We start from the raw sequence: 55,366 nt of genomic DNA, 5'->3' as shown, positions 1-55,366 counted from the left end.
CAATATCATCATTCAGTAAGGCATTCTCCAACTCCAACGCACTTATTTTACGGTGCAGGTCCTGAAGCTCTTTCCTCAATGATGCGATCATGATATCCTTTTCTTCCATGTTGCTCATAAACCGAATTTCTTACTATTCTGTAAAAACCATGGCCTTTCTTTTACCTTGATGTTTACAAATGATTCATCACCGTTCACGTCCCGGCGCTGTTTTAATATTTGAAAGGTCTCAATCAGGGCATTTATATCTTCTTCAGAGTATGATATACCTTCAAGTTCTTCGTACTTCAATTCTCCGTTGTGGACCAGGTGCAAATGCCTTAACTTATCTTCTAAAAAACAGATGTAGCTAGTGTGTGCGTGTTGCAGTGCATAGAATATTCTTGTTTTGTCCGAATGGGAATGAAATTCCATGCCATCGCAAGCCAATGTCGTTCCTTTCCAGTCAACAGTACACCAGAACAGTAGATTGAAATACTCCCACTTTTCGAAAATCTCCTTCATCGATACACTGACAGCATTCACGTTCCCGGGTGTAAACCCGTCGAAGTGTTCTGCAAGTTTTGTGGCCTTTGAAAAATTCTTGGACCGGCTGGATGGGAACGAAATCTTTAGCAAAAATGTATCCATACATTATTGATGAGTTATCCGGTAGTATTTCAGCTCATGCCTAATATTTCCGTAATACAGCTCCACATAAGTGTCCCCAACTTCCCAACTATAATAGTTATCGCCATCATCGTAATGGCTTTCATTGTAATTCATACCATACAGACGCTTCAAAGCACTGAATACATCGTCAAACACTTCCTTATTGTGCACGAGTTGAAGATCCGATCTCCCCAGCCATACTTCTCCAGGAATCTCATCGAACAAATACATGATTTTGGAGATCTCCCCATCCGCGCTGTATTGGAGTTCAAAGTCGTCTTCTTTTAACAGAGAGTGCGTTTCGAGTGCCTTAACCTGTTCTTTGGTCAGATTCCACTCGGTGATTGGCTCATTCAATACGAAGTCCTTCTTATCATCCTTGCTACATGAGCCAATCCCAGCTAACAGAAAAATCAGAATGAATATTCGCTTCATTATTGTTTGCATCTACAGTTGTTTTCTGGTTATTTTCCCTTTAATCGAATACAGGTTTAAGACCGATTTCTTTGGAATTACAGTATCACCTTTGAAATTCGGATTGGATGCCCTGAGTATTAACTTGTCCGGTTCTTCATGCGGGAAAAGCAACTTAATAGTCTTCATATTATTTGCCTCCGCATTGGTGATGATCAAATAGGCCTCTCCCCAAAGGATCACGTCCGGGTTCTCTAATCTTTTTACAGCTATTATTTCACCGCTGGCATAGGTCGGATACATGCTGTCGCCCCATATTGGCAGGTAGGCCGTGCAATCGTTGAAAGGCTTGAAATCGACATAAAATTCAGGAACTTCAGCAACATCCTGAAAGCTCTCCTTTATCGATGCGGTAACATCAATATCGAAATATGGGACTCCAATTTTGCTGAGTTCAGTTTCGGGCACGCCAAGCATAAGAGGCGAATCTTCAAGCTCGGCTTTTAATCGTTCGAGTTCAGTGCGCTCAATCATAGAATCTATATGCACTCCAAAATACTTGGATATCAACAACGCTTTATCCAAGTCAGGTTCAGAAACACCCTTCTCATAATTCGATATAGTGCCTGGCTTAACTCCAATAGCCTCTGCAAGAGCTGCCTGCGACACATTTTTCAACCCTCTTAAAGTCTTTATATTCAGACCTATATCACTCATACTAAAAATAAATTCAAGTTTCTTGGTGTTTTTATTGCTTATATCCAAGATTATTGAATATCTTTACACCATGCAAAAGAGCAAAGCCCACCTAAAAGGCTACGCTCTTGGATCAAAAAGCGGGAGGCAATCCACGACGGCAATCTGAAAATTGCCTCCCTGCTTGATTATTAAATAAAACGATTCAATAATCAATATTCAAATATAATGAATAAACAGAATGTAAATCAAAAAATCCGCCCCAATGTTGATAATCTACCCTTTTCGGAGTATTACAACGCGCTGAAAGATGAACCGAAATCAAGCCCGAACTACCCACTTACCCCGTTGGACGAGTTCCTGATTGTAGTAGGCGAAAAGCTGGGCAAACACCCCGGCACCATTCGCCGCTGGGCATACGGCACCGCAAAAGCAAACCTATTGGAAAAGCAGGCCCTTGCAAAGCTTCTGAAATGTGATGTTGAATGTCTATTCCCGGCAAGCCATGACTAACACGGAATTTTACATCACCCCAAAAGGAGACATCATGGTCCACGACAAGGATGGGGCCCGGATGCTGACCCCAACCGATCGGGGCATAATCTCACACCTTATCAGGACATTTCAGGAGTTCTACCCCGATGCCGTTAAAGCCCTATCTAAAAACTTTGAGAAGCTCCGGTTTAATATCCCGCTGTTCGAATTCAACATCGCCAGGCGCTTGATCAAATGCAACTGGGGCAAGTTCGACAGCATGTTGGATATTGACCAATTCGGCAATTATAATTTTGAGGAAGTTGAATGTCCGCTTCGCGGCGAATGCCAGTTAGAAGGGATTGTTTGTAAGCCAAAATTCAACTCGAAACTATCCGACCGGGAACTCGAAGTCATGAGGCATTTCTACGAGAATAACTCTGCCGAAGAAATTGCCGAATCAATATGCCTGTCGGTGGAAACGGTTAAGACTCACAAGCGCAATGCTTTTAAACGAATAAAAGTACACTCACTTTCAGAATTTTTCATTTACGCACGAGACAATAAGCTTTTCGAAAATTAATGCACAGCCCTGCAAAGCGTTGCAACGGTGTTAAGAAAATCCAACTCGCTAATCTCTCAACAAACAATTAACAGTGCAGCAATGGACGAAAAGATACTTGAAAAAATCATTTCAAACTCAATCCAGATCGGTGTGATAAACACCCTCAATCGGTTGGGACTGGTGGACGAAAACATGTCCGCTCAGCAAGCCTACAAAACATACGGCAAACGCCAGGTCGAAGAATGGCGGCGCAAGCGATGGATAGTAGGTTACCCAACCGGGAACAGTACCCGGGCGAAGTACTACTTCAAACGCTCAGAGCTCGAAACTGCCAGCCGGATGCTTGACATTCACAATGTCATCCCCGGAACAGTGATGCATAGAATCATGGAATCAAATTTCAAATCACAGCTAGAAAATGAAAAACGTAAAGCTTCTCAAAATGTCCCTACAAAACTTTAAGGGGATCAAATCACTGGAGATCGACTTCTCCGAAACAACAAAAATTTATGGGGATAATGCCACTGGTAAAACCACACTGGTTGATGCTTTTACCTGGCTCCTTTTTGGCAAGGATTCAACCGACCGGAAAGACTTCAGCATCAAAACGCTGGACACACAGAACAAGGCTATCCATAAACTGGATCATGAAGTATCAGGCGCATTCGAAGTCAATGGTGAAGTAATAAACCTGAGGCGGGTATTTCGCGAAAAGTGGGTAACCCGGCGTGGATCCGACACTCCTGAGCTGCAAGGACACGAAACCCTCTTCTTTTGGAACGATGTGCCCCTGCAGGCCGGTGAATATCAACAGAAGGTTGATGCAATTATCAACGAACAAACCTTCCGGATGATCACCAACCCAATGTACTTCAATAGCCTGAAATGGCAGGAACGCCGGAATATCCTGACCACCATCGCCGGAAATGTTTCAGACAACGATATCGCAGCAACGCGGTCAGATTTTCAGTCTTTGATGGCCGAAATGGGCAATAAAACGCTGGATGAGTACAAAAAACAACTGGCCGCCCAGAAAAAGAAACTGAAAGACGAGCTGGCCCTCATTCCGGCCCGTGTGGATGAAGTTTCACGCAATACACCGGAAGCAAGGGAATGGAAGATCATTCAGGATGAAATCGATATTCTAAACAACCAGATTGAAGCCATTGACAACCAGATTGCAGACGCTTCAAAAAGCTACGAGGCATATTACGCCAGCAAACAACAACGCCTGTCCAAAATAAACGAGCTAAAAACCAAGATCTCGGACATCGAATTCAAAGGACGGCAGGTTTTCAGTGCCCAGCTGAATGAAAAACAAGCAGCTATTGATGCCGCCAAAAAGGAAATCGAACGGCTCAACAAGGCAAAAGCTAATTCTTCAAGAGAGATCGATGACCTCAGAAAAAGCATCGAATTGTTCAAAGACGAACAGAGCAAACTCCGTGAAGAATGGCAAAAGGTGAACGAAGAACAGTTCCAAGGCATTCATGCGGATGATTGCAAGTGTTTTGCCTGCGGCCAGGAACTACAGCCTGATAAAGTGCAGGCGAAACAATCTGAGGCCCTTGCCCGGTTTAACGCTAACAAAGAAAGAAGGCTTGCCGCCATTGTCGATGAAGGGAAATCTTATCTACCCAGGATCGAAAACCTTGAACGGCAGATTAGCAACATCCAACATGTAAGCTACGACGATTTGACTGGCAAACAGGAAGAAATCATTCGAAGCTGGGAGTCCAGAAAGCTCGAAAGTGTCCAGGCCATATTATCCGACAATCAGGAGTACCATCAAGCGGTAAAACAACTCCAGGAGATTGAATCATCCCCCGAACAGGAATTGGCCCCATCTGATAATTCAAGCCTGAAACTGAAGAAATCAGGCCTTATCAGTCGCATGGATGAGTTCAAAAGGCAGCTGGCAGCTAAAGAACAGATCGAGCAAGCAAACAAGCGGAAGGAAGAGCTGCTCCGCCAGGAGAAGGAATTCAGCAAGCAGCTGGCTGGTCTGGAAAAGGTTGAATTTACCATCGCCGAATTTACCCGGGCAAAGGTGGATATGCTCGAATCGAAGATCAACACCATGTTCACGGCTGTCCAGTTCCGGTTATTCGATACGCAACTGAACGGAGGACTGGTTGAATGCTGCGATACGCTGGTCAATACCAACGGTGCCTGGGTGCCATGGTCCGATGGCAACTCTGCAGGGCGAATCAATGCCGGTATCGAAATCATCAACGTGCTTTCGGCCTATTACAACCAATCCGCTCCGATCTGGATTGATAACTCGGAGTCAATCACCTCAATCAAACACACACAGGCTCAACGCATCGAGCTCTATGTATCCGAATCAGACAAATCATTAAGAATCGCATCATAAATCAAAATCAACATGGCAAACGAAAACAACCAAGTTGCTGAAATTAAAAAGGACATTTCAGCACAAGTATTAGCAAAGATTGAAGTGTTCAGAAGTGCCGGGGAATTGAGAATCCCGAAAGATTATTCTCCTGAGAATGCGCTGAAATCAGCCTATCTGGTACTGACTGACCCTAAGTCTAACCTATTGGCAAAATGCTCAAAAGAATCAGTTGCAAATGCATTGCTCAAAATGGTAGTTTGGGGATTATCTCCGCTTAAAAAGCAATGCGACTTTATTCCATATGGTGATAAGTTGGAGTGCTCCATTGAATACACCGGTAATATCGTTCTGGCCAAGCGTTACGGACATTTGAAAAACATCCGTGCCAATGCCATATTCGCCGGTGACACATTTGAATTTGGAGTTGATACAACAACAGGCAGAAAGAAGATTATCAAGCATGAGCAAACTCTTGACAGCATTGGCAGCAAGGATTTGAAAGGGGCTTATGCCGTGTTTGAACTGGAAGACGGTACCGTTGATGTTGAAATCATGAGCATGATCCAGATCCGCGATGCCTGGAACCAAGGGCCGATGAAAGGAAACTCACCGGCACATAAAAACTTCCCCGACCAGATGGCCTGCAAGACGGTGATCAACCGCGCCTGTAAATTACTAATACGCGCTTCCGATGACTCTGTTCTCTATGAGGATAGCGAAGAAAAACCTGATCCTGCAGAAGCTGAAAAGAATGAAAAAGCCAACTCAAAACCGATTGGTTTTGAAAACGCCGAAGAGGTTGATTTTGAGGAACAACAAACGATAGAGGTTAAGTCAACTAAATCGGAAGAGACTGTCGCATTAAACACGATGACATTCCCTTCACTCAATAAGGCAAAAGAGTTTCTGATCAACGACTGCGGAATGATGCCTGAATTCTTGACTGATGAAGCTACAATCCGCGCTGCTGCCCGTGAACAAGGAATCGATCTTGAAATCAAAAAAGCGGCTTCTGGCCCGGGGTTTTAGGCTATGGAAAAGAAGTACACACAAGGTGAATGGTATGTTGAAAGAACATCATCACCAGAAGGAGATTTTCAAGCCCGTATTCTTTGCAATACTCGTCAGACTGAATACATCGCTGGACAGCCGCGTCAAAAAGTTTACATCATCGCTGGTGAACCAAGCTGCAGAAATGGGCAGTCAAATATTCATCATGAAGCCAACGCGAAACTCATCGCTGCTGCCCCTGAAATGCTGGAGGTTTTGGAGACCATCGAAAACGACAACAACCAAGTTCCTGAATGGCTCTGGACGAGAATTCAGGAGGTAATCAAAAAAGCCACTGAATAATGAAACTGAAAGTACTCGGAAGCTCCAGCCGGGGCAACAGCTACATTCTGGAAACCGATAGTCAGGTACTGGTCATTGAGGCCGGTATCCGGCTGTCGGAAGTCAAAAAAGCGATTGGCTTCGATGTTTCAAAAATCATTGGTTGCCTGATCACACACGAACACGGCGATCATGCAGCTCATGTCCATGACTTCACCCGGGCTGCCGTCGATGTATATTGCTCACGGGGAACAGCCAGCCGCTTCAATGCCAGCCACCGGCTTCACAAAGTCAAGTCGGGAGAGCTGCTCCGGGTTGGAGACTTCAAAGTACTTCCGTTCGATGTGGTCCACGATGCGGCTGAACCCTTCGGCTTCCTGATCAATCATCCGGAATCAGGCAATATCCTGTTCCTGACCGATACGTTCTATTCGGAGTTCACATTTACCGGATTGAACAACATCATCCTGGAGGTGAATTATGACCTGAACATCCTGGAGAAGAACATCGAATCCGGACGGCTCAATCCATCGATCCGGAACAGGATTGTAACCAGCCACATGAGCCTGCAAACGGCGATCGATCTACTCCATGCAAACGATTTAAGCCGGGTAAACAACATCGTACTGATCCACCTCTCCGACGGCAACAGCCATGCTGAAAATTTCAAAACAGAGATTGAACGCGCTACCGGTAAAACGGTAACTGTTGCCGACTACGGGACCGAAATTTCATTCAACAAAACACCATTCTAACATGAAACTGGCAAACCGGATATTCTCAGCAGGCTTCGGCCTCATAGCGCTGGCCGAATTCATTGGGTTTCTTGGTGGCCGCACCTGGTGCTTGTTCGCTGCCATTCTGATCGGATTGCTCTCCTACTTCTTCTATCGCGAATCGATCAATCCAAGTTAGGCCGACGAAAACATTACCCTACTTGTCCGGGGATTGTGGGCATGAGTTCTAACAAAACCAATCTCAAAGCTGCCCGGAGTTGAGCCGGGCACATGGCGCGGTGGCGGAGTAGATTGTCGCAATTAAGGAGAAGTTGGTATCGAACCGCCTGACAATCGGCGGAAGCTTCGCAGGTTCGAATCCTGCTCGCGCCTCTGAATTTCTAAATCAAACAACAATGGAAAATTTTAAAGTTATCAAAGTACTCGGACACAATCACGTTGTAAGGCCTCTTACAAGACCAACATCCTATTTCACCCTGAACGGTAAGAGAATCGGAATGGTGCCGGAGCCAAACTATTTAAACACAGGAATGGCACTTTGCGGGATACTTCGCCCCGGTCAGACCCTCGGTGAATTTATTGAAACCAAGCAACAGAAAGTAACCCAACCTTAAAAAAACCTTTCATTATGATCTTACAATCAATCAACCTCAGCCGGTCTGTCGGAGACATGGAGCTTGGCTGGATCATTGCCTCCTGCATCGTTTTGGTTGTCTTTTGGACAACTGCCTTTAGTCTGCTAAGCCGTAGCGTTCAAAAAGACCGCGACATACACATGTGGCCAACACTTAAACAGGTTGACCAAGCCACCGACCGGCAGATCGTATGGTGGGTCAACAATCTGCCAATTGCCTCCAACGATGCGGAAATGATAATCATCGACCGGATTGTACGCCGCTATCTCGATGTGGATGTGGAGCCGGAACCATGCCGCAAACCCAACGAACTGCATGCCGCTGACCGCTATGCCATGGCCGATCAGATAAATGACGAATGTTTCATTTCAAGCGAATATTAACATGGAAAAATTGATTACACCTATCCCCGGAATCATCGACGAACTTAAAACGATGGATGAATTCCTGACAATCACCATGAGCGAGGATGCCGAAGAAGCAGTTGCCCGGGGCAATGACCTGGCCGCTTATATCGCCCGTTCCGGCAAACTGCTGGCCGATGCAAAATACCACCTGAACAAGAAAATGAAGGATGATGTATTTGCGGCGCTCGAACGGATAGCCAGGCAGAACGGTGCCACACCTACCGCCATCAATGCTATCGTGAAAAGCATTTGCAAAGAAGAACAGTTTCTGGTTGACTGGTCCGAACGGACAAACCGATCTGCCACCCACCAACTGGAATGGTGCCGCACAGTGATCAGCAAGGCAAAAGAAGAAATGCGCCTGGCCGGATTCAGAGGAAACAACCCTTAATAAATTAAACAATGATTATTCACGGAGTTTTTTTCGCGGTTAAATGTAATCGCTGTGGTAATATCTGCGAATCAGGCGATTACCAGTATTGGAATGACGAATCAGCAGCCGAAGAATCAGCGGCTGAAAGTGAATGGCACATTGATAACGGGAAACATTATTGCCCCAACTGCCACGAAATCGATGAAAATGATAATGTATTGATTTATCTGCCAATACCGGAATCCGTAAAAAAGGCCCAGATATTTCTTCAATCGATAACCAGATACGCCGTTCTGAAAGATAGAAAAGATTCTTTCAGGATTGAAATATCCAATATCCAATACCTCTCCGATGCCGATTTAGCTTGGATCCGGTCAAAGATCGACTTTGAGATCGAAAAAGTGGTAACACCAAGGCAAGAGAAAATAATCATCATAATCAAAAAATAGTAACGATGGAAAATGTCAGAAATGAAATTCTAAAGGCATCGGTCAAACACGACCGTTGCGAAGTGACCTACAAAGAGAGCTTCACCGAAGCCAACTTCAGCAATGAAGTTTCAAAAAAGTGCTCCCAAATCGTGCATGTTGACCTGAAAAATGCACTCGACCGATTAAAAATTCACCTGGTGATCTTATGCGAACAGCCGGAAGCCGTGCTGATGGACAACATCTATGATTTCGACCTCGAAGAGCTTTCAAACTACGTGGTAACCGGCTATTCTATCGGAGGATCAGACGAAAGTGCCGGGGTGACTATCATCGGGCAAAAGCTGCTGAAATCCGGACAGGTGCTCAACATTAACGCCCCTTTTACAAAGTTCGAAGATGCGGAAGCTTATGAATTTGCCGGTGAGCTTTACGGAGATGTCCAGGCCTGCAATTGGGAAGTATCCGAGTATCTGTTTGCCGAAAAATGGGGCCTGAAGCAACAGGAGTTTGATTTTGATGTGCCGGAAGAACTGTCCGGGGCCGAAATCACCATGGCAGCCCCATCAACCGGAAAAACGAAAAAGATTGGTAACCTGAAAAAATCAAAAGTAGTGGAACCTCAAGAGTAAATCTGATGGAAATTCAACTTAACCCACAAGGCAATTACGTTGTTTCGTTTGCATACAGGCCCCACTTGGTCAACCTGATCAAGCAGATACCCGGGCGCACCTTTAACCCGACATCCAAGGCATGGATCGTGCCCGGCGCTTCAAAACCGCATCTGGAATCGATGGCCAAACGGATCATCAACTTTGAGCCCGTTAATTGGACCGACAGCAAGGTGGCAGAAAAACGGGTTTCAGAGGTTGATTTTCTTATCCCGGAAATGCCGGAACTTGCCGTTCCGCATGGGTTGAAAGTGGAGCCGTATCCTTACCAGTTGCAGGGTATTGCCCGTGGGTTGCAGTTGAAACGCTTCATGAACACGGATGAACCCGGCCTTGGGAAATCTGAAACTTTAAACTCTTTAATATCCAGTCCTAATGGATGGATTAGAATGGGTGATATTCAGGCCGGAGATTCGATTTTTGCCAAGGATGGTTCCATCCAGCAAGTTGAAGGGGTATTTCCACAAGGCATTGTTCCGACGTATCGAATGACATTCAACGACGGTTCATTTGTAGATTGTAATCTGGAACATATCTGGTGTGTTAGGGATCAGAACAGACGGCGAAGAGGTTTGGGTTGGACAACTAAGACAACCCAAGAAATCCTTAAATCAGGACTTGTCAATAAAACCAACCCAAAACGCGAGGCATCCGGAAGAAAGCCTTCTTTGAAATGGGAGATACCGATGTGCGAACCGGTGCAGTTTCCGACAAAACAATTTGTGATCCCGGCTTATACATTAGGCGTGTTGATCGGTGACGGAGCTTTATCTGGTAATAAAGTTGAAATGTCGCTACCAGCCGAAAAGAAACAAATTATCAGGTTCGTTGAAAACGAGTTGGATAAAAGTCTAACCGTATCAATCAGAAACTATGGCAATGTAACTCGATACGCCTTGGTGAACGCTTTTGATAAATTCCATCATGAGAATTTGTATTTAAGTGAGATCAGAAGGCTAAAACTCGATGTTGTAAGTGCTGATAAGTTTATCCCGAAAGAATACCTGCAGGGTGACGTTATTCAACGCGAAGATTTGCTGGCCGGTCTTATGGATACCGATGGTAGTTGTATCAAGAACCGAACTACCTTTCACACAACATCTACTCAATTAGCGACAGACATCAAAGAATTGGTAGAGTCTTTAGGCGGTGTGGCCATTATCCGACCGTATGACAGGACAAATGAGGGAAAAGGAATAGAGTATCAGGTAAATATCAGAACATCATTCAACCCGTTTTACTTGAAATACAAAAGTGACAATTGGAAACCTAAATCAGTTTACAGGCCAACCCGTTACATCGAAAGTATCGAATATATTGGAGAAGAAGAACAGCAATGTATTAGGGTGTCATCGCCTGATCATTTGTATTTGACCAACAACTACATCGTAACTCACAACACTCTGCAATCAATTGCTACAATCAACCTGGCCAATGCTTTTCCCTGTCTGGTCATTTGCCCGTCATCCCTCAAGATAAACTGGGAGCGCGAGTGGCACAAGTTTACAAACAAAAAAGCAATGGTCCTTTCGGATAGTGTCCGCGATACCTGGCCCTTCTTTTGGAATACCGGGATGTATCAGGTCTTCATTGTGAACTACGAAAGTCTGAAAAAGTACTTTGTACAGCACATCAAAACGTCACAGAAACTGACAATCCGCGATATCACCTTCCGCGATAACATACACCTTTTCAAGTCGGTCATTATCGACGAAAGCCACCGCTGCAAATCATCGGCCACCCAGCAGGCGAAGTTCGTAAAAGGCATTTCTGAAGGTAAAGAATGGCGGATCGAACTCACCGGTACTCCCGTTGTGAACCGGCCCAAAGATTTGATCGCTCAGTTGTCCATACTTGGCAAGATGGAAGAGTTCGGAGGGTACAAGTATTTCATCCAGCGGTATTGTTCCGGCCCGAACGAAGCCTCAAACCTGAAAGAGCTGAACTTCATGCTGTGGCAAAAATCGATGTTCCGGAGAGAAAAATCGATGGTACTGAAAGACCTGCCAGACAAGATCAGGCAAGTGATGTCCTGTGACATTACAAACCGGAAGGAATATAAAGATGCTGAACGCGACCTGATCCAGTACCTGATCAAATACAAAGAGGCCGATGATGAAAAGATACAAAAGGCCCTGAAAGGTGAAGTGATGGTCCGAATCAACATACTCCGGCAGATATCAGCCCGGGGAAAGGTAAAAGAAGTGGCTGAGTTCGTAAGCGACTTCCAGGAAGAGGGTCAGAAAATCGTTCTGTTCTGCTCGCTTCACGAGGTTGTTGACCAGCTCAAACGCATCTTTCCTCATGCGGTATCGGTTACCGGTCGTGAAGATTCGAAACAGAAACAGGCTGCTGTGGATGCCTTCCAGCGGAACCCGAAAACCAACATCATCATTTGCTCCATCCGTGCTGCAGGTGTTGGATTAACTCTTACAGCAGCTTCAAACGTGGCCTTTGTCGAATTCCCCTGGACGTATGCCGATTGCTGCCAGTGCGAGGACCGCTGCCACCGGATCGGGCAAAAAGACAGCGTTACAGCCTACTATTTCCTCGGGAAAAACACCATCGACGAAAAGGTGTACAAAATCATTCAGCTCAAAAAGGGAATTGCCAACGCAGTCACCGGGGCAACCGATGATATCCCGGAAAACATTGTGGACATGGTGGCCAACTTGTTTAACGAAGAAATTGACGAATAATGGAAAACGAAAAATTCATACAGCTGGTGGCCGATATGCGGAAACACCAGAAAAATTACTTCAGGTACCGCGACCCGCTCAGCCTGCAAAAATCAAAGAAAGCAGAAAAAGAAGTGGACGCCGAGATTGTCCGGCTAACCGGTACCGGGCCGGTTGACAATTCAGAACCTCCTTACCCAACACTATTCTGACCCATGAAAAAAATCAATACCATGTTTAATATCTTTCAAGGTAACGACCTAATCAAAAAAACAATAGCCAGCGTTCTAGGGTACGATAATCCTGAAAATAGTTGGTTTACCAAAGACATGTACTTCGAAGCTTTCTTTTATCTCTCAAAAAGGTTTGGTTCTCCAAGTCTATTTGATGAATACAAAGAGGCCGGAGCTTGGAGCTTCAATGTGAAAGACTATGTAATAGAGATTCGAATGAACAGTTCATGGGTTCAATTTATGATGTATGGCAAAATATCGAATCACGAGATTCATAGTCCCTACGCCGTCAAATATCGAAGAATTCGCAGAGAAAAGCGTGATAAAATTTTATCCGAATTAGGAGATTGGAATGATAAGGAGGAAGAGCTGGCCGGAAAGCTGTTTGATGATTTCTTGAAAGAAAACGATATAGATGCATCTATAAGCCAGGATCAATTTGACAAAGAATATCGCGGTAAATGGTTTGAATATGTCTGTTTGCACAACAAAAGGGTAATTAATCTCGACTATGATGAGTTTACAGGGAAATATGGAAAAATATACCAAAACTCATACACCCGACATGCTCAAAAAACACTCACCCAATTTCTAAAAAACATGCTAACTCCAATATGGGTCAGAGATTGTCCTTACAACATCAAAGGTAGGCTCTCGGATGAAGAAGCCGCTTTCTACAGCAGATACAGAGATAATATCAAAATTGAATTCAAAAAATAAGATATCATGAAACCAGTACCATTTAAACACCAAAACACCGTATTTGCGGAAGACCAGCCCGAATACCAGCCGTTACCGGCTTTGAAACTTAATACGCCCCAGGGCGAAGTAATCAGCTGTTGGAAGCTATCCTTCCGGGAACGCTTGCGGGTGCTTTTTCTGGGCCGTGTTTGGCTCAGTCTGTTTAGTTTCAACCAAGACCTTGCTCCAAGCTATCTGGCTGTGAACCGCGAGGAAGTGTTTTCCCTTCCGGATGACTCCACCCCTGTTTGGGTAAAGTTGGTCAATAAGATAAAGCGGTTATTCGCTCCAACTTATCAATCCGGATACAGCTACTTTGCACATCACAAACCCTCCGGCGAAGATTGGTATATTTTAGGGATCGATGCCGCATTCGACAGGGTTTGTGCTGCCGGATGGCCGCCCAGTATCGGCAAACTATCAGACTGCTCCAACCTGTTGAAGAACAAACCGCTGACAGAAGAAGAGCTTCAACACCGCAACAAGCATTTTGGAACAAACTGGATATAAGACTACAACTATGAAAACCATCACCATCAAACAACCCTGGGCGCACCTAATCTGCTCAGGGTTTAAGGACATCGAAAACCGGACCTGGAGAACAAATTTCCGGGGCCGGGTACTCATCCATGCCGGGGCAAATGACAACTACAAAAGATCGATGAACCTGTTATTTTCCCCTGAGCAATGGGAATACATGCGAGCAAAAGGAGGAAAAAATTTGCTCAACTACATGTTTGCAGGCAACTGGAACAGGTCCGCCATCATCGGCTCCGTTGAAATTGTTGATTGTGTTCAAAACCACCCTTCCATCTGGGCCGAGAAAGGCGTCTGGAACTGGGTACTGGCCAATCCGGTACTATTCTCAAAACCGATCGAGAAAGTCAAAGGCAAACTCAGCTTTTGGGACTATCCGATGACAGAAGATGAATACATGAGAATTGCAACGATATGAAAGCCCTGCCCATGCCCGATGTGTTTGCAACCGACCGCGAGCATTACTTCGAATGCTGGAAGGATATTCTATCCATGTGTCAGTCGCCATCGAAAAGATTTGGAATCGAAGTGGTACTCATCCGGGATCGTGGGCCGATCAAGGCTGGCACAAAAGGCATTGCCCGGCCTTTTAACGCCGTGGACATCCATCGCCAGTTGAAAGATTACAATGACGAAATGAAGTACAAAATCATGGGCCTTCCGGATCTCAGCAGGGCCTTTGATTTTTACCCTTACTACGAGAAAGACGGACGCAAGGCAATATCACTCCATCACACTCATATTTCACAGTTCGACTGCAAAGCCACAAAGACCACCACTCAGTTGGAATTTGAATTTTAACGTACCATGTGCCCTGTAACCTGCATAAAATGTTCCCGTCAAACCCGGTCGGTCATCAATACCCAGGATGGTCCGCTTTGCTTCACTTGCTTCTCAGAAAGCAAGAACGCACAAAAAGCAAAACGGGTTGTGTCGCATGATGAAGATGACATTCAGGCTGATTTCTTTGAGAAGGTGAAACTCTTTTTCCCGAACTTGCCTGATAAACTTCTTTTTGCCGTCCCCAATGGTGGCAAGCGAGACCGTAAAACAGTTCAGACAAAAAGTGGCTCAAAATCATTCTCGCCAGAGGCCGCAAGGTTAAAGCGCCAGGGAGTTAAAGCTGGTGTTTCGGATGTTATCCTGTTGATCCCGAAAAAGGGCTTTGCTTCCCTACTCATGGAATTCAAAACACAATCCGGACGGCAATCGGACGAACAGAAGGAATTTCAACGGCAGGCCGAAATGTGCGGTAGTAAGTATGTAATTGTGCGGAGTGTGAATGATGCCTTGGCCGCCATGAAAGACTATCTGAATTAACGGTCGGACTTGGGATAAACTACATAAGCGCTGCAAAAATACAGGCTTATGCTGCGGGATTCTTCCCATCGGCTACTGGGCTAGCCATTCTCCCGGTCGTTTTCAGGTTTTTGTCAAATCGGTATTCCTCAAAAGACCTGCTCCAAAATTCATCCGATCAGTTAACTAGCTCAATATTAGGTTTTAACTTGCGGACTGCAAAGTAGTTCATAAAAAAAACGCTCCGATATTTGGAGCGTATTATAAAAACCACTATCTTTGAAGTACATTATTTAACCAACGGGGCCGCAGCCGAACAAGGAGCGATAGAAAAACAATCAAAATGAAAACTTCACAAATTTTATCAGGCGAGAGAAATCAAGTTGTAAATCAAATCGCAGAAGAATTAATGCAATTCAAATCTTACCAGGAAGGTTTGCAAAATGCTGAACAGAACGCTGAAAAGCGTTACGAACATGCAATCAAGATGCATACGACACAACGCCGCTGGTGGAAAGTAGTTGAAACATCAAACGGTAATTTTCTTATCTGGACAAACAACAGTAGAGAAACTGTTTTGGTAACAGAAAATAACGAGGTCATATTTTATGACGAGTTGACAAACCAGGCTACAGCAGATAGAACAGCTAGAGAATTGAAAGCAGCCGCCCACGTACTTTGTACACGAAAAGAAATTATTGAAAAAGTAATTTCTCGCGATTTTAACAGCACCAGACTTCTTCCGCCTGTATCAATGTTTTAATAACCAAAAGAGCAGTCTCCGGGCTGCTCTTTAAATTCAATCTATATGGACCGATTTTTATTAGCCGAAAACCCGATCAACACCGACGATGTCATTAAACAATACATCATTCATACCATTAAGCCGAAATGTATTATCGAAGCTGTCAACGCTAGCGATGATTCCGATGTGGTTTCATCAGGCTTTCCGCATCAGATCTTTGAATTTATAAACTCTGACGGGGTGCCGGAAATCTGGGCGTTAATTGTTCGTGATGTTTACGATCACAGCTCTAGCGATGAAATTGAAAAGCTACTCTCGCGCGCCTGGCGCTGGTTCCGTGCATACATGGAGTGGGAAGATGGCAATATTGACGAACAGGAGGCCAGCCAATGGAACTGACAAAAGAAACCCTACGCCAATTTCTCGACCAGCGCCCGGCCATATCGCCCCGCGCCCTGGCCCTCCATGCCGGTCTAAACGAAAACTACATCAACCAACTCTACAACGCCAGCAACCGGGGGCTTACCGCCGATGCACGGGAAAAATTTCTACAAATTTTGCCACTATACGGATGGAAGTAAACATACATACAATTCTATACGCTCTAATTGGGATATGCTGGTTTCTAATCATTGCAATACTTATTCGAGCAAGATTAAGACGAATTAATAAAAAACCCCCGGCCAACTCGTGACCAGGGGAAAACTAAAACTAAACCAATATTCACAACTGACCTACTAAAAAATACTCTTTTTTAAGATTAATCCATGCAGCGCACCAATCAGGTTGGCTTTCATATCGGCCCACTCCATTTGACCAAGGTTAAGGGCGCCATCGTACAGCAGTTCTTTAGCTGCTCCCAATAGCAGGATGGATACCGCCCCGGCCAATGGGAGTACGAGCAACCAGAAAGAGAAGATCCCGGCCACCAAAAATATAAACGCCGCCCAAATCCCTAACAACACCCCTTTGCGCGCCCAGTTAAATGATTTGCGGTAATGTTTGATCTTGTCATCTGTCCAGTTCATAATGCATGATTTTAAGTGAACATATATCCCCGTTTTTCACCTGCCTTGTAGGTTTTGATGGTGGTTCGAAAGGGGAATTTTATCTTTTCGTTTTCCAGCGCGGCAATGATCCGCTTGCTCTGCGTGAAGAATATACGGGCCCGGCTCTCGTAGTTGATCCTTACCACATAGCGCTCCCCGTTTTTGGTAGCCACATCACGGCGGAAGTCGATTACTTCAATTTCAACATTCACAATGTCGTTGATGCTGATCTTCTCTTCTGTGTAGCCTTCGGGCTCAATTTCTATTCCAAGGTCGGCAAACGAGATCATGGTCCTACTTGTAAGGTTCGAACAGTAATTTCAGCGCATCAACATCTTCCGGGCGTATGTGGAAGGCTTTCATTTGCTCAACGGTGTTAATTTGCATAATTGCATCAACCGTTTGGGCGCGCATAAGCTTTGCCTGTTCAATAACGGCGTTCAGACCTTCATTCTCGCGACCGCTTACCAGCTCGCAACGAGCTATGAGAATGGCAAATTCGTTCAGTACAACATCAAATTCTTTAAGTCGTTGCTGCCGGAGCGTTTCCATGTCGGCTTCATAGGTTTCAGCCACTTGCGTATCTTCGGGCACCCCGGCAGCCTGGCAGTCCGAAACAACCATTGCTTTCAGCTGTTTGCGGTGGTTGAGAAAATCGATGTACGCCTGTTTCTTCTCCAGGCTTTCCATGCCAACCGCTACGGCGTTAAAGTCGTTTTGAAGCTTCATCTCAACATCGGCAGGATATAGCACTCCGAGCAACGTCGCCAGTACATTGCGCTGTGTGAGCGGATAACTTACCCGGAGACTGTCGTAATAATACCCCTGCTTCGCTTCCTCTCCGGTGTTCTGTTCGCCTGCTTCGATGTTGAAATTATACAATACTGTTTCCTGCCCGTCATTCTGCCTTGCAAATGTCGCGGGTCTTTCAGTTAAGAATAACCTTTTGTTTAATCTCTGCATTTTTATAAATATTTTGTTGATGAATCTTGTCCACATATTTCACCCAGCCATAGTGCGACGATAGCTGGTGTTTTAATTCGATTTGACGTTGTGATTTCGCCAATTTGCTCACACCCTTATAAAAGTTTGTCAGTATCTTTTTTCGAAGCATAACTCCCTTATGGTTGAGCCGGTATCCAACAAAATCGATCTGCCGGGATGCTACCGGGAAAACCTGCCAGTTACGTTTCAGCTTCAGGTGAAGGCAATCATTCAGGTAGTTTTCAATTGCTACCCGGCAATGGTGCAGAAATGCTTTGTCTGAATGAAGCATCACTACATCATCCATGTATCTGAAATAGTACTTCAAACCCAAAACTTCATGGCAAAAGTGGTCGAGCGGCGTGAGGTAGATATTGGCAAAATACTGACTTGTCAGGTTGCCGATCGGTACGCCAACCCCGCCCGGAACACTATCAATCTGGTTGTCGATCACATGCAGCAACCTGGCATCATCCAGCTCTTGCCTGATAAGCTGTTTCAACACTTCATGATCAATGCTGTCAAAATACTTGCTCACATCCATTTTTAGGCAGTATCTGGTTCCGGCCTGGTCTTGTGACAGGGCATCGCGAACGTCAAACATGCAGGCATGTATGCCCCGCCCTTTAATGCAGGCGTAGGTGTTATCAATCAGGTTTCCGATCCAGCTGTCTTTCATTACCATCACAATTGCCTGGTGGATGATCCGGTGCGGGTAGAAAGGCGCAATCATGATGTTTCGCTCTTTGGGTTCGAACACCTTCATGCTCCTGTATTGACAGGGTATGCCCATCTCTGATGCCAACTGATCATGCAACCGCTGGATGTTTTCGCCAAACTTTTTGTTGAAGTCCTGTATCTGCTTTGACTTTCTCTTTCCGACCTGGGCTTTCATGGCAGCTTCTACTAACGTGTAGTGCGACACGAACCGATCAAACAGAGTGCCGTTCCGGGACGGGAATCGCTCCCCGTCCCCTGTCAGCTTTTTTTGCCATGAGGCAGGGTCACACAGCCTTAAATCTTTTTCACGGTATAGGCGGAACCCATAATTCGCATTCGCATTCGTGGCCCGATTATTCGTATTCGCATTCCGCGAACCGGCATTCGTACCATTATTCGCATTACCCGAAAGCAAGGGACCCGTTAAGCTATGTGACCTTCTATTTTCCATTTTAAAAATCTTAAAAATTGGACGCTCCGCGTTCCGTTTTGTCCGCGTTCCGCGGTTTCGGTTACCCCACCACCGGGTTGGAACGGCACAGGCGGAACCCACAAGCCGCATGCGCATCCGTGGCCCGAGAATTCGCATGCGCACCCCGCGAACCGGCATACGAACCATAAGCCGCATTACCCGAAAGCAAGGGACAAAACCAGCCACGATTGGTAGGATTTCGCCAGAAATAATCGCAAATACCTTCTACCGAAGTTGCTCCGGTATTAACAGGCAACATGTCGCCTTCTTCGTTGTCTGCTTCGTTCCACCCCCAGCCATCAGCTGTTGGCAGCTTGTCTGTTTTCAAGTCATACCCGGTTGGTGGCGTAGGCTCCGTTTCATTTGCTGGATAGGCAAACTTACTTGGATCAGCACATACATACAGCAGCACCTTTCCGCCTTCCAGATCGGTTTGATGATATACTAAGCTGTCATCGTTAATAAGCCAGAGGTATTCATACCAAGTCTCAAAGCCACGATAGCACGGTGCGGGAACAACCTTATCAACACCTGTGTTGGCCCAGTTTTTCACGGTATAGTTCACTACCCCGGAATTGTTGCCCAGTTTGGCGGTAACGCCTCCCGGAACAAATGGATAGTTGCCGTTGTGTGTAGTCCACTGCGTCCAATCCACAGCAGGGCCACGTCCTAATCCACCTTGCCGGAATCCATTCACATCGAGCGATGGGTCGTATGCTTCCTGAATGTCGTAATTACCGTATTCCAAGGTTTGCAATTGAGCCAACTCGCTCATTGCACGGTAGGTGCCGTGATGGGCGCCAATTGCGGCACACTTACTTCTAATGTCTGCCCGTGCAACAGCTGTTCTGCCCATGCCCAGCAAACTATTATAAGCCGCATCGTTTGCCGATGAGTTATTTCCGCCCCTGAATTGAGCGGCATTGGCTTGCCAAAGCGGTAGGTCGGTAATCTCATCACGTAGTACCTCACCAGCTTTGTCAAACTGCAACGAGCAGACAGTTGCGGCCCGGTTGTTCACGTTGTCGTAAGTACTGTACCAGGGGGCAATGCTCATGGGTGGCCGGTACAGGTAGCCCGTAATGGGAAATTCGCTGAACATGCGGCGCACAACATTGCCGTCCTTGGTGAGCTTAAAGTAATAGCCCGGCTTGTACAGCTTCACATTTCCGGTTGCTCCCGAAAGGTCAGCAGGGGTTCCGTCTGCCTTAAGGGTGGAATCATGCGGGTGCAGCCAATAAAGAAACTGGCCACCGTGCGACTCCATGTACCGCCTGATCCGGTTCTGGATTGGTAACGTCCGGTGAAGGTCCAGATTACCAATCCGTGTAACATACTTCGACTTCGAAGTTGTGTCAACCTGATAGCCATAGGCGTGTGTGGCCTCGGTAACCTTCCGGCCTGCCCCGCCTGATTTTCCGATTGAAATAATTAACCCCATTTTACACGGCCCTTTCTGCTTTTGTTCCACAGGCCCAATATACATCGTAGCTCAACAGGTCGATCGCTTCGGCAGGGATCTCAACAATGCCCCCGGGTGTCCAGTCGCTGAGCGGGACCGGGAAATCTGAGCTTTCATCATCCTGGTGAAGCTTCAGGTCAACAATCAATAAGATGTCGGTTGTGGCCTGCTTAGGGACCACACAAATAGAGAATGGCACTTTCGGATCGAGCTTAAACAGGCTGCTCAAATCAGTTATTTTACCATGCGAACCCAACCGGGTTGCATACATTTCGGGCGATACATATCCATTTTCCATGATCTCTCTCTTTCTTTTTTTAACGTTAAAACCTGCCCGGGGGAAGATTCAAAAACCGGGCAGGGTAAACACACAAAATCAAAAAACACGCATCCTAAAACGTTCCTCCGCCCTTCTTGTAATTTGGCGTTATGGCGTTAAGTATTGTATCCAACCAGCCGAACACCTTATTGTCCCTCGTGGTAGGGGTAAGGTTGACAATCACTTTCGCAAAGGCCATAAAAGCGATTAAAAGCTCAAGCCAGTAGGTCTTCAGGAACCCGGCAGTGCCTTCTTCGTCGGTGATCACAGTTTCATCAACTGCAATTTCATCCTGAACGAGCAGGACCGGAGCATCTACCGTTTGTATATACTCCACTTCTTTGTTTTGCTGAACGTTGTCAGCCGTTTGCACACAGCCAACAACCGTTAGCATGATGATAGAAATCAAGAAAAAAATAGTTTTCATCTTTCAATTAATTAAAGGGTTAATAAACGTATAAGATCTCTTTGATCGGGTACTGCAATTGCTCCGACACATAGCTTCGTATTACCGCCTTGGCAGAGTCTCCCAGGTCGGAGTACACAGGCAAGAGGGTCATCCGGTCGATAAACTCCCGGAAATCGCCTTTGTATTGCAGGGTATCTACCCGGGTAAGCTCGGGTACCCGTACCATCTCGTCACGCAGATACACGATGTTGTACCCTTTAATCGTGTCAATCACGGTCCGGGTCCGGTAGTAGGTCGTGGTCATAATAACGGTCGAATCGTTCAGCTGGCTGTACGTCCAGCCCTCGGGGGTCACTTCCTGCCCCATTGCAAGGGCAGGAAGCATAAAAAGGATGAGCAACAATGTTTTCATAGTATTTCGTTTTTCTTTTCTGGCTTCTTTTCGTTCTTCCCGTTTTTGTTTGCGCTCTTCTTTCGTACTGATATCCGTATCAATCGGAACTTGCTGGTTGTTGCCTTCGCCGCGCTGCTTGATCTTGTTCACCTTTTGCTCAATTCCTTCAATGTACTGATCTGCATTGATAACAGGCTGAACCCGTTTCAACATCAGCAGGCAGAACCCCAACAGGGCTAATGACAATCCGCTGAGAAATGCAATGATGGTGTTTTTCATTTCTTTACTTTTTTTCGTGTGACGTACCAACTCCATATCAACCCCGACCCGATTATCAGGGCAAAGGCGGCTGAATAACCAGCAACCCAAATCATCATTCCATTTGCAGCAATTAAATTCATGGGTAAACAATTAAAAGTTCATTACCAGTCCACCACCTCGTATCTGAATGCACCCAGTCAACATTGGCTTCAATGCAGGTGATTCCCAGCGTTTGCCAGTTCTTTGCGATATAATCACGCACTTCATCTGCTGTTGCATCCCGGAAAATCTTGTCAGATGCCCGTCCCCAGGGATGCTGGCTGAGAAATGAATAATAAGAACTATCCGGAGTGCGGATGCCGCTCCATTGACGATCACCACCAGCGATCCAGTTATTGATTGTGACCGGGCCGAACTTATCCCTGAGCAGCTGATCGGCCATGATCAAACGACGGTCAAGCATCCCGATAAGCAGGTGTGGTTTGTGCTGGTATTTGAAATACAACTCCCGTGGAATGTATTCATCCGCATACAGGTTCGCTGTCAGTTTTATCCGCTTTATCTTATCCATAGCTTCCATGCGTTAAGTTTCAGAGCATCGCCCGACAATTTTCCCCGCAGTCGCTTAATCAGCCGTTTTTGATATGCTACTTTCATTGCCGGTCCTGTATTTTTTCAAGTTTCCGATTGATGTCCGAAAGTTGCTCCTTGATCTGACGAACTGATAATTCATAAATCTCCTTGTCTGCCTTGTCCGATTTCAGCGTTTCAATTTCCTTCTCTTGCTGGCTAATAGTGCTTTGCGTGTCGAAGTAAAAAGGGACAGCTGCTACCGATACAATCACAAGCAAGCTTGCCAGCGCCTGCCAGATTGTGTTTCTTAATTGTTTCAGGAATTGGCTCTCTTGATCGCTCATGGGGTTAGTCTGTAAAAATGTTCGAAAAAAAAGGTGCGGCCAGAGACCGCACCCCCAAAAATCAAAAATCAAATGAATCACAGTCTCTGTCATAAAATAGAATTCAGAGATTGTTTTCCCGAATATTTTGTTACCCTTCCAGTTCCTCCAGAAGCTTCTTTTTCACCACGGCCAGAAACGGGAACTGCGGGTTGTTTACTACTTCGGTTAGCCCGGTCTTTACCTGTTCGGTAAGTTCCACCTCCCCTTTCTTGTAGATGGTTTGGGCCACTTCCAGCATGCCCAGGTCACCGGTTGTCTGATAGATGTGGTTTCCAAGGGTCTTGCTTACGTCAAATTTCAGCTCCTTACCATCCAGGTCGGTAATTATTAGGTTGCTGAAATTGACCTCTTTTGTTTTTTTCTCTGTCTTTTTCATTTTCGATCTATTAAGTTTAACGTAATGTCAATATATTTGTAAGTACTAAATCAAAACGCAATGAAGAAAATTATCTTTGCCCTTATCGTGTTATTAACAGCCTGCAATGAGGATGACTCTATTTTCAGCCGCGATGTGTTTCAGTATGGGCAGACTACCTTCCAGATTACAAACGTTTATGAAACGAACGTAGAGCTTGAATGCAAAAATCCTGCGCACTCGCTATACTCTATCACTTTCAGCCTTGACGGGGTTTCTCATTCGTATTTGTACTTCCCGCAAATGGAGAGTATCAATGCGCGTTATGAGTTTTCCTATATTAAAATAACCAAGGTCACCCCTCTCGCAGATTAAACCCGGTGCATGTAATTACATTGCCAGTATGCCGTGTCCCAAACAAAAAGGAAAAGCATTCTAGCGTTTGTTAGTTCGAAGGTAGAGGCGATAGTACTCTCCCCGTACTTTATCGATTTCCCGTTCCCGTTAATCGTAACTGCAACTGTCTGCTCTCTCATAATCATATAATACTTACCCTTATATGGGCTTGAGGGTAGGTAGAAAGTAGCACTTGAAGTCCCGGTATGAACTACATATTGATCATTCAAGGCAAGTGTCTTTCCTGAACTGGTCCTGAGCACCGGAAAACCTGCGCTGATAACCCCCGAGAAGTCCATGAAAGCGTTAGGGGTAGTTAATGATGCCGACGTAGGGTAAATGTCCGCTAATACAGTTTGATACAATCCGCCGCCGCCCCAAATCCTTAGATGCTTTAACGAGCTCGTCATGCCGTCCAGGGTGCCCCCGAACCCACCGGCATTATTGATATCCAAATTCGTACCTTTTGCCGAGAGGTTGTTGTTTTCTATCGCAATGCCAGCCGTAGAGGTTCCCGACCCGATCAATGCTTCTTGCGCGATTAGCTTGCCGTTCGAATCAACTGAAAATTTACCACTCCCGAGATTAAATGTTCCGGCGGTGACAGCCCCGAGAGAAGTTATTCCAGTTGTTATGATCTTATCAGCGGTAATTGTTCCGGCGGCTATCTTGTCACCCGTGATGGTACCGGCTGCGATCTTAGAGGCTACTATTGTACCCGCCTCAATGAAGTTTGTATTCAGATACCCGCCAACAATTAGGGTTTGCCCGTTCACAATCGCTTCCTGTTTGGCGGCGTTCAATGTATCGTACAGACCATCGGCATAGCTTTGCGCGGCTGACTGGGCACTGTTCGCTTTCGTGGTAGCGTCCGCCGAGGCGGTACTTATCGCCGTGCTCTGGGCGTTGTTTGCTTTGGTAGTGGCATCCGTGGCGGCTGTAGATATCGCGTTTGTTTGCGCTGTACTGGCATACCCTTGCGCCTCCACCTGTGAGGCAAGGCCGCCGGTTACCTTGATAGCTGATACATCAAGCAGGGTTGTCTTGATATACCCGCCCTGTATGATCGTGCTGTCCAGCTTGGCGATGTTGACCAGATCCTGATAGGCCATATCGCCAAGGCTACCCGACAAGGCACTGACAAGACCATCAGCATAAGTTTGTGCGGCGCTTTGTGCGTTGTTCGCTTTCGTGGTAGCATCAGCCGAGGCCGTTGAAATAGCTGTACTTTGTGCGGCGTTGGCTTTGGTTGTTGCATCCGTGGCAGCCGTAGAAACAGCAGCTGATTGCGCTGCATCGGCTTTAGACTGTGCCCCGGTTGTGGTTTCAGCGTTGCCGCCGGTTACGTAGATCGCACCCTTCAGATAAACGTTCTCGCCATAAAGCCCGTATCCGGTGAGCGGCCCGAACTGGGCATCGGTAATCCCATCCAACTTACCAAGCCGCACTTTTGTTTTCCCGGCCAGATCAGCCGAAACAACCCCGTTCAGTACATCGATGTACGGGGAGTTATTGTCCGAAGCAGTCAGGTAGATTGCCCCCTGCCGGTCGGTGTTGGTGGTGTTCCCGATCCTCACTATTTCATCCCCAACCTCAAAGGCGCTTGTCCCGTCAGTTTTGGTCACATCAATGTAGTTCGCCCCAACAGCTGTTACCCGGGCAACGTAGTATTTCACATTACTGCCGGTCCAGCGTTGACAACGTACCAAGTCGTTCACCACGAACGGGACCAGGGTAGCGCTGCCACCTGTGTCAATCGTTAACCGACTACCACTCACGCCCGAAACCTTGGCCGCATCGCTCACCCACAAGGCGCCATTGGTGCCCCTGATCTTATTGATCACAAGCTCATAGACCGACATTTCTTTTCGAACGGTCAGGTTGTCCACCGTGAGCCGGTTGTCAGCCGGATCAATCCTCCAGCCCGAACCGGCAAAGCCGGAGGTATAGATTGGCGATGTGGCATAGCCTGTAATGGTACCGTTATTCATCGCCCAATTCACATCCGACCGGTTGGCGTTGCCTGTATGGTAATAGTTTGCCGCCACAATGCCGCCAAGCTTATCTGAATCACCTGCCGCCACTTTTGTAACACCGTCAAGAAGCAAGTAATTTCCTGATTGCACCAAGCCTGATTTCAGCCAGAAGTCGCCGGTACTGGCCTTTTTGCTTTCGGCCAAACCGGAACGGTCCACCTCTATGTAGTAGGTTCCATCCAGTCCGGATTGAAGGGCGAGGTCATTAATCCGCTTCGCCTCGTTGCCGCCCCAGATACGGGAACCCTTGTACACGTTCGTTGTGATGTTCTGCTTTTCAACAGCGCTTTCCAGACTGGCAATCGTTGCCAGCGTATCATTCAGCTGGCTGGTCACCTGCTTTTGAAAGCGTTCTTCAATGAAATTCGATATGTCAGCCTCTATCCCGGAGTTGTCCAGATTGGCGGATATGCCTGTTATCCGGATCTGCTTGTCAATGCCCAGGTCGGCATCAATTATCCGGATCACGTCGCCCACCTTCAAGCTAATCGTATTGTCGCGGATGTACCGGTAATCAAGACTGAGCTTGTATTTCACCCGCAGCTGGGAATAATAGTCCAGATACGCCTGTGCTGCCGCTTTCAAAGAAGCCTCCGCAGCATCAACGTAGGATTGAGGCATCAGGATATCCACAAAAACAAACTTGTCGCCCGGGCTGGCATAGAACGTGTCCGCTTTTGGCATGACAAGCCCTCCCTCTGAGGCGCCTTGAATCAGGGTAATGCTTTTCGTTGCGTGATCGTATGCTGATATCTCGAATTGGTTGCCCATCAGATCGCCGTCAAGAAACACCACTTTAGCCGTGATCCCGGCCAATAATTGATCGTTCAGGTTGAAGTCAATCGTTGAACAGGTAATTGTCAGCTTGTCGGTTGAAACCGTAGAAACCGCCCCTTCAAAGCGTGGCCAGATATTCTCGAACACAACCACTTTTTCAATGATCCGGCTGTATTCCGATGTATTTTCCATATATCTGGTCCCGTCAAGGTTTTGGAACACCAACCGGCCAGCGCCTCCCCGATAATCATACGGGATGTTCCGTTTCGAGCCGAAAGCATGTACCCGGGTAACGGTGTTCCCGTCATCCACATTCTCCCGCGAAAGTTCATACAAGCCGTTTCCTTTCCCGTGCTGGAAGGTCAGTAAGGTTGCATTTTCAACCCGTTCAACCAGGTTGATCGTCTTGTTCACGATCGAGAATTCAACCGAAAAATCAGTTGCCAGCTGTTCCAGTGCCTCCTTGCAGGTTTTCCCCGAGAAATACACGTTTTTCCAGTCCGAAGCGGCCACGGTGCCTTTTGTCCAGCCCGTGTGGATCTCGTTGATGTTCGAGACAATCAGGTCAACAAAATCAGTCAGGTAGCCGGTCAGGTAGAATTCAGCCTTGCCGTTCAGCATGACAATCTTATCCAATAGCTGATAATAAGGCCCTTCAAACTGCACCGTGTACCTATACTCAACCTCCGAAATCTTAGTTTCCGATACCGGCCTGTTCACCGTATAAGTCACCCCGTTGTGAGTGATATAATCATTCACCTGAATGTCCAGCTTCGAATCGACAATCACATTCAGCGTAATCAGGTCTTCCCCCATCAGCTTTTGAGAAAGCTGCGTCCGCCCGTCAATAGTCAGATCGTATATCTCGCTTCCAGCCCTGTATATTTTCATAGTTTCACCTCCACATTAAAATAGAAATCAGACCACCCTTAACCGTAATGTGAACTTCGCCGCATAGTCGAGCATCTGCGACACCTGTAACCCGTCCTTCACATAGAATGAAAAAGAATCACCCAGATAGCTTGTCAGGATATGCAGCCCCGGAGAAGCCAACAGAGCCTGAAATTGCGCCATTTTTACAAGCATATCACTCAGGTCTGAACCGATCAGCAGACATTGAAGTGTCACGTTCCGCATATCCCGGTAACCCGACTGCTTATAATTGCCTGTCGTGTTCACATCAATCCGTTTTGCCAAGTCGAAGTATCCGCTGTGGCTTTGTACAATAATCCCGAAATCGTTTCTGAGGTTATACCCGTCAATCAGCGTACCGGCGCCACCGGTTGCGGCTGTTGTCAGTGCTGAAAAAGAAACGTCCTGTTGTGTGAAAGCAGCTTCGAATTTCAGCATCGTAGGCATCAGTTCAGTTACCTTAATCTCCTTTTCAAGTACCACGTTGAAGCTTCCGAAAGGGGTTGAGAATACCAACTCATCATTTTTGCACAAATCCGAAAAATCGCCATAGTTCGAGACCAGCAAGGCGTGAGATGAAGCACGCATCAAACCTCTGAAAGTAATGTCCCGGCCTTCCCATTCCAGGTCACCAGCCGAGACAAAAGCCTCAATCTCGGTTCCCCAGTCCCTTTCGGTCGTTCCCTTCCGGCGGGGAAAGTCAAGCGCTCCGGATAGGGCAAACGCATTTCCTTTTTCCCGCAGCGGCAGAATACCAAAACCGGCCAACGAAATCCCATTGATTTTGTAGCGGTTTGATCCGCTGTTATCGGAAATCACATCCGAAGCGTTCACCGTATCGGTCAATGATTTGCTGTGCGCGGTTGACCCGGTATGGTCATTCGATATCACATCAGACACCGTCACCGCATCAGACAAGCTGCGAACATAAGAAACCGCCTTGGTCAGGCTGTCCGAAGCGGTCACCCCGTCAGCTTCCGAAGCGGTCAGGCCGCCCCCGGCCAATGAAGCATGAGAAACACCGTCACCGCTATTCCATAATTCCGTCCGCTCCCCGGAAGTCAGCACCCGGTCCCATAGAATGAACTGGCATAGTTTCCCCTCCAGTTGTTCACCCCCGCCGCCATTCTTACCCACCCAAAGCGGATTGCTGTAGGTGTTAAGCGTTGTGGCCGAGAATGCGGTTGATGCCGCGGCCCCGTCGTTCACGTAAGCACGTACCGCATCGCCCTCAAACGTGGCAATAATTAGGCTCCATTGATTTAGCGGGACATACACGCCCGTTGTTTTCGGACTTGTTTTCATGCCCGCCGGTGTACTTGCAAAAATGCGTGCATACACGTTCGATGCGTCATGAGTAGCCAACTGCAAGCTGAACGAAAAGTAAGGACTGGAGTGTCCGGATGTGCTGTAAGGGATACCCGCAACAATCTGGAACCCGGCCCCGGTAGGATACACCCATGCCGCCATGGTAAGGGCCGCTGTGATATTGAAAGCAGCATCCGAGGGGATATCCACATAGTCGCCATTTGCCCCGTCAAACTGAAAGGCATTACCAACTTTACCGGTTATGCCCCTGTCTGCCCCGTAGTTCGTTCCGTCATGCCCGTTACCGGAGCTGTCAACTACCGCTCCGGAGGTTCCTTCGAAGTCAAGCCAGCATACCGCATTATTTAATAAGGTGCTGCTCATGCCGGATTAGTTAATTGTCAGTGTCCAGGTAATCTGCAAACTATCTCCTGCTGCTTTGGCGATAGCCGCAAACGTGGCGTACATCCACATGTTGCCGCTGTCCTGGGTAGCACTGTCAAAAGTGCCTGCCTCGGTGATACTACCTGTGCCTACCCCGGCGGCGAAGTTGGCAACAACGGTCAAGACATTGCTGGCCGCTGTTTTGCTGGTGAATGCCTGCCTGCTACCCGAAATGTAAGCGTTCAGCTTCGTAGTGCCCCCTGTGCCGGTGCCCAGCTCCATATGTGTGAGATTGCCCAATGCCGGAGTTGCCAGCAGCTGACTTACAATGCCGTTCTTCCCCGCGCTGGTGACGGCGTTATGTACTTCTCTTGTAGCTTTCAACTTGCCGTCTTTATCGAAAAGATTGGCCACTACATTTACCCGGATGTTAAGATTGTCGTTTTTCATATTCGGCTCCCCGTTGTTTTTGTGTTCGTGTTAATCGCTTTCAGTTCTGTGACCGCTGTACGAAGCTCCAGAACAGTATCCAATGTATTTCTTTCAATGTTCATCAAACTACTCTCGGCAGCCTTTGAACTTTCCAAAATGCCCCGTGTATCCAAAGCCGTCCGGTTCCAAAGGCCAACCAGCTCACTTGCCGATTCTTCGGTGATTGCACGGCCAATCTGACCGGCGATACCGGAGGCCGCTGAATCACTTCCAAAGTCAATCCCGAGTTCCTTTAACCCTGCAATGGCCTCTTCGAAAGCGGGGCCGACCTCTGTGTAAAGGGCGGACATGGTATCCTGAAACCGCTTGATGTCATCCGTTGAAAGGCTCCCATCAGAATAATCATTGAGCAGCTGGTTCACGGCCTGATCAATCGGAGCGGTCAGCAGTTTTGCAGTCAGCTGTTTTTTGGTGATGTTGGCAATAATGTCATTTACTGTATCACCCCAGGCTTTTGCGGCATCCTCAGCCTCAAAGAAGGCATCCGCTAACGAGTTTTTCAGGTCGCTGATGGAAACCCCGATCACATCGCCGATGATGTTATTCATTTCAGCCACCAGGCCGTTGTAGCTTTGCAAAACGGCCTCGATAGCTTTGCGTTGGTCATCTGATATCCCGCCTTGCAAAAGTCGGTTTGATAGCTTCTCGATCTCGACATTCAGATCTGCGGCTTGCTGGACGATGTTCCTGAGTACGGTTGATCCGTTGCGGTCGCCATCCCGGGGGCCGTAATATTTCCCTTGCAGCTCATCGTTAAGTGTCTTTGCCTCTGCTGCCAGGTCTTCCAGTTGTGATTTAAGAATGATGATCGACCGCATGGAGCTGTCAACACTCAGGTTTGAAAGCGATTCCGCAGCAATGTTTACTGAGTTCAGTATCTTCTCAACCTGTTCCTGTACGTTGACAAAATGGTCAGAAAGCTTCTCCGGGGTTTTCAGGAACATTCCCAATGCCGAATCAATCAGCTTTGCCGCACCTTGGACCACGTTCCCGGAGGCGATGTCAGCTATCCCGGACATGGCTTGCAAACCATCTTCCAAGACTTTGGCCTGTTCTTCATTCAAGCCTAATTGCTCGGCATATTCACTGGTAATTCCCTGTACATTGAAAAGTATTTCTTGAGTTGTACCAAGCGTATTTAAAAGGCCCTCTTTTGAGTTATCATTTACCGATTTGATCCTTTTGCTTAATTTGCTGAATTCAAGTTCAACCTCTTTAATGCTTTTTACTTCACCTTTGCCAATAAACAAAGGCTTGCCATCAGCCCCGGTCAATGTCCCCCGGATATCGCCTGCGTTTACGTTGATTGGTTTGATGCCTTTATTTTCAGCCACCTTAATGGCTTGATTGGCGATTTCTTCTCGCAGCTTCTTTTCTTTTTCCAATTCAACAATTCGCTCGGCAATAATCTTCCGGTCTTTTTCGTCTGCTGTTTCAAGGTCTTTGTATAGCTTGTCAAGCTCACCTTTCAAACCGGCGATTTCCTTTTCTGAATTCTGCTTAACTCCGGTCAGGGTTTCAAGCTTCTTTTGCAGCTCTTCCACCGCCTTTTCCTGCGCCTCTATCTCATTAACTGTTTTTGTTGATCCTGGAGCCCTGAACTTATCCAAGTCGGCTTTCGCTTTCTCCAATGCTTTACCTGTGCTGTCAATTTGTTGCTGTACCGTTTCAAGGCTTTCACCAACATTGTTACCGGTCTCCGTTGATGAAGCTGAGACTTCAGCAAACAGTTTCATCAAACCTTCTTCAGCCTGTTTGGTGATGGCAATTTGGTTGTTTAAATATTCGAGTTCAGCTTGAGTGTATCTTCCGGGAGTCCAGGCTTTTCCGGTTAAGCCAATACTGGCATTTAAGTCCTCGGCTCTTCGTTGTAACCATCCAGGGAGATTATCTTCAAGATTTGATGCTTCAGGACTCAGTTCACCCACCCGATTATTCCTCAGCTCATTGATCTTTTCAAGTATGATGGTTAGTTTTTCCTCTTTGTCTGTGATGCCGGAAATACTTGCGGCCACTTCATCAACTAATTTCTTTGAGCCCGGATTAATAATATCCAATTGAGTATCGGCAAGCAAGCTGTTTAGAAAGTCGGCGAATGACGTTGAACCAGCCTTTATGGCCTTTCCAAGTTCCCTGATCTCGCGGGTCCACCGGTTGTGTACCATGGCCCACTTGTTATCTGCTTCCTCCATCATGGTGTCGTATGCCTTTTGCATTGCCCCGGCGGCTTTAGCTGTCTCGTTCAGGTCATCTGCGGCTCCGCGGGCCTTCTCTCCAGTTAATGCCAATACTGCGTTCACACCTTCCACATCAGGAATGAGCTGTTTCAGTTTATTCTGGCTACCTCCGGCCATTTCCGCAACCTTGTTAAGCCCTTCCTGGTATGTCATGGTAGCTGACCAGCCATCGCCCAGCACCTTGTTCATGTTGATGATCGATGACCGGATCTGGGTCATGGCTTGAGCCGTTGGAGTACCTTGCTTGGTAATAGACTGGATGGCCGCAAAGATCTCTTCGAAAGCGATATTGTTCGAGGCTGCCAGCGGAGCAACCTGGGCAATGGTCGAAGCCAGCTGCCCGAAAGTGGTTTTTCCTCGCTCTACGGTCTTGAACATCACATCGGCAACTTTGCCTGCGTTGTCTGCGGATATCCCCCAGGCATTTAAAACCGTGGTCAATCCATCGGCAGCAGTGGTGGTATCGGTAATCCCGGCGGTGGCCGCTTTTGAGGAAATATCAAGCAGCTTTAAGCCTGCCGCGCCATCGTACCCGGCAGAGACAATTTGATAGAAGGCTTTTGAAAGATTGATAGCGCTTTCCGGCCCGTTTGCGGCCATCTGGACGATCTGATCTGAGATTCCTTTGAGGTCTTCCTGAACTGCTTTTGATATTGTTTGAACCTCACGCATAGCCATGCCGAACTCACGTTCAAACTCGTATGCATCCTGCGCCCATTTCTTAAACTGCATAGCTGCTGTAAGAGCCATCGCTGGACCGATCAAACCAGTCAAATTGATTCCAATGCCGTCAAGCGTCTTCCCGAACTTGCCAAAAGCGCTGTCCATTACAAAACCGCCTTCTTTAAATTCCTTCACCAGACTACTTATACGCGCATCAAGAATGACCATCTTCTGATCAAACTTTTTTATATCAATATCCGCATTAAAGTTTAGTGCTCCCATTTCGCTTTGCTTTAAGTCTTTTCATTGCCGCTTTGTGCTGTTCCGGATTGGTCACCTCGATGATTTCTTCTTCTTTTTTACCATAGTGTTGATAGGGAATATCAGCCAGCATCATTTGTATGTTTTGCCAGCTTACGCCCCACATTACTTCATCGAAGGTCCAGCCGAAATTCTTACAGATGTCTGCTATTCGTCCCCAGATGGTGAATGCTGGCTTGTAACCGTCCCGCTCATCTCCAGAAGGTTGATGCCTGCCAGCGAGACGGTACTCACGAAAAAATCATCTATTCCCATCTGCTTCACGATAACTTTGATGAGCTTATTTGTTTCTTCGGAATCCAGCGTGCGGAGAAATAATCCGGTTAGCTCATCCTCGTCCATCAATTCAGGATTAATGGGTTTTGATCCGAGAGAAAGGATCGACCGCCTTCGTTCTGGCACCGGCTTGGAATTGATGACAGCCAGGGCGATTATCCGTGCTTTGATTTGGGCGTCTGTGGCCATCGAACTAATGATATCGACAGCTTTTGCATTCTTGTCAAAAACGGTCAAATTCAGTTTGGCCTCGCTGATCTGGATTAGCGTACCCAGCTTTAATTGAGGGATGCAGAAATGATGGACCTTCCCATTTTCTTCAACAGAGAAACCAATACCCTTACCGGTCAAGGTGGCGGCAGCTTCTTGCTTTGTTTTTATATCAACCATTGTTGCTTGTTTAAAGGAAAGAAAGCCCGGAATAATCAGGGCTTTCAGTTAATTAATCAATCTCGTCCCAGTCGTAAGGCGATAGACCGGCAGCCGGGGCCAGGGCTTTAAACCTGATCTCTATTTCAGAGAAACCGGACTTGGATACATTGCCTGTAAACTTGGCTGTAATTTTGGCTTTGTACACGTTCAGTACCGGACCGGCAGTGGTGTTGACCTGCAAGGCAAGCTCAATATTTTCACTTGCAGCTGGCGCCTGCCACTTCGTAGCAAGGGTAGTCCCATCGCCGCCCTTCACTTTTTCAAGCATGGCCGGTGTGTAGTCGTAAGTCCTCCAGCTACCTTCCAGCACGGATTCAACATCGGTGATCGATGCAATTGGCGCTGCCGATTCTTCGGTCAAAGCATCCACTTCGGTAGCATCTGTTTCCGCTAGTGTGAATGATCCTTTCACCGTTTCCGAAAAAGCATCTAGCTGGGCGGGCATCGTAGCCAAATTGGTAGGTATCCCGAGTTTCACGGAGCTAATCCCATAAACTAATTTTTGTGCAGTCATAAGTCTTATTTGTTAATGATTCGTACTGTAAATCGAATGTTAGAGTAATGTTCGCCAAGGGGATCTTCCCGATGGGTTTCCTGAGTCTCGTAGTCAATCAGCACGTCGTTTGATATGCCTTTTTCAACAGTTCCGTCAAGCGCGGCAATAACAGCCGATGTTCCTGATTCGATTTTGTCAACATCCGGTGCCCCGGGGGTAATGTCCTTCACGTGATAGTTCACATTCACCACGCATCGCTGCATGATATCAGCATTAATAGGCAGTGAGTTTACCACTACGTATTCATCCAACTGAACAGCCGTTGGCTTTGAATACTTCATCACGGGAACCTGGAGCACACTTTCCAGAATACTCACAATTCTGTTTATGGCAAAATCCGTTGCTTTCATCTGAATGTAGTTGATACTGTTTCTCCATCATCGGAAAAGCGTTCCATCGAAACACCAATCTTGTTCAAGCTATCCGCATACTTATCAAGGATTCGTTCCAGGTTGATAATTGCCGTGTCAGCCTGAACACTGATCACATTTAATCCTTTACTTTCAACCTTGCTGGCATAATCCATCCCGGCCACACCCACCAGCTGATAACCGTCCCGCTTTTCAACTCCGTTCAGAGCTATCCTGGCAGCAGATTTGCCAATACCAGCTGATCCCTTCAGGTTTTCTTTCACGATTTTTCCATCCTTCAGGATGAAATAACCTATGGAGGAACGAAGGTTTCCGGTAACATCGCCAAAGCCTCCGTCAGCTTTCGTCATCTGCCGGGCTTCCTTTACAAATTCTTCACCTACGTAGGCAAGTATCTTGAAAAGGTCGCTTTCAACCTTTTCCCTGAAGGCATCCAGGTCACGATCAATGTCGGCCCTCGTGAATGTTGGCTTTATACCCATAACCTTGAATTTAACTGTCCGTTTTGCTGACGTTTCAACGTCGCGTTAACAAGACTGCCATCTTCAAAAGCAATAGTTACCTTGCTCCCGGCTGACAGTATCGTTGACGCTTTAGGAAGGTACACCACAAACGCAAAGCTGATTTCGTTGCCGTCTGTGCCGCGAAGAACGTCTCCTTTACCGGCTGGTTCGGCCCGGCAAATGGATGAAAAGTCAGCGCTTTCAACGCTCCATTTTCCATCTGTCAACACCGGTTCAGAGGCATTTGCTACAGTCACGATATGTGGATATTGCTTCACCATCTTTGCTGTGCTCTACCTCTTGGAACAGTTATCACCTTCGCCGCCGGATCATCGTACTTCGTATAAATGGCGTTTGCCATCTTGATGAAGTTTGACTTATCGGTAACAGAAATCTGAAATCCGCCTTCGGTGATACCGGCAGCTGAAACCAGGACCATTAAGATATCTGCTTTCGCCAGCTCGAATTCTTTCGAAGTCCCTGCATATTCAGCCGTAGCCGACAGCCCACGGTCTATCAATACACGGTTAAATGTATCGTCTGACAGCGGATAGCCAGCTACGGTTGATTTTATGGCTTCAAGAACAGTCATACTATTCTTCTACATCTGCACCAAGGAATGATGCAGGTACATTGTCGGTACCTTCAGTGTCCTCAGTTTCGCTCCATGCGGCGCCATCGCATTTCAGGATGTACATCGTATCCGGGTCATTGATCACCGGGATGGCGTTGGCCTCTGCCTTGGTCCATTCTTTGAACGGTTCCAGCTCAGACCACTTCTGGATGAACACGAAATCCTGCTTGACGGTGGTGGCAATCTTGTTCACTTCAGCTGAACTTTCAGCGGCAATAGGCCCGTGCTGGATATCACCAATTGACAGGTCAGGGAGCAAACACACACGCTTGGATTCCCAAGGGTTGACGGTGGTCTTTTTGTGTGCTTTGTCCTCGATCTTAACCGCCGGATCAATCACCACAATTTTAGGAAGCATGTTGGCTTCCATATACTGATTGATAAGGTCAAGGGTCACCGCCAATTTTGTCGGGGCCTGGTTGATCCACGATTTCAGTTTGGTGGTAGTCGATGTCTGATTTCTCAGCAGGATAAAATCCGAACGGCGCATGATCGCGTACTTCAACGTAACGCCTTCTGCCGAAGCTGCCAGGGTTGCTGCCTCAATGTCGCCAAGGCCGTCAGCAGTTGCAGCGGTGGCCCAGTCAACCGTTGAAACTTTTTTGTTTTCAGCGGGCATCCCACATCCAACAAATTCAGCGGTTACAACACCGTTGTTGTTCTGAGCATTCAGCAAAAAGCCTCCTTTACTCATCAACTGCATTGTCCACCACTCGAAGCGGCCACGCACGGCATTATACACGAAGTCCTGATCTTTGAAAGCCAGGTTCAACACCTCCAACTGGGCTGCATCGCCCTGGGCATCGCGCACCAACTGCGTATATTCGTTGTAATCACTTTCGTTCATACCACGCTTAACGGCAGTTTTTGGAATGTCACCCGACATCTTGGCGATCACCTCACGGGTTTTCTGCGGTGCAGAAGAATCAAAGCTGATAACGTCAGCAATTACCGGAGCGCCTTTCTCCCCAACCAGGGTTTCCCATTTCAGGGAGCTCTTTTTCTTGATACCGAAGAAGTTTGGGAAATACACCGGCTTAACCTTGTTGGTTTTCAACCGGGCCGCCATGTTCTTACGGTTCACTTGTTTGATTAACGATCTTTCCATTTATTCAGATTTTAATGGGTTACACAAAACGGATGTCTTTCAGAGCTGCTTTCAAAGCGGCGTCGATTGGAAAAGGCAGGACTGAAGCATTGACCTTACCAGCCTCAAGTAAACCCGAGGTTTGATTTGCAACGGTCAGATCTACCTTGTTCATCGTGATACACTCTGGGGTGTACAGATAGGCAGCGCTTCCGGCAGCAGCATCAGCGGCAGCCAAAACAAGAACATCACCTTCAGCGGCGGCCTCAAGAGTAGATGCTACCGTGATCACGTCGTAGCCATCATTGCTTTTGTCGATTGCGGTGATCGTGTTTGCGATTCCGGCCAGACCAGACTTCGTGATCTTATCTGCAACTTTGAAAAGGTGGTTTTTCTTCACCTGGTAAGTTGTTGCATCAACCGCGGCAGCAGCATACATTTCAGCAGTTTTAACTACGTGGTAGACACCGGTAACGGAATCCTTACCAACGATTGTCAGTGGTGGCAGCTCCTGAAGCAAAACGCCTGCAAACGAAACATTGAGATCTGAACGATCAATTGTTCCGCCACCAATCACATCCATCAAGATTTTCTCAATCCCGGGATGATACTGGAATTCCTTTTCTTTCTTTAAATACATAATGATGAATTATTAAGGTTATTTAATACCCAAGTCAACCACGCCCGGGTTGCCTGTTTTTGAATCCTCGTTCATCAGCTTGGTCCATTCCTCTTCGGAGCGTTCCTTCGGTTGCTGAAATCCCGGAGTATATTTCCCGCTTTCAACGGCTTCATTGATCACACCTTGCTGAATGGAAACATACTCTTCGTGCAGAGTCTTCACCTGGTCTTCAATCGAAGTTTCAGATTCGGCCTGAATCCTGTTGAGCCATCCTTCGGGTAGCTTTTTCTCGGCAAGTAATCGTTTTGCTGCTGCTGTTTTTTCTGCACTGGCAACAGATTTGACAGAGGATTGCACCAGCCCTTTGAGGTCTTCAATTTGCTTGTTCTGGGCTTCAATGAGCTTGGTAATCTCGGGTGACAGGCCATCAACCTTTACCGGCTCCGGATCCTTCTTGGGCTCGGGATCTTTAACTGGTTTTCCATCCTTTAGCCCATGTTTCTTTTCATATTCGGCAGTCGCCGAAGTCTCTGCTTCCTGAATGGCAGGAAGGATATTCTCTTTGAAAGCGTCAACCGCTGACTCAACATCTTCGGCTTGGGTCACCTTCGATGCTTTTTCAATCCGTTCAGCATATTTTTCAGGGACGCCCTTTGTTTTGCAAGCTTTTTTCAGAAGATCAAGAATTGTCATACAATAAAATTTTAATGGTACTTTTCATTAAAATATAAGCACGACATTCCTTTCCCAATTTTCAGAAGAGCGTCACTTCGCGTTGAAGTATTTCTTGTTGTCACGAAGGAGGTAGGAATCAGTTTTGAGGTTAGATTTCGCGGCTTGTTCCTCCAGGTATTCCCGACCATTCTCAGGAAGCTCTGTAATCTGCCCGGACGTTTGATAATTTTCGTCTGTTATCGACTTCATGAAGTCATCTTCCTTCATCAAAATAGGTGTGGCCGGGCAAATGCAGAACGGGTGCCAGCCTTTGTAAACAAAGTCTTTTGGATATTTCCCAACCATTGCATCACAGATTGGACACGGGCCTTTGTTTGAAGCCGAACGGCGGATATCAACCCCTAAGATGAAATCTAGGTTCTTCCACCGTTCATGATCTGCCAGTCGGTACATCTCGTTTGTATTCGTGACGGCCAATCTGAGGGCATTCTTATAGCTGGACCGGTAAACGCCCTGGCCCGGATGATAAGCGGCCATTGGAGCGGATGGCACCAGCTTCCCGTCTGCATTTCTTATCCGGTGGAAGCGTCTGTCCGGCTCTTTGAGAAGCTGCCGGACATCCTGGGATATCAACGCTGCCGGGCGACCAGTCGACAAACCGGATGAGAGGTAATGTTCAATGTTTTCCTTTGCCGTGCCGGTGACCTTCCAAACCCGGTCGGAGATCGTAAATCCATCGACCTTGCGTTTCATGAATGCTGAAAATGCCTCCTCGTTCCGGGCGAACATTCCCTTCCTGATCGTTTCGTTTATCGGTAAATTATCAATGAAACCAGATACCAACTCATCAGTCTTTAAATTGCTTCTTTCCCAGGCATCCGTTGTATGGCTCTGGATATTATCCAGCAGTTTTTCTCGAAGGACGGCAAGTTCATTTTCGATTGCCCGCTCAATGTTGGCATTTCTGATCCAGACGTTTTCTGAGCCCGAATCAGACCACCCGGTCATGATTTGTCCAACCTTTCTGACGAACTCATCAAAGATGTACTTGATGCTTCCTTGCTGCTGCAATAGCTTCTGGAGGTGCTGGCGCTCATGGAATGTAAGATCAACCATTCACTACCCTCCAAAAGCATTTAACCCAATCATGTTATTCCGTTCGGCTTCCGCTTTCTCATCCTGGGCCATGCGTTCAAGCTCACCTTCAACATCACCTGTCGGTGTCAGTGGAGAATTGGCCACAACTGTTTCCTTGCTGTTGAATGCTTTCCCGCCACCGGCAAGGCTGAGTATTTGTGCATCTTCAACAGGATCTTTCGGTAGAATCGATTCAAAGGAAACGGTTATCCAGTTGTCGACCAATTGCTGACGAAACCTGATGTTGGTAATATTGGCGATACCGGCAACAACCACCGAAACGCAGCGCTGAACTACCGGCCCAAAAACTTCCATGTTCTCAGCGGCCTTGATTTGTGCATCAAGGGTCATAAACCGACGGGCAACACCAGAGATATTGCCAATACCTTTTAGGTTATCAAATGATAAGTCCGGAGTGGATGATCCGCTGAACTGCTCATTCTTGGTTTCCTCCAGCTCCTGTTTCACGGAATCTATGGATTGCTGCCAGGCGAGGAAATCAGCATCACCATGAAACGGCTTGCCGGAATCAGGGTCAACCTTCATCGGGAATGTGATTTCCTTACCAACCGTATTCTTAGATGGCAGGTCGGTCTCTCCAAAGGTCTTCATAATCGGCTCGGCGAAATAATCGTTTGTGTCTGCCATCCGGGACAACCTCATTTCTCGCGCGTCCATTACCGGGGCCACTTCTTCCCATTCCGGCTCCAAAACATCAGCATAAATCACCGGGATGATTCCGAAAGGATTGTCTGCCTCTGCAATCTCCCAACCTCCATAAGTTTGCGTTCCGGTAATGATCTTTTCCCGTGTCCAGATGATGGCCCGGTCAGCTGTTATCCCGTCAATCCTGACCTGGAATTTATGGATAAAGGCATCCATATCGTCATTGTCATCAAAGTGAGGATAGAAGTCAGACGTAACATTATCCTGGACCGGCTGAGATAGGATCTTGGCCTTGAGCTCGGCTTGCTTGGTTCCATCAAAACGCAATGAAACATACGGAAAGAATACAATAGCGGCTTTCGTTTCTGACAAAACCACCCGGGCAAATTTCTTCAAAACGGAGTGCATCTTAAGTTTTCGCTCCCATACCCGCTTGAATTCGTTAAACCCTTCGTTCTGCTCATCCGCAGATATCTTCATCTTGCCACCAAACATGAAAGCAACAGCAGTCCTCACCACCTTCCGGGGGAAGTTGGTGACTATGCGTGCCACATCAACCACCTTGTCATCCAGCCGGACCGGATTGCCATCATCATCCACAAGCGACTCGGAATAAACCTCCATTCGCTTGGGTTCCCGCCAGCCTACGGATGTTTTCCGGCGTTTTCGCTCTCCATTAAACTCTTCAAGGTATTCTCGCGGGGCTCTTCCTTCGATCGTATCAACGCACAAGGTATGAACTACCTGCCCGAAGTTTTCATTCTGAAGTATATCATAAATGCTCGGCATACTTTTCTCTTAAAATATAAGAGAAACCTGCTTTTAACGTCCAGCACCCCTGGCAACCTTCCTGGGCTGTCTTTGGAGAAGGTAGGCCTCGTAGAGCTGGGCAAGAATGGTCATACCGTCCGGGGCGTCATCGTGGGCATTGCCCCCCTCCTTCTTGTAGGAGGTCAAGGCTTTTATGAACCGGGCATAATCTGAACCTTTTTCATACTCCGATTCGTCCAGGAACACGCAGTGTTTTTTTATCCATCCGGATTTCATCAGAATGCGGGTCTCTTTGTTGGAGGATGTGTGGCGAGCCTGGATTTCACATTTGGTGTGTCTCTGTCCCTTGAGTATGTCACGAACGCCAAGCCCAAATATACGGCCCCCATTGTTTGACTCAATCCGCATCAAATCACAACCGGCATCAATAATCATTTGCGACAGTCGGGGCATGGTAATTTCTACCGGATCCTTCGTAAATAGCATGTCTGTGATATATACCTTGTCGCCAGACACATGTCCAAACGGTGCGCAGAAATCGTCATCTCCTTCATCGGCAACGTCGCAGGCCCCAATAACACCGGCAGAGCCTTTGAGCTCATCGCGTTTGAATCGTTGCAGCTCTGATTTCGGGAACAGCAAACCTTTAGCCTCAATCGGATTCTGCATATATTCAGCTTCCCAGATGCTTTCTTCGGTTTCGGCCCGGAGCTCCCGGTAATATTCCGTTGTGTGAACATCCTCGCAGAAAGATTCATCATTCTCATCAAGCGCTGGTATCCGGATGATCTCATCATACTTGCCCATTTCCTCCAATCGTCCCAGTACGTCTTTCTCCGACCATCTGGTCCCGATATCTATCGAGCAGCAGTTGCCCTCGATACGGGAGTCATGTGTCCCCTGCTTCCAGCTCCACACCTTCTCATTGTTGGTATCCGAAAGTGCATCTTCCAGGCTCTTGTATAAGTCATCAGTAACGGCCAGCATCGAGGCCCCGAATCCAATAACCGAACCGCCAACACCGGCCCCGAAGTAACCAACCTGTTTTGATTGAGAAAGGTTCCACCCGTTGACATTTTGCTTGTCAGACTTCAGGCTAATTTCAGTGAATATCTCATTGTATCTGCGTGAGCGGACAATATCCCTGGTGTCGTATGAGAGTTTGTTGTAGAGCGGACTAGAACAGGTGTTCCTCATAACCGACTCCTCCGGGAAGTGACCAAACATCCAAGCGATGAATAACGACATGATGTATGATTTCCCGGCCCGGGGTGGAAGCGAAACGGCAAGTCGCCTGATGGTTTTGCTGCAATAGGCATAGTAAATCCGCATCAATGCCATGGCAATCAGTTTGAGGAATGGTCGCTTGGAAAAAAACTTCGGGTCCATGTACATGCAAAAAGCCCAGAAATCTTTCCGGGCTTCTCGCTTACGCAGGATGATTGCAGCTTCAGCCTGCATGAGCAGAACGTCACGCTTTGTCCGGACTTGATTCATGCTCAACTTTTCCATTCTGAATGATTGTTTCGAGCTCTTCATCGCTCAGCTTCTCCAGCTCGCTCTTCAAGGTAATGTCGCCCGTGAAGTTGTTTTCTTGCCTGTTCTTCCAGTTGTCCGGGTCCCGGTTGGTAAGCGTGAATATGATGGCCGTTGGATTAGGCTGGTAGTGCTTTTCAATGACAGAGTGTTCCTTCACCTTGACGATCGGTTTACCGGTATGTTCATCTTTCTTTCCGGTGTCAGCTGTAACCGTTTTTTTCTCCTGAACAGTGTACCCCTTCACCAGCTTCATGAGTGATTTTTTAGCCTCGACCACCAACAAGGAATTGAATTCTTCCTCGGCCCTTTTTATTGCGTCTGCAAATTCTGCACTGTTCTTCTGCCAGTTATAAAACGAACGTTCTGATATTCCGACCTTTAGACAGATTTCGGCAATAGTGTAGCTGTCCTCTTTTATTAAAGAAGTGATCTTTTCAATTACCTTTTTGCTATACTTTGCCATAAAATCGGTGTTATTCTTTACTATCAAACAACGAATCAGCGATATCCAGGACATTTTCCAGCTCCTGAACGACTGCTTTCAGTTCAATAAACTTCCTTTTCTCAACGGATGTAGGTTCACCATCGCCTTTTAGTATCCTTTCCAATTCCGAAAGCTGGGCCTTTTTTCGTTCAAGCCGTTTGGCAATTACTTCTTTGTAAATCATAGTTAGATCTTTATTCATGACGGCAATCATTTGAGTTATACCGTCAAATTTAATTTATTCAGTTAACCAATCATCCTCAGAAAAATCAAGTTCCGGGAAATTATCACGAATCTTTTTCGGATCACCTTTGTAAAATACGAGTACGTTCTGGTGATGCTTTCCAATCTTTCGGCCTACATTGAATTGTTTACCAACCCGGACGGCCAGGCTTCCAATAGTGGTGACCAAGATCATCTCGTTGTAATAATTCAGCCCGGCATCTTGAAAGGCGCTTATAGTATCAGATACAAAGTTTCTTAGGACACCTTTTTTGTCGCGGACATCGCCAACCACAAATGCCGCAAATCGGTTTTCCTTCAACATGGCGGAGCTTTTCCGGATTATCTCCCGGTAAATGGAAATAAATTCCTCGTAATCCATCGTTGAAAGGTCCCGGGGATCATCAGAGTAAACCTCTAAATCGGCATACGGTGGGCAACTGAAAAGGAAATCAGCCTGCAATCCGGGTAGATGGCTGTCAATTTCCAAACTGTCACCGCATACCCAGGAAGGAAAGAATTCACGACAATCTTTGAATACCTCCAGGGCGTTTACTCCGTTCGCATCAATCTGTTCTTGTCGCAGGTCAACGCCATGATATGGCATACCTAATTTGGCGGCCACTATACCTCGGACGGATCCGCCAGCGAATGGATCCAGGATAGAACCGCCCGGGACATTAAACCATCGGTAAGCCAACTCGCAAACAACAGGATCAAAGATTGATGTTCCTTCCATAACCGGAACATTGTGTTTGCGGCAATAATCAAGCAACTCATCCCATGATGGATCAACCCCGTTTTTCTCTCGGAGCAGGTTCCTGATTTCGTAAACACGTGGTGGCTGCGAGGACATGGAATAAGTGATTCCCTTTTCCCGGCCCAGCTCGCTCTTTATGCCCAAGTCAAGCCATGCTTGCTTTCTTTTTTGCCAAACACCTTGCTTGCTGTCCAAAACTGAAAAAGGAGGAATGATGAAACGTTCCTTCAGGCTGCCGGATCTGTCTTCTTTCGAGCCAGGGATATCATCCAACTCCACATCGCTCAGATCAAACTCCCAAAGGTCAAGCTCATCACCTGAAAAATCTTCCAGGATAGCGTCCATGTCAAACATAGAAGTATCGGAAGCATGATTGTCCGCAAGGGCCAGGAGCTTTCTTTTTTCGTCATCGGATGACAAATCAGTCCTTTTAACAACTATGAGTTCCTCTCCGTGCGATTCTACTATTCGAACTTTCAGCCCTAATTCCTGGGCTTGCTCATAAACTCCATTCCCAGCGATAAGGACATTGTCTTTATCAACCAAAACGGATCTGCCGGCTCCACATTCCTGGAGACTCTTCTTGATAATTCGCTTGTTTTGGTCGGTGTGAATACGATAATTACGGGGGTCAAATATCAATTCGCTCATCAAAAATGCTTTCTGATAAAATATAAATCAGAGGCAATTTTTCTGGAACGCCCGATAACAATCGCTGAAATGTCATTTCGCTAAACGCTTCACGACACTTAGCTCCCCGTTACCACGCATTAAAACGTTCGCTTCGCCGTGGTAACACGTGCTATAATTAATGGCGGGTACAGAGCAATTAATCAACATCCTGCAAGTTGTTTTTATTTTTTTGCCCGCCCGCTTCGGCATTCGCCGTTTGGATTTCGCTTTGCCAGGTTTCGATGCAATTAACAAGGCTTGCAACCTGTTCTTTGTATTTTTCTGGAATCCTGTTTTTGCGGATGTTCATCCGAGAACCGGAAAGGAGCCGTGATAGCTCCCCCCAGTTAATTAAGTCTTGTGCGCTCATTAGAAAATAATGTCTTCGATTCTGAAATCATCTTGTTTGTGTTCCAAATTAATAGAACCACTTTCATATTCAGTCACTTTGAAATTAGATTCAATTTCTTCTACTGAAATTTCAGAACCATCAGCCCAAACTAAATACTCATTGTTGTTCATTTTGATTTCTTGTGCTTTTTCGCTGTTGATGTTTTCAATTAAAGTTTTCATTGTGTTAATTTTTATTTGTTTTGTATCTTATTGATGAAGTAAAGATACCACATTTGTGGTTATCATGCAAGTGTTTTGTAATTTATTTTCCACATTTGTGGTTATTTATTTCTATTCTAAATAAGAAAGAACAAAAATCCCCACCCTAAAAAAAATAAAAACAAGGAACGGCAGTATTTCAATCGAGGTTTCCGGGTTCAGTTCGCCACTAATCATAGCACTCACCGTCATCGGTCATCAAATCAACGTCCGTTTAAAAATCTTTGCCTTAATCAAATCCAATACATGCCCATAAGTTTCATAAAGCTGCTTCTTTGTTTCCGGCCCTGTCCATTGCGAAAAGGGCTGATCCTGGAAGAACTTGAATTCGAATATTCGCCGGGCCTTTGGTGAAAGGTTTAGCGATTCAAACACCTCGCGGACAGTTTCAAACTGTTCGAGGATCCGACCAGGTGTGTCATCGCCTTCATCCGGGTAATCTTCAATATTCAGCCGGACAAGGTTAACATTCGTATCAACAGGAATTGACTTATACCGGCTGCGGTATGGCGAAGTGCAGCTATGACAATTGAGCTTGATCATCCGGAGCACGAAGAAATCCAGGTCGGTGTACTGTCCTTTCTTGGTCTCCATAAGCTTCCGGAGCTTTGATTCATCTTTTTGAAGCAAATAGACAATCACCTCGTTCAATACATCATTTGCTTCATCCGGTATCCCGGCCAGGGAGCAATGATAAGCCGAATAATCGAGCCAGCGGGCGTAGCGTTTTTCAATATATTGGTTTACGGTCATGGGGTGTCAAAATGGGGTATCTTCACTTGGAATTTCGTTAAAATCATAAGCTGGAGGCATGTCCGCAAATGCTTGATCATAGGGTTCCGAGTCTCCGAAAAGCACTTTTTCCTCATTCGCCCAAAAATCGATCGGCCCCTTCTTGCCTCTTCGGTTTTTTCCAACTTTCAAACGAAGCTTATCGTCTTCCCATAAAAAGAGGATCACATCAGCATCCTGTTCAAGGGCACCAGACTCACGTAAATCAGCAGTATTCGGCTCTTTATCGGCACGCTTCTCAACATCCCGGTTCAACTGCGAAAGAGCAATAATTGGCAAATCTTCTCCAAGCGCCGTTTCTTTCAGTGTCCGGCTGATTTCAGAAACCTGCTGTTCCCGGATGGCCTTCTTGTCGGTTGGCTTTACCAACTGTAGATAATCGATTATTACCAGTTCGCACCTCCCGGCCCGTTTATTCCGGATGGTGTTGGACCGGATTTGATTTACCGTGATTCCGGCATGATCATTCCAGATGATGGGCAGGCGCTCCAATTTTGCTGTTGCTTCGTGTACCTTCTTCCAATCCTCCTCTGTAAGCCTTCCATCCCGGATATCAGTTCTTGGGATGCCTGTCATGCCTGAAAGAATGATCCTAAAATAATCGTGGTTCTTCATTTCAAGTCCGTAGAAGTTCACCCAGTGGCCATTCATGGCAGCTACCACGGCAAAATGAAGCGCCAGTGAAGATTTACCTATTCCGGGCCTGGCGGCAAGAATGATCAGGTTTGTTTTTCGCCAGCCGCCAAGCGCCCGGTCCAAATCAGATAGACCGGTCGGTAATCCGGGTGATATACCTAATTGAGTTGCTTTGCAATCTCGCTCAAGTTCCTGCAACGCCTCTGCAGCAACCACCTGCGATGTTTGCCCGGAATTTGCACATGAAACCAGGTTATCCACATCATTTAGCTTGCCTCTCGCATCTGACAACAGATCATCCATGTCCATGGCATCATCATAGCTATCGTGCTGAATCTCGCTAGATATACGGATCAGCTCACGCTGAATAAATTTCTGGGCAATAATACGGGCGTGAAATTCGATATGTGCTGCGGAGGCTACCCGGCTGGTGAGCTGGGTGACGTACAACGGGCCTCCCACTCCATCAAGCTTGTTTCTGTTTTTCAGCTCCTGGGTGACCGAAATTAAATCAATTGGCTTTTTATCCGAAGAGATCTTCTTAATCGCATCAAAAATGATTTGATGGCGACCGTCATAAAAGCTGCTGGTATCAATCACATCTGATATGCGGTGAATGGCATCCATCTCCAGCATCAAGGCTCCCAAAACTGCTTTCTCCACATCAGTGGCTTGGGGGGGAACTCTTCCAATCGCAGAATCCTGCATATTTTGCTTCTTATCTACCATTTTTCCGGCTTTTGAAGTTTGACATTTTCTTTAGGCTCGGCTCCAAACCGATCTTTATAAACCCGGTTCATAGATTGAGAAATGGCATTGGCAAAGGTTGACTTCCAATCAATCGACTTGATCTTGGAGGCTTTCTTTTTCTTCCATCCGCCCTCAGTGGCCCAATAATTCACACATGATTTTTCAATTGACTTTTGGATATCTACCCCAGGGTTAAATTTCTCCTGCTGGGAAATCCAATCTTGGTCAGCAATCAACTTCTTAAAGGCCGACCGAAGATCACTCAAATACACCTGATAATCCTTTTTCCAAACAGGAGGTAGTTCCTGCTCATCCCCCGTTGGGGGTAAGGGGGTAATTAATTTCTTTTCTTTTACTTTACTTTGTGGTGTTTCGTGTCGTTTTGTGGGGGTTTCTTCCGCCTTTCTTCCGCCGGAAACGTCGTTTCTTCCGCCGGAAACCTCATTTTTTTCCAAAAGCCAAAACTCTTTTTCGTCCGGATCAACGCGTTTACGTGTCGCCTCCTTCCATCTCTTTTGTATTCCGGCGGAAGTTATAACCTGATGTTGATTGAAAATCCCCTCATTAAAGAAATGGTACTTTACAAGTTTAGCTACCACGTCAGAAACAAGGCCTTCGCTTACTTTTGCCTGATTCGCAATTTTAAACTTCAATCCTTCAGACCACTGTACGAAATAACCCTCCCGGTATATCGCGCACAGCACCCTTACTACAACAGATTCTCCTTTCGCCCCAAATTCAACAGATACAGGCAACACCTTCTCATCCTCGAACATATCAATGTCAAAGGGGAAGTATTCTATTCCGGTCTTTTTGGGTCTGGCCATAATTATACGTTTATTATTCTGTTCATTTTCCTAATCTCATTCAATGCCTGCTGAGCCTTTCCGTTGAATTCCGGGCTTGTTTCGATCAGGTTGTTCACTGTTTTGGCGGCATGGATCACAGTCGCATGATCTCTGCCGCCATATCGTTTCCCGATAGATTTCAAGGGCTCTTTGGTGAATTTCTTCCGGTACCACATCGCAAACTGCCGGGCTTCGGTCCATGTCCTCTTTCGGCTTGGTTTCTTCATGTCATCCACCGTTACACCGAAAGATTCAGCCACGAAATCCTCAAGTCGTTTTAATCCTGGTATCAGATAGGCATTCATCTTCATACTCTTTGCGCTATTTTGTGAATGTTCCTGTTCACCAGATCCACAATCTGATCATGATACTGTGTTGGATTGTTACTAAGGCCCCGGGCCTGAATGACTGAGAGCTTTTTAAGGGACACCTCTACCGTTTCAATCGGTTTGTTGTCAATCCGGGCCGAAAGAATGAGTGAATCACGCTTTTTGTAATATTCGTTCGCGAAAACACAATGACGGAGTTGATCGCCTTCATTCATGAATTCTTCAACGGACACCAAGGGGACAACAACAATGTTCTGATCTTTAAATTGCAGGTCGAAAAATTTAGCCTTATGCTTTTCGTATTCCAACTGCTCTTTATCAATCTTCTCCCGGAGCCGTATTAACTCCTGCCTTTTCTCTTCCTGTCGCTTTTTGATCACTAGCCGGTCGTGAGCTTTCTTAAGGTCTTTCGGACATACATAGAATGCGTTTCTGGTGTCTTTCCCAAAGTAGCTGAGTAATCCCATGTAGTCGATCCACATCGAAGCATCTTTGACCTTGTACTTGTTTCGAATACAAATCCTTATGGATGGCCAATACCGCCTGATATCCCCCGGATTTGAGTGTGAAAAGCCTAGAAACCCGTATTGTTTTGCTTTCAGCAATGTCTCGGCCTGATTATTCATTGGTATGAAAAAGATTGCTTCCAGTGCTGTGAGCTCCTGAAGATTTTTATCTATTCCATACTTCCGGTAGATATCCTTGAAGGTAGAATCAGGATGATACTTGAATGGATAAACATCATACTTATTGGCCGAATGGTAATATCTGCCCTTGTAATCTCTGTTTCTTATTTCCATGTTGCCATTCCAGCTGTCACAATAGAAACTTGTCGTGTGGTTCCTGGCGACTACTTCACGTTTTCCATCCTCTCGAATCCAGTGTTGCAGAATTTCACAGCAAGAATATCTGGCTTGTTCTCCTGATCCATAATAGGCATAAAGCTCAAAGTTTCGTATTACCTGGAAGTCTCCTACTATTTGGGCATAAGCAAAATAAACACGCTGCTTATCTGTCCTTTTTTGTGATTTTTCGATGGTTAGTCCTGTGCCGCAGTGTGGACAAGTAGCTCTTCTCCTCTGGACAAGCTCAGGCGAAAATCTTTCACCACAATCCATACAGATAACCCGGCTTTTCGTTTCGTATCCTTTGTGTTCCAAGCACTCAATTTTGGCCCACTTCAATAGTCGTTCAGATTCGCGATGCAGTTCATTGCTTAAGCGCATTACTTCATGCTGAAGCTTTGTTCTTGGTTTCATGATCAATCAAATAAACTGGGTTGGACAATCGCATTGCTAGTCGACTTTACAGGCCGGCTCTTCGGTTTCTCCGGTTTCTTTGGAGCTGGCTGTTCTACTTTGTGGTTGACTACTACCCGGGCATTGATCGGCTTTCCGACCTCAATATTATCTTCATCGTAGTAATGGGCTGCCATCCCGAATACTTCATCGTCAGTGAAGCCATTGCACCCACTTTTATGCACGGTGTTCAGAATGTAGGTGATACAGTCATCAATATTCTTGTTCTCCTTTTTGAGTGTCACAGCAAAAAGAGGATCCATTGAAGCCCTGTGTTGGAGATGGGCTTCAATGACTTTCTTGAAATTATCTGTTGATTTCATACGACTAATTGCTTTGGGTTAAACATTGATTAATAAGGGCATGATCAGAAGTGTTTGACCAATGTTTACATCATCCGGACGGATTAGGCAGGCACGGGTTGGTTCCGAGAAACTCATTCTTAAATCTTCGGTTTCAACTGCCTCCAGGCATTTAAGGAGTAGGTTACAGCCAAACCCGATAATGAAAGGTTCGGATTGATTAAAGTTGGCTGCCAGTGTTTCATCAGCCAGCTGGTCCATGTCGTTGTCCCTGCCGGTAATGCGAAGTTTATCACCGGTAATGTTTAGTTCGACCAGGCTCGATGTTTTATTGGCAAAAACAGATGCACGCCGCAGCGCCGATACAACCTCGCTTGTGTTGGTTGACAAGATCTTCTTATTAACAGAGGCATTGGGGATAATGGACCGGTAGTTGAAATACCGACCTTCGATCAATCGATATACAATCCGATATTCTCCAAAGTAGATGGCAACGTTTTTATCGGTAATCTCAAGCTCTATCTTCTGATCTCTCGCCATCAGGTCGGCAACGATCCTGGCAATTTTTACCGGGAGGGCAACTTCAAAGTCGTTGAATTCAAAACTGTCATCAGTCACATCCGGCCACAGATCAAGCAAGGCCATGGTAGATGCATCGGTGGCACAAAAAGAAAGGTTACCTTTTTTCGATTCAATAAAGACAGTCATCATGATTGGGCGCAGTTCATCATTCCCGGCAAACGGCGACACCATTTTAATCCCTTTCATGAAGTCCAACGAATTGATCGTTATCAGTTTCGAAACCGTTGCGTCAATCTTCACCTGAGAAAAGCCTTCGGTGTTATGACTCTGAATCTTGTACTTGCCCGACTGGTGGAATATCGTAAACCAGTTGTTCTCACTATCGATTTCGATGGTCAATGGTTGTTCCGGTAATTCACGCAGACCATCAAGCATCGTCTTGGTTTCAGCTAAAAAGCTAAACGTGCTTTCCGGCTCATTAAACCGGCAATCAATAGTAGCCGTGATATTGCCCGATTCATCGGCCCCGGTAACTTTAACCTCCGATCCGATCTCAAACATGAAATTCGCATGGGCCGGAACTACCTTGTTTGATGAATTGATCACTTTCGATACTGCTTTCAATTTAAAGAGCAGCTCACTTTTGGAAACTGTAATTTCTACTTTCATGTGACTTGATTTTTTGGATTTATATTGCTTGTTCAAATTCAACTAGATCAAATAAACTAGGCATGTCCACATTCTGCTCAGCTCCCCGGCAGTAGGAAACACCGTCTAAGAAGTAACCAGGTGCAAGTTCGATTCCGTAACCTATCCGGCCTTTCAAAACAGCCCGGTATGGAACGGTGAACAGGCCTGCAAAAGGATCCAATACAATTTCACCCGGATTGCTCATTTGCTCGATCACACGGTCGGCAATATCGAATTGCATCGGGCACAGGTGCATCTCTTTCCCTTTGCTCCATTGTGAGCCGTTCAAGGTCAGCATCCGGGTGATATCTGTCCAGACTTCATCAGTCCAAGATTGAGGTTGCAGCAACATGAATCCAGATGGAAGCTTTCCATGAAGCTCCAGCGTTTCGGCAATGGTCACCACTTCTTCAAAATTCCACACTTCGTTCAATGTGTATTTCCTGAACCACTTGAAAATCTTATCAGGCTCCATCGATGCGATCCGATCAATCTCTTCAGGTGTCATTCCTCTGTTTCCTGATGATCTGGTGTAACCGGCTGCATCCATCTGCCACCTTGCCCGGGAATATCCGTTTGGATTTTCGGTACCTTCTTTCCGAATGATCTTCTTTTCCTTAACTACAGGGATGTCAGCGTAGGCGTTTGCCGTGTCGGTTGCTGGCTTACGGAAGTAAAGCAAGTACTCCGGCATACCAACGCCCATCTTGGTACCGTCCTTGCACTGTTCAGTCCAGCCCAAACGATAGGTCTGGTTATTTTCCCTCACAACATCGGTAACGATTGTTTTCATGCCCATATAGGCAAACCCGTGTTTGGTATAATGCTGAATGCAATCTACATGGAACGGATAGACTGTTTGTACGCCCATGCCGCTCAGGCCCATCGGTACAATGCGGTCTTTCACGTGGATAGCGGCGATACGTCCCGGCATCAGTTTTTTGTATAGGTTGGGCGTGAGAAAGTCCATCTGCCGAAAGAATTCATCATTGCTTTCAGAGTGTCCGAAATCCGCGTAATTCGGACTATACTCGTATTGGGTTGAAAAAGGAATTGAAGTCAAAATCAACCCGACAGAATTATCCTTGATCTTGTCATGATTTGACAGCTCATCCACATTGTCGTTATTGATCGCCAGAAACTTTTTGCCTTCAACAACTACCCGTTCCACTCCGATTTTTCTTGTAAGTGCCTTTGCCATATCCGAATGAGAAAGGCCGTATTTCTTGATTATTTCAGTCATTTTTTGCACCATTTTGTTATGATTTTTCCACTTTGTTTCGAGTGATTTCCGAACGCCCCTTTCAGCTTCGGTGTAGATCAGATCAACGCGCACCGTGTTCTTTTGCAGAAATCGCTGAAGCCTGTGGACGGACTGTATGAAGTCATTGAACTTGAAGCCAATTCCAAGATAGATGGCCCACGAACAATGCCTTTGAAAGTTGCATCCTGAACCCGCAATTACCGGCTTTGCTGCAAGCTCACGAAAGCGGCCATACGTGAAGTCTAAAATTGCCTGTTCGCGCTTTTCATAGTCCTGAGAACCGTAAATTGAAACTACATCCGGTATGGCCTTTTCAATTTCATGTCGTTCTTTTTCTAAGTCGTGCCAGATTATCCGGTGTGCATTGACATCCTCTTCGCGAAGCTCCATCATCTTTGCAATCCGATCATTCAGGCTTTCACGCTTTTCCTTTGCGGCTCCTTGTAAACCACCTGCGGAGGCGTCGTTGAACATCTTGAATTGTCTCCCGTCCTTGTCGGTACCGGCTTTGGTGTGGTCGCTGGGGATTTCGTGCCAGCGAAGATCCAGCTCGGGGAGAATGTACCCTTCATCATCGGCAGGGTTTCCGGTGATATCAGAAGGTTTGCTCACAAACAGCGCCCAGCTGCTCACCCAAAGCCAGAATTCATCCTCCTTATGAGCGTGGAGCGTCAGTTTATCTGCCTGGGTTGAGTCTCGTTTGAAAAACCTGGTCTTTGCCTGTGAAACATCCATCACTCCTAAGAAATCAGCGTAGGCAAGCAATTCAATGTAATCGTTTGGTGAAGGAGTCGCAGTGGCCACGAATCGATACTTCACGCTTTCTTCTCCACGACGGCAACCCATCGGGCCACCATCACCGGTGAACAGTCGCATGAATTCACGGAATGTTTTTGAGCCGCCCAACCCCCTCAGAATGGATGCTTCATCCAATGAAGCCACATTGAACAAGGAAGGATCCAGTTTCCCGTCCCGAATGCTTTCATAGTTGGTCAGATAGATACCGTCCTCTCCCAACTCTGAATTTCGCCTGATGAATTTTGGCGGGGTTTCCCATCCTAGAATATTCCGGGAATCTTCAATAAATTCCTGCTTAATATTCAGAGGACAAACAATCAACCCTTTTCCACCCCCAGTCTTGTCCAGGGTGAGCCTGACCGCTTCCAGCTGGGTGACGGTCTTGTGCAAACCGAAGCTGGCAAAACAAGCCCTGCGGCCACCTTCAACAAGCCACTTCACCATGATCTTGTTGTGAGGCTTCAATCGCGGATTGACCAGATCAATGTCCAGATCAAACCCTTGCTTTGGGGCAATCTTAATTTTTGATTTTAGAAACTCTGTGTATGATTGTATCATGAGCGTCTGATTTTTGACGCCCTGCAAGTGTTGGGAAGGTGCTAAGAAATTACTTCGTGTATAAACACAAAAAGTTGGATCTCAAACTTGCGTTTAAAACCCAACTCGCTTATCTCACTGCAATGTTAAACCGTATTTTTCAAATACGCAACACGTAGATGATTTTTTGTTGATTTTTTTTCGTCCGGCTTTTTATCCAAAATCAGATCAAGGACCAGTCGGTTATTTTTGTCAAAGATGGAGTAATCAATGTCAATATAGATATCGGCCATCTTGTGATCATTACTTACATGGCCCAGGCAGAAGTCAATATCTGCTTTGGAAACACCGGCTTTGTTACGGGCCAAACTTGCCCAGGTGTGCCTTGCCCAGTTTGTGGTAACCTTACTGATTTCGTGCTTTTCAGAAATCTTTTTCAATCCTTGATTAACCGCTTTGATCATGGCATACGAATCGGCATATCTGGATTTTAGCACCGATAGAAACCCGTCCTGACTATATTTCTCAAATAACCGTTGCAGCTCGGGCTCGATTCTTATTGACAAAACAAATCCATGCTTATTACCCGTGGTGTTCGTCTTGCTTCGCTCGTACTGGATTCGCCCATCAACAGGAGGTTGCAGGTTGAATAGGTCTGTCGCATTGATACCCATGAGGTAAAAAAGCATCATGAAGACATCGCGGCCTATATTCTCCCGTTCAGTTTCATAGCTGGAATCCCGGATTCTCTTCACTTCATCAATGCCAATATTCTTTCGCTTCCTGGTATATTCCGGGATATCCAATCTTGCAAATGGATCATGTGGTATTCTGATCAGCCCCAGGTCATCATCATTGTAATGTAATTTGCACTTATTGAACAACGACCTTAAGGCCCTGAGGTAGTTGTTTATTGATCCTGGTTCCAGCGGCTTTTCCCTGATGCCGGATTCCTGCAATCTCTTTTTGAATTGATTCAACTTTGAAGAAGTGATCTCTTTGACGTCAATAATCTCCTTGCCGTAAAACCAGCAGATGGCATTCACTGCGACATCATACCAGGCTGCTGTTTTCTTTTTTGTTGTTTCTGAAATCACAGCTTTTGAAAACGTCACAAAGTCGATCGATTCACCATCCGGCTCTGAAACAATCTGAAGGTATTTTTTCAAATCCTTGCATGTCATCTGGGCCAACTTACTGCTGCCAAGTTTTAACGCATTCCTTCTATATTTTTGGATTATTTCACCGATTTCAAAGTTGAGCATATCCGCCTCAGGCCAGTCTTGGGAAACATCCCCTGATTTCAATAAATACTCAGGTGGAATGTAAAATTGGGTAGGAAGGTACTGGGAGTCCTCGTTGTGGTAAACCCGAATCTTGATATTTGATGTTCCATCATTTTTAACGTGATTGGTTGACGAAAATACAATTGCTTTAAATGTTGCCATTTTTGATTTTGTTTATGTTTGACAAAACCAAGCCTGCAATAAATCACCTCAAAAATTTCAAAGATATTTCAAAGAAAATAGGCTCTTATTTATCCATAATAGCGCAAAATAACGGCAAAAATGGACAAAAAAAGCGAGGGGCGCAGACTTGCACCAACTCGCTAATCTCCTTAAAATTTTCATAATTAGAATCTTCCCAAAGTACCCCGGACGGGATTCGAACCCATGACCTACTGCTTAGAAGGCAG

General features: G+C 46.3%; 69 protein-coding genes and 1 tRNA gene (1 of these 70 cut by a window edge). 25 read left to right on the top strand and 45 right to left on the bottom strand.

Going from position 1 to position 55,366, the window contains the following annotated elements; translation table 11 throughout:
• The 4 genes in view from N2K84_RS15310 to N2K84_RS15295 are tightly spaced (at most 3 nt apart) and all read right to left on the bottom strand, a layout consistent with a single transcriptional unit that may run on beyond the window.
• Positions 1-118, bottom strand: partial view of a hypothetical protein gene (locus N2K84_RS15310; protein ID WP_282592701.1) — the 5' portion only. 44 nt of this gene lie to the left of the window's left edge; 118 of the gene's 162 nt are visible here — the first part of the coding sequence; the start codon lies at positions 116-118; its stop codon lies beyond the left edge, outside the window.
• Positions 115-630, bottom strand: coding sequence for a hypothetical protein (locus N2K84_RS15305; protein ID WP_282592700.1), 516 nt, complete (start codon positions 628-630; stop codon positions 115-117). The genes N2K84_RS15310 and N2K84_RS15305 overlap by 4 nt, the downstream gene beginning before the upstream one ends.
• Before the next feature lie 3 nt (positions 631-633).
• On the bottom strand, positions 634-1,098 hold the full coding sequence (locus N2K84_RS15300) for a hypothetical protein (RefSeq protein WP_282592699.1): 465 nt from the start codon (positions 1,096-1,098) through the stop codon (positions 634-636).
• Positions 1,099-1,782: an XRE family transcriptional regulator gene (locus N2K84_RS15295; protein ID WP_282592698.1), complete on the bottom strand. Its 684-nt coding sequence runs from the start codon at positions 1,780-1,782 to the stop codon at positions 1,099-1,101. It lies immediately after the preceding gene.
• A gap of 207 nt (positions 1,783-1,989) precedes the next feature.
• On the opposite strand from N2K84_RS15295, the gene N2K84_RS15290 reads away from it, so the two are divergent.
• The 24 genes from N2K84_RS15290 (at position 1,990) to N2K84_RS15175 (ending at position 16,556) form a co-directional block, all read left to right on the top strand.
• Complete coding sequence (locus tag N2K84_RS15290; RefSeq protein ID WP_282592697.1) at positions 1,990-2,274, top strand: helix-turn-helix domain-containing protein; 285 nt, start codon at positions 1,990-1,992, stop codon at positions 2,272-2,274.
• Positions 2,267-2,818, top strand: a complete 552-nt coding sequence (locus N2K84_RS15285; protein WP_282592696.1) for a LuxR C-terminal-related transcriptional regulator — start codon at positions 2,267-2,269, stop codon at positions 2,816-2,818. The genes N2K84_RS15290 and N2K84_RS15285 overlap by 8 nt, the downstream gene beginning before the upstream one ends.
• A gap of 81 nt (positions 2,819-2,899) precedes the next feature.
• Positions 2,900-3,262 (top strand): hypothetical protein, encoded by a 363-nt coding sequence (locus tag N2K84_RS15280; RefSeq protein WP_282592695.1) that lies wholly within the window; start codon positions 2,900-2,902, stop codon positions 3,260-3,262.
• A complete protein-coding gene (locus N2K84_RS15275; RefSeq protein ID WP_282592694.1) occupies positions 3,243-5,177 on the top strand; it encodes an AAA family ATPase in 1,935 nt (644 codons plus the stop codon). Before N2K84_RS15280 ends, N2K84_RS15275 begins: the two co-directional genes overlap by 20 nt.
• A 12-nt stretch (positions 5,178-5,189) precedes the next feature.
• Positions 5,190-6,188 carry a recombinase RecT gene (locus N2K84_RS15270; RefSeq protein ID WP_282592693.1) on the top strand — a complete coding sequence of 333 codons (999 nt, stop codon included), beginning with the start codon at positions 5,190-5,192 and terminating at the stop codon, positions 6,186-6,188.
• A 3-nt stretch (positions 6,189-6,191) separates the two neighbouring features.
• Positions 6,192-6,512, top strand: coding sequence for a hypothetical protein (locus tag N2K84_RS15265; protein ID WP_282592692.1), 321 nt, complete (start codon positions 6,192-6,194; stop codon positions 6,510-6,512).
• A complete protein-coding gene (locus N2K84_RS15260; RefSeq protein ID WP_282592691.1) occupies positions 6,512-7,246 on the top strand; it encodes an MBL fold metallo-hydrolase in 735 nt (244 codons plus the stop codon). The genes N2K84_RS15265 and N2K84_RS15260 overlap by 1 nt, the downstream gene beginning before the upstream one ends.
• Position 7,247: 1 nt before the next feature.
• A complete protein-coding gene (locus N2K84_RS15255) occupies positions 7,248-7,406 on the top strand; it encodes a hypothetical protein (RefSeq protein WP_282592690.1) in 159 nt (52 codons plus the stop codon).
• A gap of 94 nt (positions 7,407-7,500) precedes the next feature.
• Positions 7,501-7,600, top strand: a tRNA-Val gene (locus N2K84_RS15250).
• 23 nt (positions 7,601-7,623) lie between these two features.
• Complete coding sequence (locus N2K84_RS15245) at positions 7,624-7,842, top strand: hypothetical protein (RefSeq protein WP_282592689.1); 219 nt, start codon at positions 7,624-7,626, stop codon at positions 7,840-7,842.
• Between the two features lie 14 nt (positions 7,843-7,856).
• Positions 7,857-8,246 (top strand): hypothetical protein, encoded by a 390-nt coding sequence (locus N2K84_RS15240; RefSeq protein ID WP_282592688.1) that lies wholly within the window; start codon positions 7,857-7,859, stop codon positions 8,244-8,246.
• A gap of 1 nt (position 8,247) precedes the next feature.
• Positions 8,248-8,661 carry a hypothetical protein gene (locus tag N2K84_RS15235; RefSeq protein ID WP_282592687.1) on the top strand — a complete coding sequence of 138 codons (414 nt, stop codon included), beginning with the start codon at positions 8,248-8,250 and terminating at the stop codon, positions 8,659-8,661.
• Positions 8,662-8,672: 11 nt separating this feature from the next.
• Complete coding sequence (locus N2K84_RS15230) at positions 8,673-9,092, top strand: hypothetical protein (RefSeq protein ID WP_282592686.1); 420 nt, start codon at positions 8,673-8,675, stop codon at positions 9,090-9,092.
• 5 nt (positions 9,093-9,097) lie between these two features.
• Positions 9,098-9,703, top strand: a complete 606-nt coding sequence (locus N2K84_RS15225) for a hypothetical protein (RefSeq protein WP_282592685.1) — start codon at positions 9,098-9,100, stop codon at positions 9,701-9,703.
• A 5-nt stretch (positions 9,704-9,708) separates the two neighbouring features.
• Entirely contained in the window at positions 9,709-12,441 is a 2,733-nt protein-coding gene (locus tag N2K84_RS15220; protein WP_282592684.1) for an SNF2-related protein, read from the top strand.
• Entirely contained in the window at positions 12,441-12,632 is a 192-nt protein-coding gene (locus N2K84_RS15215; protein WP_282592683.1) for a hypothetical protein, read from the top strand. Before N2K84_RS15220 ends, N2K84_RS15215 begins: the two co-directional genes overlap by 1 nt.
• Before the next feature lie 3 nt (positions 12,633-12,635).
• Positions 12,636-13,373 (top strand): hypothetical protein, encoded by a 738-nt coding sequence (locus N2K84_RS15210; protein WP_282592682.1) that lies wholly within the window; start codon positions 12,636-12,638, stop codon positions 13,371-13,373.
• Positions 13,374-13,379: 6 nt separating this feature from the next.
• Positions 13,380-13,904 carry a hypothetical protein gene (locus N2K84_RS15205; RefSeq protein WP_282592681.1) on the top strand — a complete coding sequence of 175 codons (525 nt, stop codon included), beginning with the start codon at positions 13,380-13,382 and terminating at the stop codon, positions 13,902-13,904.
• A 10-nt stretch (positions 13,905-13,914) separates the two neighbouring features.
• Positions 13,915-14,349 (top strand): ASCH domain-containing protein, encoded by a 435-nt coding sequence (locus tag N2K84_RS15200; RefSeq protein WP_282592680.1) that lies wholly within the window; start codon positions 13,915-13,917, stop codon positions 14,347-14,349.
• Positions 14,346-14,732 (top strand): hypothetical protein, encoded by a 387-nt coding sequence (locus N2K84_RS15195; protein WP_282592679.1) that lies wholly within the window; start codon positions 14,346-14,348, stop codon positions 14,730-14,732. The genes N2K84_RS15200 and N2K84_RS15195 overlap by 4 nt, the downstream gene beginning before the upstream one ends.
• A gap of 129 nt (positions 14,733-14,861) precedes the next feature.
• Positions 14,862-15,251, top strand: coding sequence for a VRR-NUC domain-containing protein (locus tag N2K84_RS15190; protein WP_282592678.1), 390 nt, complete (start codon positions 14,862-14,864; stop codon positions 15,249-15,251).
• 322 nt (positions 15,252-15,573) lie between these two features.
• Positions 15,574-15,993, top strand: coding sequence for a hypothetical protein (locus N2K84_RS15185; protein WP_282592677.1), 420 nt, complete (start codon positions 15,574-15,576; stop codon positions 15,991-15,993).
• Between the two features lie 45 nt (positions 15,994-16,038).
• Positions 16,039-16,374, top strand: coding sequence for a hypothetical protein (locus N2K84_RS15180; protein ID WP_282592676.1), 336 nt, complete (start codon positions 16,039-16,041; stop codon positions 16,372-16,374).
• A complete protein-coding gene (locus tag N2K84_RS15175) occupies positions 16,365-16,556 on the top strand; it encodes a hypothetical protein (RefSeq protein WP_282592675.1) in 192 nt (63 codons plus the stop codon). Before N2K84_RS15180 ends, N2K84_RS15175 begins: the two co-directional genes overlap by 10 nt.
• A gap of 156 nt (positions 16,557-16,712) precedes the next feature.
• Here N2K84_RS15175 and N2K84_RS15170 read toward each other — a convergent pair whose 3' ends face one another.
• The 11 genes from N2K84_RS15170 to N2K84_RS15120 all read right to left on the bottom strand — a co-directional run bounded on the left by N2K84_RS15170 (position 16,713) and on the right by N2K84_RS15120 (position 23,380).
• Positions 16,713-17,003 carry a hypothetical protein gene (locus N2K84_RS15170; protein ID WP_282592674.1) on the bottom strand — a complete coding sequence of 97 codons (291 nt, stop codon included), beginning with the start codon at positions 17,001-17,003 and terminating at the stop codon, positions 16,713-16,715.
• An 11-nt stretch (positions 17,004-17,014) separates the two neighbouring features.
• Entirely contained in the window at positions 17,015-17,314 is a 300-nt protein-coding gene (locus tag N2K84_RS15165; protein ID WP_282592673.1) for a hypothetical protein, read from the bottom strand.
• 4 nt (positions 17,315-17,318) lie between these two features.
• Positions 17,319-17,987 carry a hypothetical protein gene (locus N2K84_RS15160; protein WP_282592672.1) on the bottom strand — a complete coding sequence of 223 codons (669 nt, stop codon included), beginning with the start codon at positions 17,985-17,987 and terminating at the stop codon, positions 17,319-17,321.
• Positions 17,953-19,179, bottom strand: coding sequence for an RNA-directed DNA polymerase (locus tag N2K84_RS15155; RefSeq protein WP_282592671.1), 1,227 nt, complete (start codon positions 19,177-19,179; stop codon positions 17,953-17,955). Before N2K84_RS15155 ends, N2K84_RS15160 begins: the two co-directional genes overlap by 35 nt.
• A gap of 61 nt (positions 19,180-19,240) precedes the next feature.
• Positions 19,241-20,641, bottom strand: a complete 1,401-nt coding sequence (locus N2K84_RS15150) for a hypothetical protein (RefSeq protein WP_282592670.1) — start codon at positions 20,639-20,641, stop codon at positions 19,241-19,243.
• 1 nt (position 20,642) lies between these two features.
• The gene (locus tag N2K84_RS15145; protein WP_282592669.1) at positions 20,643-20,960 is read right to left on the bottom strand and encodes a hypothetical protein; all 318 of its coding nucleotides are present in this window, start codon (positions 20,958-20,960) and stop codon (positions 20,643-20,645) included.
• Between the two features lie 94 nt (positions 20,961-21,054).
• Positions 21,055-21,408: a hypothetical protein gene (locus tag N2K84_RS15140; RefSeq protein WP_282592668.1), complete on the bottom strand. Its 354-nt coding sequence runs from the start codon at positions 21,406-21,408 to the stop codon at positions 21,055-21,057.
• Positions 21,409-21,427: 19 nt separating this feature from the next.
• Positions 21,428-22,063 (bottom strand): hypothetical protein, encoded by a 636-nt coding sequence (locus N2K84_RS15135; protein ID WP_282592667.1) that lies wholly within the window; start codon positions 22,061-22,063, stop codon positions 21,428-21,430.
• A gap of 118 nt (positions 22,064-22,181) precedes the next feature.
• Positions 22,182-22,616, bottom strand: coding sequence for a hypothetical protein (locus tag N2K84_RS15130; RefSeq protein WP_282592666.1), 435 nt, complete (start codon positions 22,614-22,616; stop codon positions 22,182-22,184).
• 82 nt (positions 22,617-22,698) lie between these two features.
• A complete protein-coding gene (locus N2K84_RS15125) occupies positions 22,699-22,962 on the bottom strand; it encodes a hypothetical protein (RefSeq protein WP_282592665.1) in 264 nt (87 codons plus the stop codon).
• 130 nt (positions 22,963-23,092) lie between these two features.
• Positions 23,093-23,380, bottom strand: a complete 288-nt coding sequence (locus N2K84_RS15120; protein ID WP_282592664.1) for a hypothetical protein — start codon at positions 23,378-23,380, stop codon at positions 23,093-23,095.
• Between the two features lie 60 nt (positions 23,381-23,440).
• Between N2K84_RS15120 and N2K84_RS15115 the strand changes: the two genes are divergently transcribed.
• A complete protein-coding gene (locus N2K84_RS15115) occupies positions 23,441-23,734 on the top strand; it encodes a hypothetical protein (RefSeq protein ID WP_282592663.1) in 294 nt (97 codons plus the stop codon).
• Here the strand turns inward: N2K84_RS15115 and N2K84_RS15110 are convergent.
• The 30 genes from N2K84_RS15110 to N2K84_RS14965 form a co-directional block, all read right to left on the bottom strand.
• The gene (locus N2K84_RS15110; protein ID WP_282592662.1) at positions 23,731-27,459 is read right to left on the bottom strand and encodes a phage tail protein; all 3,729 of its coding nucleotides are present in this window, start codon (positions 27,457-27,459) and stop codon (positions 23,731-23,733) included. The two genes, N2K84_RS15115 and N2K84_RS15110, sit on opposite strands and share 4 nt — an antisense overlap.
• A gap of 27 nt (positions 27,460-27,486) precedes the next feature.
• Positions 27,487-29,172 (bottom strand): LamG domain-containing protein, encoded by a 1,686-nt coding sequence (locus N2K84_RS15105; RefSeq protein WP_282592661.1) that lies wholly within the window; start codon positions 29,170-29,172, stop codon positions 27,487-27,489.
• A gap of 6 nt (positions 29,173-29,178) precedes the next feature.
• The gene (locus N2K84_RS15100; protein ID WP_282592660.1) at positions 29,179-29,622 is read right to left on the bottom strand and encodes a hypothetical protein; all 444 of its coding nucleotides are present in this window, start codon (positions 29,620-29,622) and stop codon (positions 29,179-29,181) included.
• On the bottom strand, positions 29,619-32,846 hold the full coding sequence (locus N2K84_RS15095; protein ID WP_282592659.1) for a phage tail tape measure protein: 3,228 nt from the start codon (positions 32,844-32,846) through the stop codon (positions 29,619-29,621). The genes N2K84_RS15100 and N2K84_RS15095 overlap by 4 nt, the downstream gene beginning before the upstream one ends.
• The gene (locus tag N2K84_RS15090) at positions 32,827-32,961 is read right to left on the bottom strand and encodes a hypothetical protein (protein WP_282592658.1); all 135 of its coding nucleotides are present in this window, start codon (positions 32,959-32,961) and stop codon (positions 32,827-32,829) included. The genes N2K84_RS15095 and N2K84_RS15090 overlap by 20 nt, the downstream gene beginning before the upstream one ends.
• Positions 32,962-33,032: 71 nt before the next feature.
• Positions 33,033-33,551, bottom strand: a complete 519-nt coding sequence (locus N2K84_RS15085; RefSeq protein ID WP_282592657.1) for a hypothetical protein — start codon at positions 33,549-33,551, stop codon at positions 33,033-33,035.
• 52 nt (positions 33,552-33,603) lie between these two features.
• A complete protein-coding gene (locus N2K84_RS15080; RefSeq protein ID WP_282592656.1) occupies positions 33,604-34,107 on the bottom strand; it encodes a hypothetical protein in 504 nt (167 codons plus the stop codon).
• Positions 34,108-34,112: 5 nt separating this feature from the next.
• Positions 34,113-34,499: a hypothetical protein gene (locus N2K84_RS15075; protein ID WP_282592655.1), complete on the bottom strand. Its 387-nt coding sequence runs from the start codon at positions 34,497-34,499 to the stop codon at positions 34,113-34,115.
• Complete coding sequence (locus N2K84_RS15070) at positions 34,496-35,002, bottom strand: HK97 gp10 family phage protein (protein WP_282592654.1); 507 nt, start codon at positions 35,000-35,002, stop codon at positions 34,496-34,498. The genes N2K84_RS15075 and N2K84_RS15070 overlap by 4 nt, the downstream gene beginning before the upstream one ends.
• Positions 34,993-35,280, bottom strand: a complete 288-nt coding sequence (locus N2K84_RS15065; RefSeq protein ID WP_282592653.1) for a hypothetical protein — start codon at positions 35,278-35,280, stop codon at positions 34,993-34,995. Before N2K84_RS15065 ends, N2K84_RS15070 begins: the two co-directional genes overlap by 10 nt.
• A 17-nt stretch (positions 35,281-35,297) precedes the next feature.
• Positions 35,298-35,615 carry a DUF6706 family protein gene (locus N2K84_RS15060; RefSeq protein ID WP_282592652.1) on the bottom strand — a complete coding sequence of 106 codons (318 nt, stop codon included), beginning with the start codon at positions 35,613-35,615 and terminating at the stop codon, positions 35,298-35,300.
• 1 nt (position 35,616) lies between these two features.
• Complete coding sequence (locus tag N2K84_RS15055) at positions 35,617-36,765, bottom strand: major capsid protein (RefSeq protein ID WP_282592651.1); 1,149 nt, start codon at positions 36,763-36,765, stop codon at positions 35,617-35,619.
• 19 nt (positions 36,766-36,784) lie between these two features.
• Positions 36,785-37,384, bottom strand: coding sequence for a hypothetical protein (locus tag N2K84_RS15050; protein ID WP_282592650.1), 600 nt, complete (start codon positions 37,382-37,384; stop codon positions 36,785-36,787).
• 18 nt (positions 37,385-37,402) lie between these two features.
• Positions 37,403-38,059 (bottom strand): hypothetical protein, encoded by a 657-nt coding sequence (locus N2K84_RS15045; protein WP_282592649.1) that lies wholly within the window; start codon positions 38,057-38,059, stop codon positions 37,403-37,405.
• A gap of 72 nt (positions 38,060-38,131) precedes the next feature.
• Complete coding sequence (locus N2K84_RS15040) at positions 38,132-39,157, bottom strand: hypothetical protein (RefSeq protein ID WP_282592648.1); 1,026 nt, start codon at positions 39,155-39,157, stop codon at positions 38,132-38,134.
• 3 nt (positions 39,158-39,160) lie between these two features.
• Entirely contained in the window at positions 39,161-40,633 is a 1,473-nt protein-coding gene (locus tag N2K84_RS15035; protein ID WP_282592647.1) for a phage portal protein, read from the bottom strand.
• Positions 40,634-40,666: 33 nt separating this feature from the next.
• Positions 40,667-42,112: a phage terminase large subunit gene (terL, locus tag N2K84_RS15030; RefSeq protein ID WP_282592646.1), complete on the bottom strand. Its 1,446-nt coding sequence runs from the start codon at positions 42,110-42,112 to the stop codon at positions 40,667-40,669.
• Complete coding sequence (locus tag N2K84_RS15025; RefSeq protein WP_282592645.1) at positions 42,087-42,617, bottom strand: transposase; 531 nt, start codon at positions 42,615-42,617, stop codon at positions 42,087-42,089. The genes terL and N2K84_RS15025 overlap by 26 nt, the downstream gene beginning before the upstream one ends.
• Positions 42,618-42,627: 10 nt before the next feature.
• Entirely contained in the window at positions 42,628-42,840 is a 213-nt protein-coding gene (locus N2K84_RS15020; protein ID WP_282592644.1) for a hypothetical protein, read from the bottom strand.
• Between the two features lie 36 nt (positions 42,841-42,876).
• On the bottom strand, positions 42,877-44,271 hold the full coding sequence (locus N2K84_RS15015; protein ID WP_282592643.1) for a chromosome partitioning protein ParB: 1,395 nt from the start codon (positions 44,269-44,271) through the stop codon (positions 42,877-42,879).
• Positions 44,272-44,661: 390 nt separating this feature from the next.
• A complete protein-coding gene (locus N2K84_RS15010) occupies positions 44,662-44,865 on the bottom strand; it encodes a hypothetical protein (RefSeq protein WP_282592642.1) in 204 nt (67 codons plus the stop codon).
• Between the two features lie 237 nt (positions 44,866-45,102).
• Positions 45,103-45,657: a hypothetical protein gene (locus tag N2K84_RS15005; protein WP_282592641.1), complete on the bottom strand. Its 555-nt coding sequence runs from the start codon at positions 45,655-45,657 to the stop codon at positions 45,103-45,105.
• 6 nt (positions 45,658-45,663) lie between these two features.
• On the bottom strand, positions 45,664-47,061 hold the full coding sequence (locus N2K84_RS15000) for a replicative DNA helicase (protein WP_282592640.1): 1,398 nt from the start codon (positions 47,059-47,061) through the stop codon (positions 45,664-45,666).
• Positions 47,055-47,909 (bottom strand): DUF4373 domain-containing protein, encoded by an 855-nt coding sequence (locus N2K84_RS14995; protein WP_282592639.1) that lies wholly within the window; start codon positions 47,907-47,909, stop codon positions 47,055-47,057. The genes N2K84_RS15000 and N2K84_RS14995 overlap by 7 nt, the downstream gene beginning before the upstream one ends.
• Before the next feature lie 2 nt (positions 47,910-47,911).
• Positions 47,912-48,241, bottom strand: coding sequence for a helix-turn-helix domain-containing protein (locus N2K84_RS14990; protein ID WP_282592638.1), 330 nt, complete (start codon positions 48,239-48,241; stop codon positions 47,912-47,914).
• Complete coding sequence (locus tag N2K84_RS14985) at positions 48,238-49,419, bottom strand: PcfJ domain-containing protein (RefSeq protein WP_282592637.1); 1,182 nt, start codon at positions 49,417-49,419, stop codon at positions 48,238-48,240. Before N2K84_RS14985 ends, N2K84_RS14990 begins: the two co-directional genes overlap by 4 nt.
• 101 nt (positions 49,420-49,520) lie before the next feature.
• Entirely contained in the window at positions 49,521-49,880 is a 360-nt protein-coding gene (locus tag N2K84_RS14980; protein WP_282592636.1) for a PcfK-like family protein, read from the bottom strand.
• Positions 49,881-49,898: 18 nt separating this feature from the next.
• A complete protein-coding gene (gene dnaN, locus N2K84_RS14975) occupies positions 49,899-51,050 on the bottom strand; it encodes a DNA polymerase III subunit beta (RefSeq protein WP_282592635.1) in 1,152 nt (383 codons plus the stop codon).
• A 19-nt stretch (positions 51,051-51,069) separates the two neighbouring features.
• Positions 51,070-53,691 carry a DNA methyltransferase gene (locus tag N2K84_RS14970; RefSeq protein WP_282592634.1) on the bottom strand — a complete coding sequence of 874 codons (2,622 nt, stop codon included), beginning with the start codon at positions 53,689-53,691 and terminating at the stop codon, positions 51,070-51,072.
• Between the two features lie 125 nt (positions 53,692-53,816).
• Positions 53,817-55,118 carry a tyrosine-type recombinase/integrase gene (locus N2K84_RS14965; RefSeq protein WP_282592633.1) on the bottom strand — a complete coding sequence of 434 codons (1,302 nt, stop codon included), beginning with the start codon at positions 55,116-55,118 and terminating at the stop codon, positions 53,817-53,819.
• Between the last annotated feature and the right edge of the window lie 248 nt (positions 55,119-55,366).

It is taken from the genome of Gaoshiqia sediminis, from assembly GCF_025907915.1.
Classification (GTDB): domain Bacteria; phylum Bacteroidota; class Bacteroidia; order Bacteroidales; family Prolixibacteraceae; genus Gaoshiqia; species Gaoshiqia sediminis.
This window is presented reverse-complemented; position numbering and strand designations above follow the sequence as displayed.

Bases quoted from the DNA above. Each gene is read 5' to 3' on its own strand.
- N2K84_RS15305 (WP_282592700.1), bottom strand. From the start codon at position 630: ATGGATACATTTTTGCTAAAGATTTCGTTCCCATCCAGCCGGTCCAAG.
- N2K84_RS15300 (WP_282592699.1), bottom strand. From the start codon at position 1,098: ATGCAAACAATAATGAAGCGAATATTCATTCTGATTTTTCTGTTAGCT.
- N2K84_RS15295 (WP_282592698.1), bottom strand. From the start codon at position 1,782: ATGAGTGATATAGGTCTGAATATAAAGACTTTAAGAGGGTTGAAAAAT.
- N2K84_RS15290 (WP_282592697.1), top strand. From the start codon at position 1,990: ATGAATAAACAGAATGTAAATCAAAAAATCCGCCCCAATGTTGATAAT.
- N2K84_RS15285 (WP_282592696.1), top strand. From the start codon at position 2,267: ATGACTAACACGGAATTTTACATCACCCCAAAAGGAGACATCATGGTC.
- N2K84_RS15280 (WP_282592695.1), top strand. From the start codon at position 2,900: ATGGACGAAAAGATACTTGAAAAAATCATTTCAAACTCAATCCAGATC.
- N2K84_RS15275 (WP_282592694.1), top strand. From the start codon at position 3,243: ATGTCCCTACAAAACTTTAAGGGGATCAAATCACTGGAGATCGACTTC.
- N2K84_RS15270 (WP_282592693.1), top strand. From the start codon at position 5,190: ATGGCAAACGAAAACAACCAAGTTGCTGAAATTAAAAAGGACATTTCA.
- N2K84_RS15265 (WP_282592692.1), top strand. From the start codon at position 6,192: ATGGAAAAGAAGTACACACAAGGTGAATGGTATGTTGAAAGAACATCA.
- N2K84_RS15260 (WP_282592691.1), top strand. From the start codon at position 6,512: ATGAAACTGAAAGTACTCGGAAGCTCCAGCCGGGGCAACAGCTACATT.
- N2K84_RS15255 (WP_282592690.1), top strand. From the start codon at position 7,248: ATGAAACTGGCAAACCGGATATTCTCAGCAGGCTTCGGCCTCATAGCG.
- N2K84_RS15245 (WP_282592689.1), top strand. From the start codon at position 7,624: ATGGAAAATTTTAAAGTTATCAAAGTACTCGGACACAATCACGTTGTA.
- N2K84_RS15240 (WP_282592688.1), top strand. From the start codon at position 7,857: ATGATCTTACAATCAATCAACCTCAGCCGGTCTGTCGGAGACATGGAG.
- N2K84_RS15235 (WP_282592687.1), top strand. From the start codon at position 8,248: ATGGAAAAATTGATTACACCTATCCCCGGAATCATCGACGAACTTAAA.
- N2K84_RS15230 (WP_282592686.1), top strand. From the start codon at position 8,673: ATGATTATTCACGGAGTTTTTTTCGCGGTTAAATGTAATCGCTGTGGT.
- N2K84_RS15225 (WP_282592685.1), top strand. From the start codon at position 9,098: ATGGAAAATGTCAGAAATGAAATTCTAAAGGCATCGGTCAAACACGAC.
- N2K84_RS15220 (WP_282592684.1), top strand. From the start codon at position 9,709: ATGGAAATTCAACTTAACCCACAAGGCAATTACGTTGTTTCGTTTGCA.
- N2K84_RS15215 (WP_282592683.1), top strand. From the start codon at position 12,441: ATGGAAAACGAAAAATTCATACAGCTGGTGGCCGATATGCGGAAACAC.
- N2K84_RS15210 (WP_282592682.1), top strand. From the start codon at position 12,636: ATGAAAAAAATCAATACCATGTTTAATATCTTTCAAGGTAACGACCTA.
- N2K84_RS15205 (WP_282592681.1), top strand. From the start codon at position 13,380: ATGAAACCAGTACCATTTAAACACCAAAACACCGTATTTGCGGAAGAC.
- N2K84_RS15200 (WP_282592680.1), top strand. From the start codon at position 13,915: ATGAAAACCATCACCATCAAACAACCCTGGGCGCACCTAATCTGCTCA.
- N2K84_RS15195 (WP_282592679.1), top strand. From the start codon at position 14,346: ATGAAAGCCCTGCCCATGCCCGATGTGTTTGCAACCGACCGCGAGCAT.
- N2K84_RS15185 (WP_282592677.1), top strand. From the start codon at position 15,574: ATGAAAACTTCACAAATTTTATCAGGCGAGAGAAATCAAGTTGTAAAT.
- N2K84_RS15180 (WP_282592676.1), top strand. From the start codon at position 16,039: ATGGACCGATTTTTATTAGCCGAAAACCCGATCAACACCGACGATGTC.
- N2K84_RS15175 (WP_282592675.1), top strand. From the start codon at position 16,365: ATGGAACTGACAAAAGAAACCCTACGCCAATTTCTCGACCAGCGCCCG.
- N2K84_RS15170 (WP_282592674.1), bottom strand. From the start codon at position 17,003: ATGAACTGGACAGATGACAAGATCAAACATTACCGCAAATCATTTAAC.
- N2K84_RS15165 (WP_282592673.1), bottom strand. From the start codon at position 17,314: ATGATCTCGTTTGCCGACCTTGGAATAGAAATTGAGCCCGAAGGCTAC.
- N2K84_RS15160 (WP_282592672.1), bottom strand. From the start codon at position 17,987: ATGCAGAGATTAAACAAAAGGTTATTCTTAACTGAAAGACCCGCGACA.
- N2K84_RS15155 (WP_282592671.1), bottom strand. From the start codon at position 19,179: ATGGAAAATAGAAGGTCACATAGCTTAACGGGTCCCTTGCTTTCGGGT.
- N2K84_RS15150 (WP_282592670.1), bottom strand. From the start codon at position 20,641: ATGGGGTTAATTATTTCAATCGGAAAATCAGGCGGGGCAGGCCGGAAG.
- N2K84_RS15145 (WP_282592669.1), bottom strand. From the start codon at position 20,960: ATGGAAAATGGATATGTATCGCCCGAAATGTATGCAACCCGGTTGGGT.
- N2K84_RS15140 (WP_282592668.1), bottom strand. From the start codon at position 21,408: ATGAAAACTATTTTTTTCTTGATTTCTATCATCATGCTAACGGTTGTT.
- N2K84_RS15135 (WP_282592667.1), bottom strand. From the start codon at position 22,063: ATGAAAAACACCATCATTGCATTTCTCAGCGGATTGTCATTAGCCCTG.
- N2K84_RS15130 (WP_282592666.1), bottom strand. From the start codon at position 22,616: ATGGATAAGATAAAGCGGATAAAACTGACAGCGAACCTGTATGCGGAT.
- N2K84_RS15125 (WP_282592665.1), bottom strand. From the start codon at position 22,962: ATGAGCGATCAAGAGAGCCAATTCCTGAAACAATTAAGAAACACAATC.
- N2K84_RS15120 (WP_282592664.1), bottom strand. From the start codon at position 23,380: ATGAAAAAGACAGAGAAAAAAACAAAAGAGGTCAATTTCAGCAACCTA.
- N2K84_RS15115 (WP_282592663.1), top strand. From the start codon at position 23,441: ATGAAGAAAATTATCTTTGCCCTTATCGTGTTATTAACAGCCTGCAAT.
- N2K84_RS15110 (WP_282592662.1), bottom strand. From the start codon at position 27,459: ATGAAAATATACAGGGCTGGAAGCGAGATATACGATCTGACTATTGAC.
- N2K84_RS15105 (WP_282592661.1), bottom strand. From the start codon at position 29,172: ATGAGCAGCACCTTATTAAATAATGCGGTATGCTGGCTTGACTTCGAA.
- N2K84_RS15100 (WP_282592660.1), bottom strand. From the start codon at position 29,622: ATGAAAAACGACAATCTTAACATCCGGGTAAATGTAGTGGCCAATCTT.
- N2K84_RS15095 (WP_282592659.1), bottom strand. From the start codon at position 32,846: ATGGGAGCACTAAACTTTAATGCGGATATTGATATAAAAAAGTTTGAT.
- N2K84_RS15090 (WP_282592658.1), bottom strand. From the start codon at position 32,961: ATGATGCTGGCTGATATTCCCTATCAACACTATGGTAAAAAAGAAGAA.
- N2K84_RS15085 (WP_282592657.1), bottom strand. From the start codon at position 33,551: ATGGTTGATATAAAAACAAAGCAAGAAGCTGCCGCCACCTTGACCGGT.
- N2K84_RS15080 (WP_282592656.1), bottom strand. From the start codon at position 34,107: ATGACTGCACAAAAATTAGTTTATGGGATTAGCTCCGTGAAACTCGGG.
- N2K84_RS15075 (WP_282592655.1), bottom strand. From the start codon at position 34,499: ATGAAAGCAACGGATTTTGCCATAAACAGAATTGTGAGTATTCTGGAA.
- N2K84_RS15070 (WP_282592654.1), bottom strand. From the start codon at position 35,002: ATGGGTATAAAGCCAACATTCACGAGGGCCGACATTGATCGTGACCTG.
- N2K84_RS15060 (WP_282592652.1), bottom strand. From the start codon at position 35,615: ATGACTGTTCTTGAAGCCATAAAATCAACCGTAGCTGGCTATCCGCTG.
- N2K84_RS15055 (WP_282592651.1), bottom strand. From the start codon at position 36,765: ATGGAAAGATCGTTAATCAAACAAGTGAACCGTAAGAACATGGCGGCC.
- N2K84_RS15050 (WP_282592650.1), bottom strand. From the start codon at position 37,384: ATGTATTTAAAGAAAGAAAAGGAATTCCAGTATCATCCCGGGATTGAG.
- N2K84_RS15045 (WP_282592649.1), bottom strand. From the start codon at position 38,059: ATGACAATTCTTGATCTTCTGAAAAAAGCTTGCAAAACAAAGGGCGTC.
- N2K84_RS15040 (WP_282592648.1), bottom strand. From the start codon at position 39,157: ATGGTTGATCTTACATTCCATGAGCGCCAGCACCTCCAGAAGCTATTG.
- N2K84_RS15035 (WP_282592647.1), bottom strand. From the start codon at position 40,633: ATGCCGAGCATTTATGATATACTTCAGAATGAAAACTTCGGGCAGGTA.
- terL (WP_282592646.1), bottom strand. From the start codon at position 42,112: ATGAATCAAGTCCGGACAAAGCGTGACGTTCTGCTCATGCAGGCTGAA.
- N2K84_RS15025 (WP_282592645.1), bottom strand. From the start codon at position 42,617: ATGGCAAAGTATAGCAAAAAGGTAATTGAAAAGATCACTTCTTTAATA.
- N2K84_RS15020 (WP_282592644.1), bottom strand. From the start codon at position 42,840: ATGAATAAAGATCTAACTATGATTTACAAAGAAGTAATTGCCAAACGG.
- N2K84_RS15015 (WP_282592643.1), bottom strand. From the start codon at position 44,271: ATGAGCGAATTGATATTTGACCCCCGTAATTATCGTATTCACACCGAC.
- N2K84_RS15010 (WP_282592642.1), bottom strand. From the start codon at position 44,865: ATGAAAACTTTAATTGAAAACATCAACAGCGAAAAAGCACAAGAAATC.
- N2K84_RS15005 (WP_282592641.1), bottom strand. From the start codon at position 45,657: ATGACCGTAAACCAATATATTGAAAAACGCTACGCCCGCTGGCTCGAT.
- N2K84_RS15000 (WP_282592640.1), bottom strand. From the start codon at position 47,061: ATGGTAGATAAGAAGCAAAATATGCAGGATTCTGCGATTGGAAGAGTT.
- N2K84_RS14995 (WP_282592639.1), bottom strand. From the start codon at position 47,909: ATGGCCAGACCCAAAAAGACCGGAATAGAATACTTCCCCTTTGACATT.
- N2K84_RS14990 (WP_282592638.1), bottom strand. From the start codon at position 48,241: ATGAAGATGAATGCCTATCTGATACCAGGATTAAAACGACTTGAGGAT.
- N2K84_RS14980 (WP_282592636.1), bottom strand. From the start codon at position 49,880: ATGAAATCAACAGATAATTTCAAGAAAGTCATTGAAGCCCATCTCCAA.
- dnaN (WP_282592635.1), bottom strand. From the start codon at position 51,050: ATGAAAGTAGAAATTACAGTTTCCAAAAGTGAGCTGCTCTTTAAATTG.
- N2K84_RS14970 (WP_282592634.1), bottom strand. From the start codon at position 53,691: ATGATACAATCATACACAGAGTTTCTAAAATCAAAAATTAAGATTGCC.
- N2K84_RS14965 (WP_282592633.1), bottom strand. From the start codon at position 55,118: ATGGCAACATTTAAAGCAATTGTATTTTCGTCAACCAATCACGTTAAA.